50 protein-coding genes and 1 other RNA gene (1 of these 51 running past the window's edge) are annotated in these 57,671 nt (G+C 59.6%); 11 read left to right on the top strand and 40 right to left on the bottom strand.

The window, feature by feature from the left end:
* Positions 1 to 53: 53 nt before the first annotated feature.
* The 9 genes from aroC to ACESMW_RS00545 form a co-directional block, all read right to left on the bottom strand.
* A complete protein-coding gene (gene aroC / locus ACESMW_RS00505) occupies positions 54 to 1,148 on the bottom strand; it encodes a chorismate synthase (RefSeq protein WP_372985139.1) in 1,095 nt (364 codons plus the stop codon).
* 37 nt (positions 1,149 to 1,185) lie between these two features.
* Positions 1,186 to 2,088, bottom strand: a complete 903-nt coding sequence (prmB, locus tag ACESMW_RS00510) for a 50S ribosomal protein L3 N(5)-glutamine methyltransferase (RefSeq protein WP_372985140.1) — start codon at positions 2,086 to 2,088, stop codon at positions 1,186 to 1,188.
* A gap of 89 nt (positions 2,089 to 2,177) precedes the next feature.
* Positions 2,178 to 3,389: a patatin-like phospholipase family protein gene (locus ACESMW_RS00515; RefSeq protein ID WP_372985141.1), complete on the bottom strand. Its 1,212-nt coding sequence runs from the start codon at positions 3,387 to 3,389 to the stop codon at positions 2,178 to 2,180.
* A 4-nt stretch (positions 3,390 to 3,393) separates the two neighbouring features.
* Positions 3,394 to 4,245 (bottom strand): DUF4892 domain-containing protein, encoded by an 852-nt coding sequence (locus tag ACESMW_RS00520; RefSeq protein WP_372985142.1) that lies wholly within the window; start codon positions 4,243 to 4,245, stop codon positions 3,394 to 3,396.
* A 52-nt stretch (positions 4,246 to 4,297) separates the two neighbouring features.
* Entirely contained in the window at positions 4,298 to 5,218 is a 921-nt protein-coding gene (locus ACESMW_RS00525; protein WP_372985143.1) for an alpha/beta fold hydrolase, read from the bottom strand.
* Between the two features lie 13 nt (positions 5,219 to 5,231).
* Entirely contained in the window at positions 5,232 to 5,582 is a 351-nt protein-coding gene (locus ACESMW_RS00530) for a PilZ domain-containing protein (protein ID WP_091999324.1), read from the bottom strand.
* A gap of 121 nt (positions 5,583 to 5,703) precedes the next feature.
* On the bottom strand, positions 5,704 to 6,735 hold the full coding sequence (holB, locus tag ACESMW_RS00535; protein WP_372985144.1) for a DNA polymerase III subunit delta': 1,032 nt from the start codon (positions 6,733 to 6,735) through the stop codon (positions 5,704 to 5,706).
* Positions 6,732 to 8,822 (bottom strand): DUF3488 and DUF4129 domain-containing transglutaminase family protein, encoded by a 2,091-nt coding sequence (locus ACESMW_RS00540; RefSeq protein ID WP_372985145.1) that lies wholly within the window; start codon positions 8,820 to 8,822, stop codon positions 6,732 to 6,734. The genes holB and ACESMW_RS00540 overlap by 4 nt, the downstream gene beginning before the upstream one ends.
* Positions 8,819 to 9,841, bottom strand: coding sequence for a DUF58 domain-containing protein (locus ACESMW_RS00545; RefSeq protein WP_372985146.1), 1,023 nt, complete (start codon positions 9,839 to 9,841; stop codon positions 8,819 to 8,821). Before ACESMW_RS00545 ends, ACESMW_RS00540 begins: the two co-directional genes overlap by 4 nt.
* A gap of 177 nt (positions 9,842 to 10,018) precedes the next feature.
* Here ACESMW_RS00545 and ACESMW_RS00550 point away from each other — a divergent pair, with 177 nt between their 5' ends.
* The gene (locus tag ACESMW_RS00550; RefSeq protein WP_372985147.1) at positions 10,019 to 10,636 is read left to right on the top strand and encodes a hypothetical protein; all 618 of its coding nucleotides are present in this window, start codon (positions 10,019 to 10,021) and stop codon (positions 10,634 to 10,636) included.
* Positions 10,637 to 10,773: 137 nt separating this feature from the next.
* Here ACESMW_RS00550 and ACESMW_RS00555 read toward each other — a convergent pair whose 3' ends face one another.
* Together ACESMW_RS00555 and ACESMW_RS00560 are read right to left on the bottom strand one after the other, a co-directional pair.
* A complete protein-coding gene (locus ACESMW_RS00555; protein ID WP_372985148.1) occupies positions 10,774 to 11,754 on the bottom strand; it encodes a DUF6160 family protein in 981 nt (326 codons plus the stop codon).
* Positions 11,755 to 11,920: 166 nt separating this feature from the next.
* The gene (locus tag ACESMW_RS00560; protein WP_372985149.1) at positions 11,921 to 12,538 is read right to left on the bottom strand and encodes a hypothetical protein; all 618 of its coding nucleotides are present in this window, start codon (positions 12,536 to 12,538) and stop codon (positions 11,921 to 11,923) included.
* 179 nt (positions 12,539 to 12,717) lie between these two features.
* Here ACESMW_RS00560 and pabB point away from each other — a divergent pair, with 179 nt between their 5' ends.
* The gene (pabB, locus tag ACESMW_RS00565) at positions 12,718 to 14,091 is read left to right on the top strand and encodes an aminodeoxychorismate synthase component I (protein WP_372985150.1); all 1,374 of its coding nucleotides are present in this window, start codon (positions 12,718 to 12,720) and stop codon (positions 14,089 to 14,091) included.
* 182 nt (positions 14,092 to 14,273) lie between these two features.
* Here the strand turns inward: pabB and thrH are convergent, their stop codons facing one another.
* Complete coding sequence (thrH, locus tag ACESMW_RS00570; RefSeq protein ID WP_372985151.1) at positions 14,274 to 14,888, bottom strand: bifunctional phosphoserine phosphatase/homoserine phosphotransferase ThrH; 615 nt, start codon at positions 14,886 to 14,888, stop codon at positions 14,274 to 14,276.
* A gap of 210 nt (positions 14,889 to 15,098) precedes the next feature.
* On the opposite strand from thrH, the gene ACESMW_RS00575 reads away from it, so the two are divergent.
* Complete coding sequence (locus tag ACESMW_RS00575) at positions 15,099 to 15,821, top strand: phosphoadenylyl-sulfate reductase (RefSeq protein WP_372985152.1); 723 nt, start codon at positions 15,099 to 15,101, stop codon at positions 15,819 to 15,821.
* A 30-nt stretch (positions 15,822 to 15,851) separates the two neighbouring features.
* Here ACESMW_RS00575 and cysB read toward each other — a convergent pair whose 3' ends face one another.
* Positions 15,852 to 16,829 (bottom strand): HTH-type transcriptional regulator CysB, encoded by a 978-nt coding sequence (gene cysB, locus ACESMW_RS00580; RefSeq protein ID WP_372985153.1) that lies wholly within the window; start codon positions 16,827 to 16,829, stop codon positions 15,852 to 15,854.
* A gap of 194 nt (positions 16,830 to 17,023) precedes the next feature.
* Between cysB and ACESMW_RS00585 the strand changes: the two genes are divergently transcribed.
* Positions 17,024 to 19,762, top strand: a complete 2,739-nt coding sequence (locus tag ACESMW_RS00585) for a LuxR C-terminal-related transcriptional regulator (RefSeq protein ID WP_372985154.1) — start codon at positions 17,024 to 17,026, stop codon at positions 19,760 to 19,762.
* A gap of 248 nt (positions 19,763 to 20,010) precedes the next feature.
* Here the strand turns inward: ACESMW_RS00585 and dinG are convergent, their stop codons facing one another.
* From dinG to ACESMW_RS00610, 5 genes are all read right to left on the bottom strand, one after another.
* The gene (dinG, locus tag ACESMW_RS00590; RefSeq protein WP_372985155.1) at positions 20,011 to 22,200 is read right to left on the bottom strand and encodes an ATP-dependent DNA helicase DinG; all 2,190 of its coding nucleotides are present in this window, start codon (positions 22,198 to 22,200) and stop codon (positions 20,011 to 20,013) included.
* Positions 22,200 to 22,919 (bottom strand): general secretion pathway protein GspB, encoded by a 720-nt coding sequence (locus ACESMW_RS00595; RefSeq protein WP_372985156.1) that lies wholly within the window; start codon positions 22,917 to 22,919, stop codon positions 22,200 to 22,202. The genes dinG and ACESMW_RS00595 overlap by 1 nt, the downstream gene beginning before the upstream one ends.
* A gap of 3 nt (positions 22,920 to 22,922) precedes the next feature.
* Positions 22,923 to 24,632 carry an ExeA family protein gene (locus tag ACESMW_RS00600; RefSeq protein ID WP_372985157.1) on the bottom strand — a complete coding sequence of 570 codons (1,710 nt, stop codon included), beginning with the start codon at positions 24,630 to 24,632 and terminating at the stop codon, positions 22,923 to 22,925.
* A 95-nt stretch (positions 24,633 to 24,727) separates the two neighbouring features.
* Positions 24,728 to 26,215 (bottom strand): DUF3336 domain-containing protein, encoded by a 1,488-nt coding sequence (locus ACESMW_RS00605; protein WP_372985158.1) that lies wholly within the window; start codon positions 26,213 to 26,215, stop codon positions 24,728 to 24,730.
* A 26-nt stretch (positions 26,216 to 26,241) separates the two neighbouring features.
* Positions 26,242 to 27,018 (bottom strand): VacJ family lipoprotein, encoded by a 777-nt coding sequence (locus ACESMW_RS00610; protein ID WP_372985215.1) that lies wholly within the window; start codon positions 27,016 to 27,018, stop codon positions 26,242 to 26,244.
* Positions 27,019 to 27,112: 94 nt separating this feature from the next.
* On the opposite strand from ACESMW_RS00610, the gene ACESMW_RS00615 reads away from it, so the two are divergent.
* Positions 27,113 to 27,520 carry an acyl-CoA thioesterase gene (locus ACESMW_RS00615; RefSeq protein ID WP_372985159.1) on the top strand — a complete coding sequence of 136 codons (408 nt, stop codon included), beginning with the start codon at positions 27,113 to 27,115 and terminating at the stop codon, positions 27,518 to 27,520.
* A 9-nt stretch (positions 27,521 to 27,529) separates the two neighbouring features.
* Here ACESMW_RS00615 and ACESMW_RS00620 read toward each other — a convergent pair whose 3' ends face one another.
* The 3 genes from ACESMW_RS00620 to ACESMW_RS00630 all read right to left on the bottom strand — a co-directional run bounded on the left by ACESMW_RS00620 (position 27,530) and on the right by ACESMW_RS00630 (position 34,486).
* Entirely contained in the window at positions 27,530 to 28,651 is a 1,122-nt protein-coding gene (locus tag ACESMW_RS00620; protein WP_372985160.1) for a beta-ketoacyl-ACP synthase III, read from the bottom strand.
* Positions 28,652 to 28,755: 104 nt separating this feature from the next.
* Complete coding sequence (hrpA, locus tag ACESMW_RS00625) at positions 28,756 to 32,619, bottom strand: ATP-dependent RNA helicase HrpA (RefSeq protein ID WP_372985216.1); 3,864 nt, start codon at positions 32,617 to 32,619, stop codon at positions 28,756 to 28,758.
* Between the two features lie 193 nt (positions 32,620 to 32,812).
* Complete coding sequence (locus ACESMW_RS00630) at positions 32,813 to 34,486, bottom strand: AMP-binding protein (protein ID WP_372985161.1); 1,674 nt, start codon at positions 34,484 to 34,486, stop codon at positions 32,813 to 32,815.
* 187 nt (positions 34,487 to 34,673) lie between these two features.
* On the opposite strand from ACESMW_RS00630, the gene ACESMW_RS00635 reads away from it, so the two are divergent.
* Positions 34,674 to 35,159 (top strand): MaoC/PaaZ C-terminal domain-containing protein, encoded by a 486-nt coding sequence (locus ACESMW_RS00635; RefSeq protein WP_372985162.1) that lies wholly within the window; start codon positions 34,674 to 34,676, stop codon positions 35,157 to 35,159.
* Positions 35,160 to 35,204: 45 nt separating this feature from the next.
* On the opposite strand, the gene ACESMW_RS00640 is transcribed toward ACESMW_RS00635, so the two are convergent.
* The 19 genes from ACESMW_RS00640 to ACESMW_RS00730 form a co-directional block, all read right to left on the bottom strand.
* Positions 35,205 to 36,164 carry an AgmX/PglI C-terminal domain-containing protein gene (locus ACESMW_RS00640; RefSeq protein ID WP_372985163.1) on the bottom strand — a complete coding sequence of 320 codons (960 nt, stop codon included), beginning with the start codon at positions 36,162 to 36,164 and terminating at the stop codon, positions 35,205 to 35,207.
* A complete protein-coding gene (locus tag ACESMW_RS00645; RefSeq protein ID WP_372985164.1) occupies positions 36,157 to 36,645 on the bottom strand; it encodes an ExbD/TolR family protein in 489 nt (162 codons plus the stop codon). Before ACESMW_RS00645 ends, ACESMW_RS00640 begins: the two co-directional genes overlap by 8 nt.
* On the bottom strand, positions 36,642 to 37,172 hold the full coding sequence (locus tag ACESMW_RS00650; RefSeq protein WP_372985165.1) for an ExbD/TolR family protein: 531 nt from the start codon (positions 37,170 to 37,172) through the stop codon (positions 36,642 to 36,644). The genes ACESMW_RS00645 and ACESMW_RS00650 overlap by 4 nt, the downstream gene beginning before the upstream one ends.
* Before the next feature lie 43 nt (positions 37,173 to 37,215).
* Positions 37,216 to 37,872: a MotA/TolQ/ExbB proton channel family protein gene (locus ACESMW_RS00655; RefSeq protein WP_372985166.1), complete on the bottom strand. Its 657-nt coding sequence runs from the start codon at positions 37,870 to 37,872 to the stop codon at positions 37,216 to 37,218.
* 27 nt (positions 37,873 to 37,899) lie between these two features.
* Complete coding sequence (locus tag ACESMW_RS00660) at positions 37,900 to 38,229, bottom strand: hypothetical protein (protein WP_372985167.1); 330 nt, start codon at positions 38,227 to 38,229, stop codon at positions 37,900 to 37,902.
* On the bottom strand, positions 38,229 to 38,705 hold the full coding sequence (locus ACESMW_RS00665; protein ID WP_372985168.1) for a tetratricopeptide repeat protein: 477 nt from the start codon (positions 38,703 to 38,705) through the stop codon (positions 38,229 to 38,231). Before ACESMW_RS00665 ends, ACESMW_RS00660 begins: the two co-directional genes overlap by 1 nt.
* Positions 38,698 to 41,505 (bottom strand): hypothetical protein, encoded by a 2,808-nt coding sequence (locus tag ACESMW_RS00670; RefSeq protein WP_372985169.1) that lies wholly within the window; start codon positions 41,503 to 41,505, stop codon positions 38,698 to 38,700. Before ACESMW_RS00670 ends, ACESMW_RS00665 begins: the two co-directional genes overlap by 8 nt.
* Positions 41,502 to 43,193: a tetratricopeptide repeat protein gene (locus ACESMW_RS00675; protein ID WP_372985170.1), complete on the bottom strand. Its 1,692-nt coding sequence runs from the start codon at positions 43,191 to 43,193 to the stop codon at positions 41,502 to 41,504. The genes ACESMW_RS00670 and ACESMW_RS00675 overlap by 4 nt, the downstream gene beginning before the upstream one ends.
* 417 nt (positions 43,194 to 43,610) lie before the next feature.
* Complete coding sequence (locus tag ACESMW_RS00680; RefSeq protein WP_091999409.1) at positions 43,611 to 44,789, bottom strand: vWA domain-containing protein; 1,179 nt, start codon at positions 44,787 to 44,789, stop codon at positions 43,611 to 43,613.
* Positions 44,790 to 44,811: 22 nt separating this feature from the next.
* Complete coding sequence (locus ACESMW_RS00685; protein ID WP_091999412.1) at positions 44,812 to 45,654, bottom strand: AAA family ATPase; 843 nt, start codon at positions 45,652 to 45,654, stop codon at positions 44,812 to 44,814.
* 59 nt (positions 45,655 to 45,713) lie between these two features.
* Positions 45,714 to 46,058, bottom strand: a complete 345-nt coding sequence (locus ACESMW_RS00690; RefSeq protein ID WP_372985171.1) for a hypothetical protein — start codon at positions 46,056 to 46,058, stop codon at positions 45,714 to 45,716.
* Positions 46,058 to 46,504, bottom strand: a complete 447-nt coding sequence (locus ACESMW_RS00695) for a YcgN family cysteine cluster protein (RefSeq protein ID WP_372985172.1) — start codon at positions 46,502 to 46,504, stop codon at positions 46,058 to 46,060. The genes ACESMW_RS00690 and ACESMW_RS00695 overlap by 1 nt, the downstream gene beginning before the upstream one ends.
* Positions 46,501 to 46,794, bottom strand: a complete 294-nt coding sequence (locus ACESMW_RS00700) for a YcgL domain-containing protein (RefSeq protein WP_372985173.1) — start codon at positions 46,792 to 46,794, stop codon at positions 46,501 to 46,503. Before ACESMW_RS00700 ends, ACESMW_RS00695 begins: the two co-directional genes overlap by 4 nt.
* Positions 46,791 to 47,942 (bottom strand): ribonuclease D, encoded by a 1,152-nt coding sequence (gene rnd, locus ACESMW_RS00705; protein ID WP_372985174.1) that lies wholly within the window; start codon positions 47,940 to 47,942, stop codon positions 46,791 to 46,793. Before rnd ends, ACESMW_RS00700 begins: the two co-directional genes overlap by 4 nt.
* Before the next feature lie 17 nt (positions 47,943 to 47,959).
* Positions 47,960 to 48,562: a recombination mediator RecR gene (gene recR / locus ACESMW_RS00710; protein WP_372985175.1), complete on the bottom strand. Its 603-nt coding sequence runs from the start codon at positions 48,560 to 48,562 to the stop codon at positions 47,960 to 47,962.
* A gap of 32 nt (positions 48,563 to 48,594) precedes the next feature.
* Positions 48,595 to 48,918, bottom strand: coding sequence for a YbaB/EbfC family nucleoid-associated protein (locus ACESMW_RS00715; protein ID WP_372985176.1), 324 nt, complete (start codon positions 48,916 to 48,918; stop codon positions 48,595 to 48,597).
* A 3-nt stretch (positions 48,919 to 48,921) separates the two neighbouring features.
* A complete protein-coding gene (gene dnaX / locus ACESMW_RS00720) occupies positions 48,922 to 50,772 on the bottom strand; it encodes a DNA polymerase III subunit gamma/tau (protein WP_372985177.1) in 1,851 nt (616 codons plus the stop codon).
* A gap of 150 nt (positions 50,773 to 50,922) precedes the next feature.
* Positions 50,923 to 51,019: signal recognition particle sRNA small type (gene ffs / locus ACESMW_RS00725), an RNA gene on the bottom strand.
* 99 nt (positions 51,020 to 51,118) lie between these two features.
* The gene (locus ACESMW_RS00730; protein WP_372985178.1) at positions 51,119 to 51,868 is read right to left on the bottom strand and encodes a 2OG-Fe(II) oxygenase; all 750 of its coding nucleotides are present in this window, start codon (positions 51,866 to 51,868) and stop codon (positions 51,119 to 51,121) included.
* A 118-nt stretch (positions 51,869 to 51,986) separates the two neighbouring features.
* Between ACESMW_RS00730 and ACESMW_RS00735 the strand changes: the two genes are divergently transcribed.
* The 5 genes from ACESMW_RS00735 to prsR form a co-directional block, all read left to right on the top strand.
* Complete coding sequence (locus ACESMW_RS00735) at positions 51,987 to 52,907, top strand: D-hexose-6-phosphate mutarotase (protein ID WP_372985179.1); 921 nt, start codon at positions 51,987 to 51,989, stop codon at positions 52,905 to 52,907.
* 13 nt (positions 52,908 to 52,920) lie between these two features.
* On the top strand, positions 52,921 to 53,736 hold the full coding sequence (locus ACESMW_RS00740; RefSeq protein WP_372985180.1) for a lysophospholipid acyltransferase family protein: 816 nt from the start codon (positions 52,921 to 52,923) through the stop codon (positions 53,734 to 53,736).
* On the top strand, positions 53,736 to 54,683 hold the full coding sequence (locus ACESMW_RS00745; protein WP_372985181.1) for an SDR family oxidoreductase: 948 nt from the start codon (positions 53,736 to 53,738) through the stop codon (positions 54,681 to 54,683). Before ACESMW_RS00740 ends, ACESMW_RS00745 begins: the two co-directional genes overlap by 1 nt.
* Before the next feature lie 48 nt (positions 54,684 to 54,731).
* Positions 54,732 to 56,867, top strand: a complete 2,136-nt coding sequence (prsK, locus tag ACESMW_RS00750; RefSeq protein WP_372985182.1) for an XrtA/PEP-CTERM system histidine kinase PrsK — start codon at positions 54,732 to 54,734, stop codon at positions 56,865 to 56,867.
* 128 nt (positions 56,868 to 56,995) lie between these two features.
* Positions 56,996 to 57,671, top strand: partial view of a PEP-CTERM-box response regulator transcription factor gene (prsR, locus tag ACESMW_RS00755; RefSeq protein ID WP_372985183.1) — the 5' end (the start) only. It continues 704 nt past the right edge of the window; 676 of the gene's 1,380 nt are visible here — the first part of the coding sequence; it begins with the start codon at positions 56,996 to 56,998; its stop codon lies beyond the right edge, outside the window.

Below are 57,671 nucleotides of genomic sequence, written 5' to 3' on the forward strand. Positions count from 1 at the left end.
TTTCAACACCTCACCCGCACGCCCCCACTCGTGCAGGATTCAGGCTTACGACCCTATAGTTGACCGATAACGGGCGTAGAGACTTTCACGTCACCATTCTGACCACGATGGCGCAGGTAATGATCCATCAGAACGATGGCCATCATCGCTTCTGCAATAGGCGTAGCCCGGATACCCACACAGGGATCGTGACGACCGGTGGTAATCACCTCCACCGGGTTGCCGTTCACGTCGATGCTACGACCGGGCAAGCGCAGACTGGACGTGGGCTTCAGGGCGATGCTGGCTACGATTGGTTGACCGGAGGAAATGCCGCCCAGTACACCGCCAGCGTTATTGGAAAGAAAGCCTTCAGGCGTCATCTCGTCCCGGTGCTCGGTGCCCTTCTGTTCAACCGAGTCAAAACCGGCACCAATCTCCACGCCTTTCACCGCATTGATACTCATCAGCGCATGGGCCAGATCCGCATCGAGGCGGTCGAAAATCGGTTCGCCAAGGCCGGGAGGAACGCCCTCGGCCACCACGTTGATCCGGGCACCGATGGAATCACCCTCCTTCCGGAGCGCGTCCATGTAGGCTTCCATTTCAGGAACCTTGTCGGCGTCCGGGCAGAAGAACGGGTTCTGGTGTACCTGGTCCCAGTCCAGCTTTTCCGCCTTGATGGGGCCCAGCTGGGAAAGGTAGCCGCGGATCTTGATGCCCAGTCGCTGCTCCAGGAACTTCCTGGCGACGGCGCCGGCAGCCACACGCATGGCGGTCTCGCGGGCCGAGGAGCGGCCACCGCCACGGTAGTCGCGAACGCCATATTTGTGGGTGTAGGTGTAATCGGCATGGGCTGGTCGGAACTGCTCGGAGATCTTCGAGTAGTCCTTGGAGCGCTGATCCGTATTCTCGATGATCAGGCCGATGGGCGTGCCGGTGGTCTTGCCCTCGAACACCCCGGACAGGATCTTCACCTCGTCCGCCTCGCGGCGCTGGGTGGTATGGCGGGAAGTACCCGGCTTGCGACGGTCAAGATCCCGCTGCATGTCGGCTTCTGAAAGCTCCAGGCCCGGAGGGCAGCCGTCGATAATGCAGCCCAGGGCGGCCCCATGGCTTTCACCAAAGGTGGTTACCGTGAACAGTTTTCCAAAGCTATTTCCCGACATGATTCAGTATCTTATCCAGTTCTTGTGAGAATTCGATTTAACCGCGGGCCTGCCAGGCACGCAGATCTTCCGCCCGCAGAAGGAACACTCCGTCACCGCCATTTTCAAACTCCAGCCAGGTGAACGGCAGGTCCGGATAGGCCTGGTCCAGAGCCACCCAGCTGTTGCCCACTTCCGCGATCAGCAGGCCGTCTTCGGTGAGGTGGTCGGCTGCCGCTGCCAGGATACGGTGGGCGATATCCAGGCCATCCGCCCCTGCGGCAAGACCCAGTTCCGGCTCATGGTGGTATTCGTCCGGCATATCAGCCAAATCTTCCGCATCCACGTAGGGCGGGTTGCTCAGAATGACATCGTAGCGGCCGGTAATGTTCTCGAACACATCAGACTTTACGGTGCGAACCCGGTCTCGGACGTCATGAAGGTCGATATTCGACTCCGCGACTGCCAGGGCGTCCTCGGAGATATCGGACAGATCTACCTCGGCATCCTCGAACACCATGGCTGCGCCAATGCCGATGCAGCCACTGCCGGTGCACAGATCCAGTATCCGGGTGACTTCGGTATCGCCCAGCCAGGGCTGGAGACCATTTTCCAGCAGTTCGCCAATGGGCGACCGAGGCACCAGCACACGCTCGTCCACGTGGAATGGCATACCCATGAACCAGGCTTCACCGAGCAGGTATGCGAGCGGAACACGGTCGTTTACCCGGCGCTCGATACGATCCAGAATCATCGCGCGTTCGTCCCGGGTGAGCCGCGCGTCAAGAAACAGGGTGTTGTTCTCCAGCGGCAGGTTCAGGCTGCGCATCACCAGGTGAACCGCCTCGTCCCAGACGTTATCGGTGCCATGGCCAAAAAACAGTGGCGACGCTGCAAACTGCGTCGAGGCATAGCGAAGGTAATCGCGAATGGTCTGAAGGTCGTCGATGGGACTGGTCACAAGGATCTTTTCCTGTTCTGGCGCATGTCAGCGCGGGATTATACGCTGTTTGGCACCGCTCCTGCAGCCTAAACCAGCCCGGATCCTGCTCAGATGGCCAAGGGACCGGAGCTGCTCCTGTTCGCCTCGTACCGGTCCAGCGCCAAGGCCATACGCTCGCGCCCGAGCTGAATCAGCTCCGGCGCCTTGTGGTAGTCATAGGTCCGGCAGGCATTCTTGGGCACATTGACCAGCAGGTCGGGCGGATAACCGGCGATCTTGTACTGCACCAGTGCGCTTTGCATGGTTTCGATGGTCAGGTTCATTACATCGAATTTGCCAATGCCAAGCTTGTCCCAGTCGATGGTTTCGTGATCTTCCTGCTGTTTCTTATCGGTTGGTTTCTTGTCGTGGTTCTTGTGGTTTTCTTTTTTGTGGACCTCCCGACTGATTTTCTCCTCGGGACTTTCGCCATTGTCGGCTTTCCGGGCTCCGAGCGACTTGATGGCATCCCAGTCAAACCAGCGGGACGCCTTGTCCCGGATGGCGTCAACCCACTCTTCCATGTCCGAGGACTCGTCATCTGAGACAAACGCGGCGTCCGGGATCCGCTGTCGCTGGTCATCTTCGCCACTGAGGTTAACCGCTACAATCAGATCCGCGTGGGCAGAGATGGTCGGGATAATAGGTAACGGGTTCAACAGTGCTCCATCCACCAGCACCCGTCCATTCAGCACCAGGGGGGTCACAACACTGGGAATGGCAACGGAGGCACGGATGGCCTGATCCAGCGGGCCTTCCTGGAACCAGACTTCCTTATGGGCAAGCAAGTCGGTGGCAACCGCCGTGTAGGCCAGCGGGAGGTCCTCGATCCGGGTATCACCCAGCATCTCCCGGACCACGGAAAAAATCTTCTCGCCCCGAATGGCCCCCACGGAGTTGAAGGTGACATCCAGCAGCTTGAGCACATCGAACTGGCCAAGGCCGGTAACCCAATCCTTGTAGTCCTTCATCTTGCCCGCGCCGTACATGCCACCGATCAGCGCGCCCATCGAACAACCCGAGATCGCGATGATGTCGTAACCGCGCTCATTCAGGATCTCTATGGCGCCGATGTGGGCATAGCCACGTGCGCCCCCGCTGCCGAGGGTTAACGCAACGGTCTGCTTACGTTTTGTGCCAGGTGGCTTTTTCGCGATATTGGCCGGAGCCTCTGCCGCAGACACGTCGGAGCTTTGCAGGACCTTGGAAATGTTATCCTGCGGGGCGTCTGAATCTGGCTTCTCCGGGGATTCCCCGGTCTTTTCCTCATCCCTGGCCATGATCTCACCTCGAAATGACGGTCACTTCCACCCGGTCACCCTGACGATCCGGGTTTTCCATGGGTATAAAGGGGCCAACTACCAGTATTTTCTGCTGCTCCCGGGATATCCCGATACGCGCCAGCACTTCGGAGAGGGACTCGGTCGCCGCCCGGGCGCGTTCAAGGGAATCCTCCAGGGATTCTTCCGCTCCCAGACCCGAAAATCCGACCAGAACAACCACGGCGTTCTCTTCTGAGGCCCGCTCCCTCAGATTACGACGATCGCTTGCCGCCCAATCGAACTTGTAGGTAAAGCCGCCCTCATAGGGGACGATCAGCGGACCGAACACCCGATCAGAACCAGTATCGAATCCGGGCACCACTGCACCCTCACCGAGCCTGAGGTGTTCTACCCAGACGTACTCGCGCAAGTTGCCACGGGTTACGGTGTAAACAAGCGTCAGCCAACGGGTTCCATCCTCATCCAGTGATCCGGCAACCAGGTAATCCTGATCCGAATCCCGGCCGTTGAGGATCGCCTGGCCAAAAATGCGGTTGGCCCAGATCACACTCCGGCCGCAGCTGACCCCGGAACATTCATGCAGAACGCGAGCGCCCCGGGCCTGCAACAACTGGCGATAATGGCCACGAGCCGCGGCCCGGCCCGCATCCCGGTTAAGTTGGTACATTCGGCCTTCTCCCGAGACCGGCAAGCGCGCCATGGTGTCGGAACGGATTTCATTATTCACTTCCCGAAGCGGGCTGAACAACACCAGATGGCCGTTGGACTGGATCCGGGTACTGGTTTCCAGCTGCGACTGCGGGAACGGCTCTGGAAAACCGGATGCCAACGCCCCATTCGAAAGTGTAGCCAACAGGACCAGTATCCCGCCAAGGGATTTAACGAACCACTTTACGCTCAATTGTTTAACCATTGGTCAGAAATGCCCTTACCGCTTCTGCTACCGGAATGGTATCGCCATCAAGATGACAATGATGGCCGCCCGGAACGCGCGCCATTGTGAGATTCCTGATCCGCTCTGCCCTGTCGTCCAGGCCTTTGCGATGGGAAAGCAGGCCTTCATCGGCACGCACAAACAACGTCGGCGTCTCGATGGCTTCGAGGGAAGCCAGCACCTGCTGCTCCGTCATCATCAGTGGGGATGGGTGACGAAGACGCGGATCAGTACACCATACGTAACCGTCACCGAAAGGTTTCATATTCCGGGGTACCAGGGTCAGCGCGGCTTCATGGCTCAGCGGGCTGACGCCACCCTCCCGGGCCTTTGCAGCAGTCGTCAGATCCGGGTAGACCACCGACTTGCCGGATCCGTTCAGGCGCTTCTTGATGGCCCTTCTCAACTGGGGAATCGTTTCCTCGACCGGTCGACTGATGGCGCCGAGGCTGTCGATCATCACCAGATGCCGGACTTTTTCCGGGAAAGCCGCAGCGTACAGGGCGCTGACGATGCCGCCGAGCGAATGCCCCACCAGATCAACCCGGCTTTCATCCGATTGGCTGAAATGCCGTTCGATCACTTCGGCCAGATCCGCCACGTAATCCATCAGCAGGTAGGACTGGCCCGGTGACCGGTGACCGGACTTACCGTGCCCGGCCATGTCGATGGCATGAACATCGGCCAGCTTTGCAAGTTCCGGTGCAAGTTTCGAGAAGGTCAGGCTATTATCCAGCCAGCCATGAAGCATAAGGACCGGCGGCTGCCCGGGAACTCCGGGATCGGCAGACCAGGAAAGACCGGCAAGGTCAATGTTCTCGAGCTGCCAGACGGTTTCCGAGCAACACAACGATTTTCCGGCAGATCGTGCGGTTTCAGACATATCGTTCATGAAGCGGAACGCCTCACATGGTGTGTGTGGGGCGATCGGAACTCAGGGAGCCGGCCAGATAGGATTCAATCTTGGTACGGGCCGTTTCATCGTCGCCGTTGAACTGTACGCCGATGCCGGCGGCTCGGTTCCCCTGGGCACCCTTCGGTGTTATCCAGATGACCTTGCCGGCCACGGGGATCTTTTCCGGCTCATCCATGAGGTTGAGCAGGAGGAACACCTCGTCACCAAGCTGGTACTGTTTCTGCGTCGGGATAAACATTCCGCCCTGACGGATATAGGGCATGTAGGCGGCATACAGCACTGCCTTGTCCTTGATGGTCAGGGTGAGAATGCCACTGCGCGCGCCGAAACCTGGGCCCATATCTGACACCTTTTATTGTGTTGTCACGGTAACTCGTTCACACCGGGATAAGAAAATCCCTGTCATTTCGCAATCATAGCAGTTTGGGCCCCCATAGGCGTAGCCCTTACCGGCAATGCGGTCAACCGGTCTTGCGTCGCCTGGGCATCAGGGCCTGCCAGGCCAGTAACAACCGGCTGGCTTCCAGCTCCGGATTGGCGTTATAGACGCCGGCTGCCCTGGACTCCCGGATCATATCCAGCAGCTCATGCGCCCGCCACGCCGGGTTCCGCTTTGCCAGGAATCCCAGCATGTCTGCAGCCTCCGTGTCCGTGGCCTCGCCACCGGCCGCCATGCGTGCCAGGTCGGCGGCCCAGCCCTCGAACAGGAACAACGCATCTTCCAGCCCCATGGCCTTGAACGCCTTCGCAGCCTCGGCCACGGGCATCTGCCCCTTCATGAACTGCCGGAAGCTTTCGAAGGCCTCATCGCGAAGCTTGAGAAACTCGCCATTCACGTACTCAAGGGCAAGTCGGGGGGCGTTACCCGCCAGCATCAGGGCCTTGGCCAGTACCTCTGCGGATGGTCGCTGATCTTCATCCAGCTCCGTCACCTTCGCCAGCAGCCAGCGTTCCGCCTGCTCCCGCGCTGGCACCGGAATGTTCAGGGTCTGGCAGCGTGACCGGATGGTTGGCAGCACGGGGCGGCCGCTTTCCTGGAGCAGCAACAGGGTGACGTCCGCCGGTGGTTCCTCCAGTGTTTTCAACAGAGCGTTCGCGGCATTGATGTTGAGCTGGTCGGCCCGGTCAATGATCGCCACCTTGTGATGGGCGACCTGGGGTGAGCCCACGGCAAACGAGGACAGCGCCCGAATCTGGTCCACCTTCACCATGCGGGACTTTTCCGGTGCATAGATCCGCACATCCGGGTGGCTGCCGGCAGCAACAAGCTCACACTGCTTGCAGTGGCCACAGGCAACCGGAAGATCCGCTTCATCATTGACCGACCGGTCGCAAAGCAGTAACCCGGCCACAGCTTCCGCCCAGGCCCGCTTCCCGACACCCCGCTCGCCATTGATGATCAGTGCATGGGGCAGGCGGTCCTCAGCAAGCCGGGCCTGAATCTGTTGCCAGGCTCGCTGGAGCCAGGGCATGTCTTGGGCAATATCGGTCACGATGCTGGTCCGGATTCTGTGTGTGGTTGGCGCCGCTGTGAGGCTTCCCGTAATTGGCGCTTCATGGTGCCAAGTAACCGACGCATGCGCCGCAGTTCCTGATCATCGGATTCAGATGACGGCTTATAGTAATGGCTGTTCACCATCCGGGCAAAACGACGGGCGGTTTCCGTGACCGAAGGCCGCGCTTGCGCCAGCCGATCTGCCAGGGCATTGGGAGTCTCGCCCTGACGCACCGGTACACCGGCGCTTTCGCAGGCCCGGTGCCAGGATAGCAGCACTTTCTGGAAATCGTCCCGGCGTTCCCCCCGTCGCAACTGCAACGCTGAAAACAGGCCGGCGATCAACAGTCCCGCACCAACAATGCCAGCAGTCAGGTAGCCGAGCTCACGCAAGCCGATACCGCCGGGCAGCCGTGACATCAGATCCATCTGACTCTGGCCCTGGTAGCCAACCACCCAGCGTTGCCACTGGTAGTTGATTCGATCCAGCTGGAGACTGGCCCATTGCACCAGCGCCATATCACCGTACTTCTGGGGCGACAGAACCTCATCTTCCAGGAAGGAACCTTCCTCTGCCATCGCGTCCCGGAGGCCGGACTCGATCCGTGCCGGAGAAATCGCCACCGTGGGATCGATCCGCACCCAGCCCTGGCCATCCAGCCAGACCTCGACCCAGGCATGGGCATCGTACTGGCGCACAATAAGGTATTCACCCCCTGCCCCGGAATCGCCGCCCTGATAACCGACGACCACCCGGGCCGGGATGCCTGCTGATCTGAGCACGAACGTGGTGGCGCCCGCATAATGCGCACAAAATCCTCGCTTCTGATCAAACAGCAGGGCATCAATGCCATCCTCGGGCATGGCCGGCGGACGCAGCGTGTAGAAGTATTCCTGCTCCCGGAATCGGGTCAGCAGTTCATCCACAATGCCCTCGTCCGATAATTGGCGACTCAGCTCTTCCGCCAGTTCCCTGGCTCGCGGATTGCCCGAAGACGGCAGCTGCAGGAAGCGCCGCCGTTCGGCATTACTCAGCTCGGCAGCTCCGGCCCCGGACGATTCATCGAGGCTGAGGCGGTAACGCATTGTACTGTCGGCAGGCCGGCGGAAGCGGAACAGATCATCGCCCTCTTCCACCACGTTGTCGGAAACCGCCGAGGAGCCCTCCAGGGCGAAGGCCCAGCGCTGATCGGTGGGCTCCATCAGCACATCATATTCACTGCCGCCCAGCGGCCCGACTCCCCCATCCATGGCGATCCGGCCCGGACGACGGAAACCTTCTTCACGCCCCTGGCGCCAGGTTTCCCCATCCAGATAATCCAGTACCAGGCCGCGCCAGTAACGATCGCGGTAAGCGGGTATTTCGCCCCCGAACGTCGCCCGGAAGGCCCGTTCGCTGCTCTGCGCCAGGTTGGAGATATCCCCCGGCCGCATGGTGTCGCTGATGCCTGAGCGCGCCTCGCCGGAAACCAGAGGCACACTCCAGAGTGGTGCCATGCGGGGGAAGAACACGAACAACAGCACCACGACCGGCAGGGTCTTCAGTAGCAATCCGCCCAGGCGACGCCAGCCGGAAGGCATATCGCTTGGCAGGTCCGGGGCATTGAGCACTTGCAACCCCACCAGCAGTAAAGCAACCGCAAGGAAGTTCACCAACGACCACAGGATATTCTGCTGGAACAGGAAATTGACCCCAGCCAGGTACACCAGGATGAAAAACAGCACGTAGAAGTCCCGCGTTGAGCGGGTTTCCAGCCACTTCAGCCCCACCGCCAGCACAAAGAACGACGCCGCGGTATCCACGGTAAAACGGCCCTGGACGGTAGCGACATAGACGGCAATGAGCACCAGCATGATGCCGGTGCGCAACCAGCGCCCCGGAAGCCGGACCCTGCCTTCCTGCGCGAGCCAGCGCCACACTGCCAGTATCCCGCAGGCGGCCACCAGCCATATCGGCAGCCGGTCCCACTGGGGCGCCAACAGGATGGCAAAGCTGCCAATCAGCCAGAGTAAGGCATTCGAAGGCAGCGCATTTGCGGGCTCAACAGTCTCACGACCGAGAGAGAAAGCCTGGGTCAATTTCATGCGGCGGCCTCCTTCTCTCTCGGAGCTTCATGCCGGCGGGTACCATGCTCCGCCGCTATCGCATCTCTCGGAGGCTCTTCTCCCCACACGGCCAGTGCGCGCAGGCAGCGGGTAACATGTGCAGGCCCCTGATCGGGCTCAATCACCTGTCCCGGCAAATTCAGGCCGAATGGCGTGCTGGCCTTGGCCCGCTCCAGCACCTGCCAGGCGAGGTAGCTCAGTCTCAGTTCATTGTCCGCGCCGGCAAACGCATAGAAGTCCAGCCATTGCGGATTCCCCTGCTCGCCTTCCCAGTCCGCGACCACCATCTGCCCGGTACGGGCATAGCGCTTCCACATGACACGCTGACTCAGATCACCCTCACGCCACGGACGCAGGTCCGCATTGTCGTTTCCGGGGGTCGTGCGCTGTGCACTGTCCTCGTCTCCGTCCTCGACAGTGCTTCCGGCATCGGGCGCTGCCACGGGCCGCGGGAAAATGATCGCCGGCGATACCGGACGAATCCAGGACCAGGCCTTCAGCAAACCAAAAGGAAAACGGGTTTCGATCCGAACCATGTCCGGCCGTAGGTACCCGCGATGGGCGGAGGGAACCGGCAAGCTCACATCTTTCGCCTGCCCGGCGGGGATATGGAACGGGGCAAGCGTGGAGTCCTCACAGGAAAGGCGGATCGCAATAGTCGGACCATTCCCGGCGGACGCCCGGAACCGGTACGGAACTTCATCACCGGCAAAGCCCTCGCCCGGCTGGGTCACCGTCAACCGCAGGCCTGACAGGTTGCGATGGGTCTGGTGCATGGCACCGACAAACAGTGCGCCAAGAAGAAACGTGGTGAGATAAATCAAGCTGTTCTGGTAATTGATGCCGGTGATCAGCATCACCAACAGCAGAATTCCGAAGACCACACCGGCCCCGGTCGGGAGAATAAAAATGTTCTTCTGATTGAAGGACTGACTGTCCGATCGGGGGACCCGACGATTCACCCAGCGCTGCCAGCGTTCGCGAAATACTTTGATCATCCTGCCCTTCTGGCCATGTTGGAGCGTAAAAGTTCCACGACTATACCAATGAAACTTAGGCTTTTTATAAAGATACTGATAATTCAAAGAGACTGATCACAATCCCGATCGCACTCGGTTGAAAAACTGTCCAACAAACCGAATACTGAGAAGCAGATCAAAGGACGAGGCCATACCATGAAAGGCACACATCTGCTCGCAACCGCCATCGCCGGCCTGACCGCCAGCCTGGCAGCAAACGCGGGCGTGGAAGCCCTGACCTCCGACGAAATGGTGGAAACGTACGTCAAGGACTCAGCGGTCATCATCGTACCCAAGGAAAAGCGGAAATCCGAGGCCGACCGCCGGCGCATTATCCGCTCCCTGACCATCTCCCCGGGCGAGCCGGTGCTTACCGAATCTGAAGAAGAGGCCTATCGGGACCTGCTCCAGAAATACATGGAAGATGACCGGGAGGACGCCCTGAGCGCCGCGGAAGAGGAATTCATCCGCCGCGCCCTGCTGCTTCCTACCGACCAACTAGCCGCCGCGCAACCGATTGCCGAGTTCACGCCCACCATCCCGCCACTGATCTTTGGTCAGCAGATGGAGATTCCGGATGAGCCGTTCACCCAGACCTTTCTTAATGATCAGCTGAGTATCGGGTTTGATGGGCAGAATGTTAATTTCTCGATCGGGAATCCGCCGGGGATTGATCAGATCCGGATTCCGGAGGCGATTAATGAGGGACCGATCAGTTTGACGCCGAGAGCCGGGGGTGGGTTTGATCTTTCTATTGCGGTGCCTGAGCAGTAACTCAAAGTCTCACGCTTCACTTCGAAAACGGCGGCAGCATAGCTGCCGTTTTTTTATGCATGGCGAAAGCTCCCCGGATATAAACAAAAAACGCCCCGCGATGCGGGGCGTTCAACCAACACTGGTTTCAGGTCAGATTAGTGACCATAGATAGCCATCCTGGTGTTCTGAACATGCAGGTTGTCCAGAGCAACAGAACCGATGCTGGTTCCGCCGATGGCGACGCTGGCAATGTTCATATCCATAACGACATTGTTGACGTCAACTCGCAGAACGTCGGTAGCACCAGAGGTGCCGAGGCCAGAACCGTCCAGCCCGTTGCCTTTGTAGACATCCATATTCACGTTTGCGAAACCGGTAAGCACCGCTTCCTCTGTCCCGCCAATTGGCAAACCAAATTCACCATCAGCTTCGCTGCCGTCAGCAAGAATGCCGCCATCACCATCATAATCGAAGTTTTCCCCAGCACCTGTGATAGACATCCCCTGAATACCAACTGCCAGGAACGGAACGTCAAAGTTCATGCTGTTGACGGTGAAAGCAGTGTCGATGTTCAGGGAACCGTCACCGGTACCACCCAAAGCAACGGAAGCATCCTCGGTGTTAACCCGAATATCCAGCTTCGCCAGCATACCCCATGCACTCATACCGGAGATCAGGGTAGTGCTGTCAGTGCCTTCCAGGTTCATTGAAGCCGCCGTGAAGCCCCAATCGATGGGCTGACCGCTAATAGTGTGTACAGAGATGACTGCATCACCGTCGTCATCGAGATCGATATCGATCGACAGGTCGTCCAACAGAGCAGTAGCAGCAGTATCAGGCGTTCCGCTGCCATCGGTATCGAAGATAGGGTTTGAGCCAGTTACGAGACCGGCACCGCCCAGCTCAATATCATTCACGGTGAAAGAACCTCCACCGATCTCATCAGTACCACCACCATCAGTATCGGTGTAGCTGAACTGACCAATGCTGACCTGGGTTTCGAGCTCGATGGTCACACCGGCCTGACCGGTTACGTTACCCATCGCGGAATCATCCATAGCCGTCAGTTCTGCCTGTGCGGCAAACGGCGCGGCAGCTACGGCTGTAGCAAGTGCAATTTTCTTCAGGCCTTTCATTCTTATCTCCTTATAAACTCATCATTATTCTTGTGTGAGTCTGTATTTTTTGAAGCAGGATCTGTGATCCCACAAATCCATTTAAGATTGTTTTACAGTCTGAATCCGTGATTGCACTCACAATTCTCCACCACACTGAAACGAACGGTTACAAAACGGATTTACGTCACGTTTTGTCCTGGCCCTGCACTTCGCCCTCAGTATCTCGGCCGTCGTAGAAGAGTTCGTATGGCTTTTTCTGGGTGTTGGGCTTACCGAAGCTCAGATTGCCCTGCTCAAAACGATAGGGAACCACCTGCAAACCTGAGAGCCCCAAACGATGCTCATGTTCAATTGCAAGCACTCGAGTGTTGTCACCCTCTTCCACTGTGCCTGCATAAACGATTGCTGTTGCGAGAATCTTGCCGTGTCGGGCGAGCGACTTCAGGGCTGCCCTGAACATCAACACCTTCATGGTTGCCGCAGCTTGTTCGCCACTTTCGCCCAGCCGGACACGCTTGACTTCACCATCATTCATCATCATCCAGGCGGCAGGAATGACAACCCCGCTTTGCTTTAGCTCTTCGCCCACCTCTTCACGAGCCACGGCCGTTAATTTCTGCATATGCTTTGCAGCCAGGCCGGCGTACTGTTTGATCTCATCCGAGGTCAGCTTCCCATCAGAGAGTGCGTTGCGATCCGGTATTTCCGCATCACTTTCGTCTTGAGCCAGAACCGCTGGCGAAGCGGAAATAAGCGCAAGCAGAGCCGATAGGAAAAATGGTTTCATATTCGCCATCATCATTGTTGTCCTTATATTCTTTCGTCTTTTGAAGAAGGGCTGGCGTTAGTGCGGTAAAATACCGACCATTCATTCGTCGCCCTCTATTCTCCTTCAATTTCATTAGATCAGTGGCGCGACAAACCCGACAACGCCCGTTTTGTGCCCTGTTTATCATTCTTCCAAAATTCTTCGGAGGTACCTTGAGCCCGGCTACGACCCGCCAGCTTTCCCGGGAGGAATTCACCCGCTTGCTGCAACACGCCTCGACGCAGGACGATTTTGTCCATGTCGGTACTGTAGGCGAAGGCGCTGGACGTGGTACCTGGCGCGGGTTTTCGTGCGGTGCCGCTGAAACTCGGGTTTTGAACCTTGGTGAGGTGGATAGCGAAGGGCTCGTCCGGCTGGCCGGGGAAATGGAAGCGGAAGTCGGCAAATACGCAGGCTACTCCGCTGGCATCGAGTGCCTGGTCGGTGGCTGGATTGGCTTTCTGAGTTACGAGCTCGGCTACATCCGCGAGCCGCGGCTTGCGCCCTTCTGCCCCACTCTGCCGGTGCCTTTATTTTCTGCCGGTTTGTATCTCTGGATGGCCAGCCATAACCGTCAGACTGGTGACTATTACCTCTGGATGCATCCGGGATGCCCGGAGAGTCTGGTTGGCGAGATAGGCGAGTGGCTTGCCGATGCGGATGGCGATGAGCCTTACAGCTGGGAGATCACCAAGCCTTTCAAACCCCGGCAATCTCCGGAATCCTTTAAAACCGGTGTCCAGGCTATCCGGGATTACATCCAGGCTGGTGACTGCTATCAGGCCAATCTTTCCCAAGAGTTCATCGGCAAGTTCCGCGGTGATCCCTGGTGTGCGTTTCAGGCGTTGGCGGAGGCGAACCCTACTCCTTACAGCGCTTTTATTCGCGCTGGTGAATATTCGGTTCTTTCCGTCTCGCCAGAGCGATTTCTTGAGATCGAGGGGCGAACGGTAAAGACAAGTCCTATCAAGGGTACCCGGCCACGTGGGAAAACTCCGGAGGAGGATGCGGCGCTTGCGGCCGAGCTTCAGGCCTCCGAGAAGGATCGGGCCGAGAATCTGATGATTGTGGACCTGTTGCGCAATGATCTGAGTGTGAATGCGACAACCGGTTCGGTTTCGGTGGACCAGCTGTTTGCGCTGGAGTCCTATCGTAATGTGCATCATCTGGTCAGTCATATTCGGGCGGAGTTGGCTGAGGGGGTTTCGCCGCTGAAGGCGCTGTTTGATGCGTTTCCCGGGGGTTCGATTACCGGTGCGCCGAAGATCCGGGCGATGGAAATTATCCGGGAGCTGGAGCCGCATTGGCGTGGGCCGTACTGTGGCTCGGTGTTCTATTATGGGTTGGATGGGCGGCTCGACAGCAATATTGCGATTCGCACCCTGCTTTGTGATGGCGAGGGGACCATTCGGTGCTGGGGTGGTGGGGGTATTGTAGCGGATTCGGATCCGGAGGCTGAGTATCAGGAGACGTTGGCTAAGGTTGGGTCTTTGATGGGGTTTTTGGAGGAGTTGGAGGTTGGGCCTGGGGGGAAGGGTTCAGGGTGAAGGTGGGGTCAGAAGAAGGTTTTCTTCTGACCCCGAGTTCAATGCCTGCACCCAGTTAGCTTCTGGCCTTGTGGGATGAAGAAGGGGTCAGATGAAGGTTTTCATCTGACCCCGGAGATCTGGCCTCATCCTGAAAATGGGGTCAGAAGAAAGCTTTCTTCAGACCCCGGCTTCCGGTCAATTCAGCAGTCGTGGACGGTGCTGGCTTTGAGGAATTCCTGTTTCAGCTCGTCGAAGTTGTGGACGGCCGGGAAGTGGGGAAATTCGTCGATGACGTTTTGCGGGGCGTGGATGAGGATGCCCTGCTCTGCCTGGCCCAGCATGGTGGTGTCGTTGTAGGAGTCGCCTGCGGCGATGACGCGGTAGTTCAGCAGCTGGAAGGCACGTACTGACTGGCGTTTGGGGTCGCGCTGGCGCAGGAGGTAGTTGGTGATCTGGCCGTTCTCGGCCACTTCGAGTTTGTGGCACAGGAGTGTCGGGTAGCCCAGCTTTTTCATCAGGGGCATGGCGAACTCGTAGAAGGTGTCTGACAGGATCACCACCTGGAAGCGCTCGCGCAGCCAGTCGAGGAATTCCCGGGCGCCGGGCAGCGGGTCCAGCTCGCAGATGACTTCCTGGATCTGCGGCAGGCCATAGCCGTGCTGGTCGAGAATGCGCAGGCGCTGCTTCATCAGCACGTCGTAATCGGGAATGTCACGGGTGGTGGCCTTGAGCTCTTCAATGCCGGTTTTCTCGGCGAACGCGATCCAGATTTCCGGGATCAGTACTCCCTCAAGGTCAAGACATGCGAGTTCCACAATGGTCTCCTGATTACGTGGTTCGGTGGCTGAGCTGCCGCTCGTGTTTGATCAGGAGCGTATGATAAGGAAATCCGGGGCGGAATGCATCGTGATTCTGGCTTTCGAATCCAGGGCAATAGGGTATAAATATATAGATTGTCATTCCTTCCGGCTATGAGGGATTTAATGTTAGCCTGCCTGAACACTGATTAAAGGTATGTTTTCTCCATGACGGATATCGACACCCTTCGCACGGAACTCGAGGGCCAAAGTCCCAGGGCCATCCTCAAGGCCGCGCTCCAGCGTTACGACAACATCGCTATCTCGTTCAGCGGTGCCGAGGATGTGGTCCTGATTGAAATGGCCCACAAGCTCACCGATAACCTGCAGGTGTTCACTCTGGATACCGGCCGGTTGCACCCGGAGACCTATGAGTTTGTGGAGAAAGTCCGCAAGCATTACGGCATCGAGATCGAGGTGCTGTTCCCCGACGCAGCGGAAGTGCAGGATCTGGTCAACCGCAAGGGGCTGTTCAGCTTTTACGAGGACGGCCATTCCGAGTGCTGCGGGATCCGCAAGGTCAATCCGCTGAAACGCAAACTGGCGACGGTGGATGCCTGGATTACCGGCCAGCGCAAGGACCAGAGCCCCGGTACCCGCAATGATGTGCCGGTGGTGCAGGAAGATGCGGCGTTCTCAACAGAAGACAGGACCCTGGTGAAGTTCAACCCGCTGGCCAACTGGACGTCCAAAGAGGTCTGGGACTACATCCGGATGTCGGAGGCGCCCTATAACGAATTACACGAGAAAGGCTTTTTCAGCATCGGTTGCCAGCCGTGCACCCGGCCGGTGCTGCCGGGCCAGCATGAGCGGGAAGGCCGCTGGTGGTGGGAAGAGGCCACAAAAAAGGAATGCGGCCTGCATGCCGGGAACCTGATCGCCAAAGACTGAACAGGCTCCCGATCCTTTCGAACTGCCCACTCAATAGGTGGGCAACTCCACGTCCTTGAACAACTCCTCGATCTCTGACCGACTGCCCTGATGGGCCACTGCCGCATCTATCCTCTCCTTGGTGAGATGCGGAGCAAACCTGTGCATGAAGTCATACATATAGCCGCGCAGGAAGGTGCCCTTGCGGAAGCCGAGCCGGGTGACACTGGGCCGGAATAGTTTGCGGGCATCCAGGGCAACCAGGTCGGTATCGGTCTTCGGATCGAAGGCCATGCTGGCGATTATGCCAACGCCGAGCCCCAGCCGCACATAGGTCTTGATGACGTCGGCATCGGCGGCGGTAAACACCACCTTGGGGGTCAGCCCCTGTGACTGGAAAGCCTCGTCCAGCTTGGAGCGTCCGGTGAAACCGAACACGTAGGTCACCAGCGGGAACTCCGCCAGTTCCGGCAAGGTCAGCTCCGGCTTTTGGGCCAACGGGTGATCCTTGGGCACGATCACGCTGCGGTTCCATTTATAGCAGGGCATCATGATCAGATCGGTGAACAGCTCCATGGCCTCGGTGGCAATCGCGAAATCCACCGCGCCGTTCGCTGCCATCTCGGAAATCTGCATCGGTGTGCCCTGGTGCATATGCAGGGACACATCCGGGTACTCTTCGATGAAGCCACTGATAATCGGCGGCAGCGCATAGCGGGCCTGGGTATGGGTTGTGGCAATGCTCAGGTCACCCTTACGCTGGTTACTGAATTCCTGGGCAATCTTCTTGATGCCTTCCACCCGGCGCAGGATCTCGCCCGCCTCCCGGATGATGATCTCGCCACCCGGGGTAATACGGGTCAGGTGCTTGCCACTGCGGGCAAACACCTCGAGGCCAAGTTCGTCTTCCAGCAGACGGATCTGTTTCGATATCCCGGGCTGCGAGGTGAACAGACTTTGAGCGGTCGCGGACACGTTCAGATCGTGATGCGCGACTTCCCAGATATAGCGCAATTGTTGTAATTTCATCGATTGCTGCACTCCCGCATAAAAACTTTAACTTTCATTCTTTTTTATTATAGATAAAACCTTTTCCAAAGTTTAGACCAAAATTGCATTTACGCATCATCTGACCGCGATCTGAGTCATTAGAAACCTTGACTTGTCTGACGCAAAGCACACAATCGGTTTTATATCTTTAAACTCCGGCATTCAGGGAACCAATGCTGCTTACCACGAAATTCCTAAGGCCCAGTTCCGATCCGAGAGCGGTTCCCCGCGATCGGTTGCGGGCCCTACTGGATCCTGCAGGCCCAAAACGCCTGGATCTGGTCATTGCCCCTGCCGGGTTTGGCAAGACTACGCTGGTCAGCCAGTGGTGTGCCCGCACCTCCTCTCCTACCGCCTGGCTGTCCCTGGACGCGCACGATGACCAGCCCCGAAGATTCTGGCAGTACGTGATCGGTGCCTTCGAATATGCGGGACTGCCAGGCATGGCCCAATGCCACAAGCTGCTGGCGCAGGAGGACAACGGAGATCCTACCGCCGTCATCACCGCGCTGATCAACGAGCTGGCCCGGGATGGCAGCGCCTGGGCGCTGGTTCTGGATGACTACCACTTTATCCAGGATGTCGCCATCCACCGCCAACTGGCCTGGCTAATCGATTACCTCCCGCCGGGCGTGCTGGTTTGCCTGGCCTCACGCACTGAACCACCCCTTCCGCTTGCCCGCTGGCGGGTTCGACGCTGGGTAGAGGAAATCCACCCGGGATTGCTCGCGTTCTCCGAAGATGAGTGCCACCAATTTTTCCGGGACACCATGGGGCTCGACATAACCGAAGAGGATGCCCGCACGATTTGCCGTAAAACCGAGGGCTGGGTTGCGGCCATGCAGTTGTCGGCACTCTCCGGTGACAGCAACATTTCCCGGGAGGGACTGGCGAAACCAGCCGGAAGCCTTGAAGTAGATGAGCGGCATATCAGCGATTACGTACTGACCGAGGTGCTCGAAAAGCAGCCCGCGCACCTGTCCGACTTTTTGCTGGAAACCGCCTGCTGCCCCCGATTGAATGCCCCCCTGTGTAACAGCATCCGGGGACGGGACGACAGCCAGGAAATTCTGGAAGAACTCCTCCGGCAGAACCTGTTCCTCATTCCACTGGACAATCACAACAAGTGGTTCCGTTACCATGACCTGTTCCGGGATGCCCTGGCAAATCGGATGCAGCACAGGCATCCGGAACTGGCTGAAACGCTGTGGCGCAAAACCGTCGACTGGCTTCTGGCTCACGGCCACGTGCAGGAGGCCATTGCCCAGATTGTCCGCCACCAGGACTGGCCCTGGCTGGCCCGGGTACTGTCGGAGCACGGCAATAACCTGATCCACGGAGGCTTTCACCTGCCGGTACTGGACTGGCTCGGTGCGCTTCCCGAGAGCCTGTTAAGCGAAAGCCCGCAATTGCAAATGCTGAAGATCTGGGGCTTGTTCTTTGCCAATCGCGTCGACAGCCTGGAGCCTCTGCTCGTTGCCCTCGAGGATCTTCTTGACCGACGGGTAGCCGATTCCCACCCGGATGCCGAGGGAGCGCTCGGATTGCACAGCGAGATTTCCCTGATCCGCTCCTACCTTGCCCGGTCCCGGAGTGACGACAAGGCCGCCAGTGCTCTCACAAGACGGGTACTGGAAGAGATCGACCACACCCGGATCCCCCTGAAATCTGTTACCTATTACGGGATTGGTCTGGACTGTTTCGGCCGGGGCGAGTTGCCCGAGGCCGAGGATGCCCTGCGCTCTGCCGTCCATTATGGCCGGGTGGAGCGGAAGCCCAGCACAGTGCTGTCCAGTGGAGGCCTTCTGGCCTGGATCCAATACAACCGGGGCGATATCGAGCTGGCCCTGGAAACCTGCACCGAGGTTCGGCAGTGGGTGGACAAACATTACTCCGACCCGAGCCAGCCCCGGCTGATTTCCTGCTGGCAGAACAGTGCCCTGACCGAAATCTACCGGGAGCGTAACGAGCCGGAGCTGGCACGGAGCCACCTTGCGCCGCTCCTGGAGCACGTCAGTAACGGAACCGAACCCGGCCAGCATGTGGTCATCCAGTATGTACGCGGTCACCTGGCCTTCAGCGAGGGCCGGTTCCGGGATGCCATCGAAGCTCTCGAGGATGCCTGGCAAACCAGCGGGAAACGGCGGGACCATATTGTCTTTGAACCGCCGGCGAGTGCGGCCCTGCTCGCTCGCTGTTTCCTGGCTGAGGGGCACCCTGAAAAGGCCGCGAGCATCATGTCGGCCACGGAGAATGAAGAGGCCACCAGTCCCCTGAACCGGGAACAGTTACGCATCAGCAAGGCCCGGGTCTTGAACGCCCGGGGCATGCCGGAGGAGGCACTGGATTGCCTGCAAGGGCTAAGGGAATCCGCGTTACTCCATGCCCATAATCGCCACCTGGTAGAGATCCTGCTGGTATCCGCGGAAGCCCGGGACCTTCTGGGCCACACCGAAGAAGCCACTGCCCTGCTGAGCGAAGCACTTGAGCTTGCCTCCGGGTCCGGCTTTGTCCGGCTGTTCGGAGAGGAAAGTCCCCGGCTGCGGGAAATGTTGCTGGACCTGCCGACACTGCGGACACCAGGCAGCTGGAACCGGCAAGTCCTGGACATGCTCCGGGAAACGGAGAGCAAGCGGGTTGCGAGTGAACGGCAGGCGACCAGGACACCCGCCGGCCACCGATTTTCCGCGGCAGAGGATCACCGGGGCCTTGTGGAGCCACTGAGCCAACGGGAAATGGAGGTTCTGGCCCTGATCAACGAGGGCCTGGCCAACAAGGACATTGCCAGCAAGATCGAGGTCGCGCCGGCAACGGTCAAGGCCCATATCCGCAATCTCTATGGCAAGCTTGCCGTGGGACGCCGGACGGAAGCCCTGGCCAGGGCCCGGGAGCTGGGACTGCTGGAATCCTGAGCGGGAGTCAGCCTCAGAACGTGACAGCCTTCACATTTTCCGAAACCTTTCCCTGGCCACTACGCCCTTTGGACGATCCGCCTACGCCATCTACTCCCCTATTATTCTCCCGACGGTGAGGCAAAGCCCCGCCACGAAATTCTGAAACTTCAGGCCTTCAGATTTCTCTTGTACCGCGTTGTTTCGACGCCCGGGTTCGAAAAGAACCCCTTCGCCAAGAGCCGCCCAATGGGACGGCTCTTTTTTTATCAGTGCTCGATGATCCGGCGGAACGGTGGCAGGGCGTCCAGCAGCAGCTGGCCATAACGGCGGGCAATGATGCGCCGGTCGAGGATCGTCACTCTTCCGGTGTCCTGTTCGGTCCGTAGCAGGCGCCCAACCGCCTGCACCAGCTTCATCGAAGCGGCCGGAACCGTGATTTCCATGAAGGGATTACCGCCTCGCTGGGTCACCCATTCAGCGAGACTGGCTTCGATGGGATCGTCGGGCACCGAGAACGGCAATCGGGTGATCACGACGTGGTGCAGATATTTGCCGGGCAGGTCAATGCCCTCAGCAAAGCTGGCTACCCCGAACAGCACGCTCGGCCGACCCTCATCCACCCGGCTGCAATGCTGTCTCAGGACTTCCCCTTTGGCCATGTCGTCCTGAGTCAGGATCAGGTTCGGATATTCCGGTGCCAGGGCATCGCGCACTTGCTGCATCTGCCGGCGGGAGCTGAATAGCACCAGGGTGGCTTTTTCGCCGGCCCACAGGTCCGGCAGGCGTTCGACCAGCGCATCGGTAAAGGCATCATCGGTGGGCATGACTTTCATGGCGGGCACCTCCACCGTCGCCATCTCGCCATAACGGAACGAGCTGGGTACCACCAGGTACTTGCTGGCCTCGGGCAGTCCCGCCCGGGATCTCAGCCGATCAAACCGGCCCAGCGCGGTCAGGGTGGCACTGGTGAGCACCGCACCATAGGCCCGTGACCAGAGCCGGGAATACAGCAGGTTGTCCGCCAGCACCGGCGAACTGTAGAGGGTAATATCCTCGGCGTGGTCCCAGCGCTGTCTCACCGCCCAGCGGGCCGGTGGCGGGCTCTTGGGCTTTGGTGCCGGGGCGCCCGGTTCCTCATCACCCTCCTTTTCCTGGCTGCCGGAACCGGCCTGGTCACACCACGCCGCCCAGAGCCTCAGTTGATCCTCGGACCGGCTGTGGAAGGAGCCGATCACCGGGTACCACGCCTCGGCGGTATCCCGGTCGATGTCGTGTTCCTTGCGATCGTCAAAGGCCGCCTGAAGCTCATCGGCCAGCGAGCCAAGATGACGGACCAGTCCTGCGGTGGCAATGCGTGCCTCCCCGGCAAGTTCCGCCAGCTTCTCGGGCAACTCCCCTTCGGGATAGCGCCACTGGGCGGTCCGGCGCTCCTCGTTGAACTCCCAGCCGGTGTTCTGTTCGGCTTCCTCGTATACCCTGGTGAGCATCTGATCCACATCACGGGCCGCCGTGCTGATCTTGTCCAGGGTCTTGACGCCCTGGGTACCGGGGGCCAGGAACGGCTGCATCTTCACCAGTGCCTGGGACAGCTGCTTGAGCCACTGTCGGGTGGCGTTCAGGGGAACCGAGGCAGCGAAATGGTTCAGGGCCTTGTCCGGCAGGTGGTGGGCCTCGTCAAAAATGAACAGGGCGTTTTCCGGCTCAGGCAGGATTGCACCGCCGCCCAGCGCCAGGTCGGCCAGCACGAGGTCATGGTTCGCGACGACGATATCGGCGTCGTCCAGGTCCTTGCGGGCGTCAAAGAACGCGCAGCTGTCAAAATAGCTGCAATGGCGGTTGGTGCACTGTCGGTGGTCGGTAGTGACCTGACGCCAGACGTCATCGGGAATCTGCTCCGGCCAGTGGTCCCGGTCGCCATCCCACTTCCGGGAGCCGTAACTGGCCAGCATTTCCTCGAAGAAGGCGCGGGTACCCGGTTCGTCGCCGGATTGGTTGTCCAGCAGGAACAGGGGCATGGTGTCGCTGTCCCCGTTGCCCTCATCGTGAAGCCGTGCTTCCAGCCGGGACATGCACAGGTAGCGGCCCCGGCCCTTGGCCAGGGTCCAGGAAAAATCCATCTTGCTGTGTTTTTTGAGGTCCGGCAGATCCTTGAGGACAATCTGGTCCTGCAAGGCCACAGTGGCGGTAGAGATCACCAGCGTCTTGCCCAGTGCCTTGGCGACCGGGATCGCGGCAATCAGGTAGGCCAGGGTCTTGCCGGTACCGGTTCCCGCTTCCACCACACAGGTGGCGGCCGGCGAGGTGCGCTGGCCATCATTATCGGTGATCTCCCCCATATAGCGGGCGATCTCGGCGATCATCAGTCGCTGGCCATAACGGGCCCGGATATCCTTGCCGGCCAGAACATCCCGGTAGCCTTGCTGGATCTGTTGCTTAATCTCTTCCGTCAGTGCCATCAGCGCGGGCTCACCCAGTCGCGGACGATGCCGACCCTGAACGATTGCCCCTGCCTGCTCAGCACCACACCGTCTTCGGTGATGCGTTCCACTGTCAGGCCGGAGAAGGTGTCTCCGGTGCGCAGGTAGTTGTCATTGATCATCACCCGGCTTGATGACGGGTCGGATGAGTAGAGATGGCTGTTAAAGGTCAAATCGGGAATACTCTTCTGGAATGACAGGGGTAACTCGACGAGATGCGGTACCCTGCCTGAGCTTTCGACCTCAGGCAATACCGGATTGCCATCGCTGGCACTGACGGAAGGCACGATGATGGTCGGCTTCTCCGATACCCGAGGCGCCGGGACAGCCTGGGGCTCCGGCCTCTCCACTTCTTCCGGCTCGCCGGTCTCTGCCACACCCTGGTCCGCCGACGCCTGACTGACAGGTTCCGGTGCTTCGGCAGGCATTTCCTGGCTGGTTTCCATAGCAACGTCATTGTTGACGTTAGCCGGGTCCTGTTGCAGTGCGGGAGTCGCAATCAAGCCACGGTCCGGCCAGAACACCACGGCCACAACCGCCGCGTTTACCAGTAATGCCAGGGCAATCCAGATCGCAGCTGAACTGCCCCGCTTCTTTTTGGGCCTATGAATGAGCTGAACCTGCTGGCCCAGATCAGGAACCTTGCCCTGGCGCCGTTCGGTTTCGGATTTCCGGAGTGCATCGAGGATATAGGACACGGCTTACCCCTTACTGCTCGAAATACGGGGAACCAGGCGCGGCCCGGGAACATCCAGATCGTTATTGATCTGGATAACCGTCATGGCGCCGGCGATGCCGTCCACAGCCAGGCCCCTGACCTCCTGGTACCAGCGTACTTGCTCCTCTGCGGACATGCGTTTCACCCGACCATTCTCGGTAGCAGATTCCGTATACCGGTCGGCCAACTCCATCATCCTCGCGCCGATCCATAACTGCTGGCCGCTGCCGGAGGCATAGAAATCGTCACCGGTCAGGTATTCGGGCAAGCGCCAGAGCACGCGGTAATCTCCAAACCAGTATTTCTCCAGGCTGGCAAAGGACATTTCCCGGGATTGCCCTCCGGGAAGCATGACTTCCGCCAGGTCTCCATTGAGGGACTTGATCACGGCGTAGCCGGTCTCACCAGCCTCGTTGCGGAGCTGGAGCATGGCTGGTCGGTTCAGGAACTCGAGACTCCGACGGGTTCCCTGCCGCTCCAGGCATCCCAGGCCGACAGTGCGGGCATAATCACAGGCAATGGGGTGGTCCTCGGGCCGGTAGCTCTTGTCCCACAGGCCAAACAGCAACCGGAAAGCCCCCGCCCTGCTGACCCGGTCTTCCGGGAACTGGAAGGCAGCAAGCGGCTCCCGGACAGGTTCCGTGACCGGGGTTCCCTCTGTGGCAATCTCAGCGCTGACTTGGTCGGCCGCGTCTTCTGATTCGGCTTCCCGGTCAACCGCACCCGCCTGTTCAGTTTCGCTGTCCGGAACCAGCTCAAATGTGTTGGCCAGGGGCCAGCGGTCGATCAGCCAGACCGTACCCATAACAGCGACCAGAATGGACGCGGCCACGAGCAGATACTGTGATCCGCGGCCGGAACCATTTTTGGTGGTAACCGGAGCCGCGTTGCCGCCGCGAACTTCCTTTGCCGCCTGCTTGATATGACCGGTGGTAATCTCGTGTTCGCCTTCGGCGTAGGCGCCCAGAAGTGCCCGGTCACTGATCAGGTTGATCAGGCGGGGAATACCCTGGCTCTCCTTGTAAAGACGGTTGATGGCGCCCTGGGAGAAGATATCCCCGCGCATCCCGGCGACTCCGAGGCGGTACTTCAGGTAAGCCGCCAGCTCGTTCCGGTTGATGGCGTCCAGATGATAGCGGGCCGTAACCCTCTGGTTGAGCTGGCGCAGTTCGGGCAGGGACAGGATCTGCTGCAGCTCCGGCTGCCCGAGCAGGACAATCTGCAGCAGTTTCTTCTCGGCGGTCTCAAGGTTGGTCAGCAGCCGTAGCTGTTCCAGCACATCGGCGGACAGGTTCTGGGCCTCGTCAATCAACAGCACCTTGTGACGGCCGGCGGCGTGTGCATCGAGCAGGTCCCGGTTGATCAGGTCCACCAGTTGCTTGATGGTGGCGCCCGGCTCGTGTGCAATGCGCAGCTCGTCGCAGATGGCGGACAGCAGTTCCTGGGCGGACAGCCGGGGGTTGAGAATCAGGGCAATGTCGACGTTGTCCGGAGCATTCTCGATAAAGCAGCGGCTTACCGTGGTCTTGCCGGTCCCTACCTCCCCGGTGATCACGATGAAGCCACCCTGCCCCTTCACCCCATACATCAGGTGAGCCAGCGCCTCCTTGTGGCGCTCGCTCAGGTACAGATAGCGGGGGTCTGGCGCGATGGAGAACGGCGGTTCCCGGAAACCGAAGAAATCGTAGTACATGGACGTCCAGTCAGATGCTCAGGCACCGGGCAAGGGCTTCACCTGCCCGGCTTGTTATGGCGGTATGATAGCGCCCGTTTCAGCGGCGTGTCATCTCAGGATGCACTGGAATCGGAATTGCTTATCAGCCGGAGTTCGGCGGTTCGTCGATTCTGCTGTTTCAGGCGCCTTACGCATCGCTCCAGGGTCTTGGAGATCCGGGCATGGGAGCGGATCATCGAGATTTTCGGCCAGGTGGCACGTTCTCCGGCCAGGATCATCTCCCGAACATAGGCCGGATCGGGATTCGCCAGCATTCGGCTGAAATCCCGGACCGAATAGGACGGTGCGATGGTGACATCTCCGGAATAGCGCTGGGCCATGATGGTATACAGCTGCCCAGACATCTGCCGAAGCAGCTCGGGCCGCAGACGTTTGCGCAGGTAATCGAACACCCCCTGACCGTGAAACTGGACCTCGGACTTGAGCAAATGCATCGGCAGCCTGGCCAGGGACAGCTTTTCATCCTCGCCCCGGCCGCTCAGGAACGGCACGACGTGCGGGTTGGTCTGGCTGACGATGGTGAAAATCACATCGTACAGGTGCATCAGGCGCTCAATGGGCAGATCACTGACCACAGAGCCATCCACGAACTTCACTTTGGGCATGTAAGGCAGCGCATTGCCGTGCAGGTCCTTCTTCATCAGCGTGACCGGCGGGAAGATCCCGGGTACAGCAGCGCTGGCGAGTGCCGCACTCCAGACCAGCAGATAGGGTGAGGTGTAGCCACACAGCAACCGCGCTTTCTGGTGCGCCTGGACGGGCGATACACTGACATTGATCGACCGGCCAGTGCGCTGGTAGGCCTCTTCGAAGGTGTACTCACCCACATTGTCGCGCAGACAGGTGCGGAGCTGTTCCTGGTCCATGAGGCCGTCGCCGCGCATGGCACTGAGCAGGCCGCGCCATTTCCAGGCCTTGAGGTTGTGGTTCTCCGGAACCAGCATTTCCGGGATCTCGGCATCGGTGTGCACACCCAGAATGGCGGCGATAATGGCGCCGCTGCTGGAACCGGCCACTACCTGGGGCAGCAGCCCCTTCTCCCAGAGGGCCTTGATCACCCCGAAATGGAACATGCCCAGGGTGGCGCCGCCACTGAGCAACAGCGTGGGCCGGCCATAACTGGTCAGGGTATCGCGGAAGAACTGGAGTTTGTCTGCCACCGGAAATCCCGGTACCGGGTTGTCGCAGAGAAAATCGAGGGATTCACAGACCTGGGTGATGTATTCTTCGATCAGGTGTTTGGTACCGACCCTTGACCGGGTGTAGAGAGCCGCATTGCCCATGTTACCCAGATCATGATGCAGGCCCTCGCGTAGCGCACGCTTCAGACGCTCGAAGTCATTCTGCTGGCGGTACTGCTTGAGGTTGCTCAGGCGATCGTAGATGAGCTCGTAGTGGTAGAGGTCGGAGACAAACTCCTCCTTCCACTCGGCGTTGCCCTCCAGGAAATCCAGCTCCAGGGCTGCGGCTTTCCAGACCTCATAATTCGGAGCCTCTGCCAGCATCTTCCGGTACTTCGCAATCCTCGCATCCTTGATCACCCTGGCCTCCTCACGTGTCGCGCCGGTCAGAAATCCTCAAGCATCAGATCCTCGTCGTCGCCACTGGCGAACGGATCTTCGGTCACCTTACCATCATTGATCAGGTATTCACGGCGTTGCAGGAAGGCATTGCGCACAAAGGTGTAACTGTCTCCGGAGATAAAGCCTTCAGCCGGGATCAAATCCGCCCGCTTGTCCACGATCTGCAAGGCCCGGGCGTAGTACATCTCCGGACTTTCCGCAGCATCCCACAGCGACGGGAAAACAAAACCGTCAGTGGCCAGGCCACTGAAATGCCTGGGCGTTGACGGACCCAGGAAAGGCAACATCAGATATGGCCCGGAGCCCGCGCCCCAGTATCCCAGGGTCTGGCCGAAATCCTCCGGGCGCTCCGGCAGATCGAATGCCGTTGCCACATCGAACAGGCCACCCAGGCCGAACACCGTGTTATACGTGAAGCGCCCCGCAGCAACCACGGCGGATTCCCCCTTCAGCTGCAGCACGCTGTTGATGAAGTTCCGGACTTCCGTGAGGTTATTGAAGAAGTTGGTGACGCCCCGGTCGACCACGCCCGGAGTCACGGTACGGTAGGTCTGGGCAACCGGCTTCAGGAACCAGCGGTCAATGGTCTCGTTGAAGGTAAAAACGCTGCGGTTCCAGGACTCGTAAGGATCTTTCGGATCAACCGGCACAGAGCCTTCCGGAGCGGGCTCCTGCACCGCCTGGGCCTGCACCTGCCCGGCCAGCAACGCAGCCAGGATCAGCATGATCAGGGGAAAGCGCCCGGAAAAAAGTTGTCTCATCATACACTCTCGGGTTGTGAATCTTGTTTCGCTTCGTCGAAAATACCGGCGCTATCCGCTTGTCATTATAATTTTAATCTTCCGGAGGAGTCCGATGTCAGCACCAGGTAATCTTGTCAGCACCCTGGAAACGCCCCTGCGCTGGGGCGACATGGATGCATACGGCCATGCCAACAATACAGTTTATTTCCGCTTTTTCGAGGAGGCCCGGATTACCTGGTTCTCGTCCCTGAATGTCGGAGGCCCGGAAGAGCCCACCGGACCCGTTATTATAAAGACCAGTGCCACCTTTCTGAAAGAACTGACCCATCCTGCTTCGATAATAGTGGAAACCTACGCCGACAGGGCCGGAAACACCAGTCTGGACACTTACTATTTGTTAAAAGATGCAAAAACCGGAGAGGTCTATTCGGAGGGCTATGCAAAAGTCGTCTGGGTTGACCGGACTGCCCGAACCTCAACGGCACTGCCAGATACCCTGAGGCAACTGGCAGCCCGTTAAAGCTTCAGATCAGCGGCGGCGAACCACAACGCTGCCGATGGAATAACCGGCGCCGAAGGAGCAGATCGCCCCGAGGTCGCCGGATTCCAGGTCGTCCTTGTGCTTGTGGAAGGCGATGATCGAGCCGGCGGAACTGGTGTTGGCGTATTCATCCAGGATGACCGGTGCTTCCTCTTCGGTCGCGTCCCGGCCCAGAACCTTCCGGGCAATCAGCTGATTCATGTTCAGGTTGGCCTGGTGCAGCCACATCCGGCGCAGGTTCTCCGGTGACAGGTCCAGCGATTCCAGGTGGTTCTGGATGGTCTGGGCCACCATCGGCGAGACTTCCTTGAACACCTTGCGGCCTTCCTGGACAAAGAGCTTGTCCGGCTTGCCGATGCCGGATTCATCCGCGCGGTTCAGGAAACCGAAGTTGTTGCGGATGCTGTTGGAGAACTTGGTCTTCAGACTGGTGCCGAGAATCTCGAAGCCCTGGCCCTCTTTGGTGTTTTCCTCGCGCTCAACCAGGATGGCGGTGCAGGCGTCACCAAAGATGAAATGGCTGTCCCGATCCCGGAAGTTCAGGTGGCCGGAGCAGATTTCCGGGCTGACCACCAGCACAGAACGGGCCGCGCCGTTTTCCACGGAATTGACCGCAGCCTGCAGGCCAAAAGTGGCAGAACTGCAGGCCACGTTCATGTCGTAGGCAAAGCCGTCGATACCCAGTGCTTCCTGCACTTCGATGGAGATCGCCGGGTAGGCGCGCTGCATGTTCGAGCAGGCAACGATGACCGCATCCACATCCGCCGGGGTTTTACCGGCCTGCTCCAGTGCTTCGTTGCAGGCAGCCACCGCCATGTCACACTGAACCGAGTGCTCGTCGTTGCTGCGCTCGGGGATGTAGGGCGCCATCCGACGCGGGTCGAGAATGCCTTCCTTGTCGATCACATGCCGGCGCTTGATACCGGACGCCTTCTCAATGAACGCGGACGAGGAGTGCTGAAGCGCGGCAATGTCACCCCGCTCGATCTCCTCGGCATGTTCGTCGTTATACAGGTCAACGAACTGGTTGAACGCTTCAACCAGCTCATCGTTATCAATTGTTGCAGGCGGTGTGTACAGACCGGTTCCGCTAATGACGGCTTTAATCACGCTAACCCCACGTCAAGACAGTGAAAACTTGATGACAGAATGATGCACTGCCGGAAATACTAACACAGTCATCCGGATTTTCCCGTTAGCCTTCGTTAACGGCGTCAGACGCGGGTTTTCTCCCATTGTTTGTCCAGGCGTTTTACCGAAACCGTCATCGCGGTGCCCAGTTGCTGGGCAAAAAACGACACCCGGAATTCCTCCAGCATCCATCGGTACAGCACCAGTTCCGGATCCCGGATACCCTGGCGCTGCTGCTCATCGCGTTTGGCGGCATAGCGGGCCCACAACGGTTCGATGGTGTGCAGGAACTCCCGCTCCCTGCCCATTTCCCGGGGCATCTTCTCGAGCCGGACCAGGCAGGCCTCGAAGTACACGCCGAACCGTGCCATCCACTCCGGCGGGGTTGCCACCAGGAAGCCGGGGTACACCAGGTTCTCCAGCTGGAATTTCAGGTCAGCCATGCTGTTGGCCAGGGCCAGGTTGATCTTGCCCTTCAGCTGTTTGGCGACCTTCTGGTAACCACTCATGGCCTCGTACAGCCGCTGATCTGCTTCCTCCAGGGCGGGGATAAAGTCCCCTCGTCGGGCATCGAATATACGGTCGAAGTCGGCCTGCGACCGGGGTAACTCATCGGACAGAAAATGCTGGATCACGGTGGAGAGCAGCAGGTCATCCAGCAATACCCGGGCTTGTCCGACCGGGGCGAACATCAAGGCAGATTGTTTGAACCGGGGCAGTTTACGCTCCAGGTCGTTCAGGGTGCTGCCGAAGCGGTTAACAATCAGCCTTGCCACACCCTTTTTGGTGGTGTCTTCCGCCGTAAGCCGGTCCAGGCAGCGGATCTGCCGGACGGTCCTGCCCAGATCTTCCAACGCGGGATACACCGTCACCTGCATACCGCCCTTCTCGGTCTGGACCTGGCGAGGCAGATCGCCAAACTGCCAGTCGGTGTATTCGCCCGAGGGCTGATCCAGCTTGCTGTCGCGGCTGACCGATGCCAACGCCTCTTCCGCCTTGCCTTCCAGCTGGGACTGGATTTCGCCGGTTTCGCGGCTCTCCGCCAGCACCTTGCCCTTGTCGCCCATGACCCGAAGGTTCATCCTCAGATGCCTTGGCAGCTCTGCCTCCGACCAGGCCTCCGGATCAATACGCACACCGGTCATGCGACGCAGTTCGTCCCCCAGCTGCTGGGTGAGCGGTGCGTTGGAAGGCTGCATGTTGGCCAGGGCGGCATCGACGAAATCCGGCACCGGCACGAAATTGCGGCGCAGCGCCTTCGGCAGCCCCTTCACCAGGGCAATGCACTTCTCCCGGAGCAGGCCAGGCACCAGCCACTCCAGACGCCGGGACGGAATCTGCTTCAGTGCCATCAGGGGCACCTGCATAGTGACGCCGTCCCGCTCGCTCGTGGGCTCGAATTCATAGCTGAGGGGGTATTTGACGCCCTCCCACTCCAGATAATCCGGGTAAAGCTCCGCCGCGCCGGCATCCAACGGGCGCTGGAGAACGTCCTCCTCGGTCAGCTCCAGGTTCCGGAGCTCCTCCGCCGAGAGATTCTTCCACCAGGATTCGAAGTGCCGGCCACTGACGATATCCTTGGGCAGCCGCTCGTCGTAGAAAGCGAACAGTACCTCGTCGTCCACCAGCAGGTCCCGGCGCCGTGTTTTCTTTTCCAGGTTCTCGACGGTATCGAGCATCTCCCGGTTGCGGGCGATGAACGGGGCCTTTGACCGGTAATCCCCTTCCACCAAGGCACGGCGGATAAACAGGTTGCGGCTCTCGACCGGATCCACCTTGGCGTAGGGGATGCGACGCCTGGGTACTACATCGAGCCCGTACAGGGTCACTTTCTCGTAGCCCATCACCTGGGCTCGCTTCTGCTCCCAGTGCGGCTCGAAGTAATTGTGCTTGACCACATGACCGGCCAGCGGCTCGATCCACTCCGGCTGGATAGCGGCCACCATGCGGGCAAAGACCCGGCTGGTTTCGACGATTTCCGCCGCCACAATCCACTTGGGGGCGGACTTGGCCACCTTGGAGCCCGGAAAGATCCACACCTTGCGGTTCCGTGTGGCCAGATACTCCTTTTTCTCCAGCTTGACCGCCACCTGCCCCAGCAAACCGGCCAGGATGGCCTTGTGAATCGGATCGTAACTGGCCGGTTCCTTGTTGAACGCCAGCTTCTGCTCCCGGCAGATCAGGGTGAGCTGACGATGGATGTCCCGCCATTCCCGCATGCGCATCCAGCTCAGGAAGGTCTTCTGGCACAGCTTCTTGAGCTGGTTATGGGACAGTTCCTGCCGCTGCCCTTCGTACCAGTTCCAGATGTTGAGCAGGGTGGCAAAGTCGGATTCCTTGTCATTGAACGGCGCGTGGGCCTGGTCCGCTGCCTGCTGCTTGTCCTGGGGTCGTTCGCGGGGGTCCTGGATGCTGAGGCCGGCGATCACAACCAAGGTCTCCGCCAGACTGCCCTGGTCTGCGGCGGTCACCAGCATCCGGGCCAGGCGCGGATCGAGTGGCAGCTTGGCCATGGTCCGGCCCAGCCGGGTCAGCTTTCGCTTGTCATCGACCGCACCCAGCTCTTCCAGCAGCTTGTAACCGTCATTGATCTGGCGCTTGTCCGGAGCCTCCAGAAACGGGAAGTTGCGGATTTCACCCAGGCCGGACGTGGCCATCTGCAGGATGACGGAGGCCAGGTTGGTGCGCAGGATTTCCGGATCGGTGTACTCCGGTCGGTTGATGAAATCGGTCTCATCGTAGAGCCGGAAGCAGATACCCGGCGCAACCCGGCCGCAACGGCCGGCTCGCTGGTTGGCACTGGCCTGGGATATCGGCTCGATGGGCAGGCGCTGGATCTTCGAACGCACGCTGTAACGGCTGATCCGGGCCACCCCGGTATCGATGACGTAGCGGATGCCGGGCACGGTGAGCGAGGTTTCCGCCACGTTGGTGGACAGCACGATGCGCCGGCCCCGGTGGGACTGGAATACCCGGTTCTGCTCCTGGTTACTGAGGCGGGAATACAGCGGCAGCACCTCGGTGTGCTTCAGGTCCACGTGGCGAAGCACCTTGCTCAGGCTGCGGATCTCGCGCTCGCCAGGCAGGAACACCAGGACATCGCCTGGAGGCTGTTTTTCGCTGCGCTCGTGGTCCTCGATTTCCCCCAGGGCATCCAGCACGCCGTCGGTCCAGCTCTGGTCCCGGTCATCCTCGTCACCGGTCAGGGGCCGGTAGCGGATATCCACCGGGTAGGTACGGCCGCTGACCTCGATCACCGGGGCCTGGTCGAAGAATTCGCTGAAACGGTCCACTTCGATGGTGGCGGAGGTAATGATGATCTTCAGATCGGGCCGCTTGGGCAGCAACTGCTTCAGGTAACCGAGCAGGAAATCGATATTGAGGCTGCGCTCGTGGGCCTCGTCGATGATCAGGGTATCGTAGCGGTCCAGGAACCGGTCATGCTGGATCTCCGCCAGCAGGATACCGTCGGTCATTACCTTGACCCGGGATTGCTCCGAGGTCTGGTCCGTGAAGCGGACCTGATAACCGATCTGCTGCCCCACCTGCTCCCCCAGCTCATCGGCGATCCGGGCTGCCACGCTTCGGGCGGCAATCCGGCGGGGCTGGGTGTGGCCTACAAGGCCGCGGATGCCGCGACCGCTGTTCATACAGATCTTGGGGATCTGGGTGGTTTTCCCGGAACCGGTCTCACCGGCAATGATTACCACCTGGTTCTGTTCGATGGCCTCGCGGATGTCATCGACCCGATCAGATACCGGCAGGGACTCGGGAAAGCTTGCCGGTTTGTGCAGCGCCTGGCGTTGCCGGACTTTCTCCAGCCCCCGCTCCAGCCAGCCCGCCATTTTCTCCAGATCCTTCTGGCCGGGCTTGCCCTTGGTGCGGGCCACGGTCTTGACGATGCGGGCGGCCTCCTGCTGATTGCAGGCGTCCAGCTGCTCCATCATGGCCTTCACGGCAGCCTGGGAGTCCGGGCGTGGGGAGGACGGTGCGGGACTGTCAGATGTGGTCTTTGGCATTGAAAAGAGGAACCGGTGTAAAGCTCAGTGGGGTTGATTCGAGCAGCACAGTCTAGCGGAAAGTCGCTGGCTTAAAAATGAAAAACCCCGCCGGAGCGGGGTCTTCAAGGTACCAATGGGATTACTTGCTGGCTTCATCCCGCAGTTCGCGACGCAGGATTTTGCCCACATTGGTCTTGGGCAGCTCATCGCGGAATTCGAAGTGCTTGGGTACCTTGTAGGCGGTCAGGCGCTCACGGCAGAACTCTTTCAGCTCGTTCTCGCTGACACCCTCGGCGGTCGGCACAAGATAAACCTTGACCGCCTCCCCGCTCTTGGCATCCGGGATGCCGACGGCCGCACACTCCACCACTTTCGGATGTGCGCTCACCACATCTTCCACTTCATTCGGGAACACGTTGAAGCCGGACACGATGATCATGTCCTTCTTGCGATCAACAATGCGGATATAGCCGTCTTCCTGGATCAGTGCAACGTCCCCGGTTTTCAGGAAACCGTCGTCGGTGAAGGATTTCTGGGTATCCTCCGGACGCTGCCAGTAGCCACGCATCACCTGCGGACCTTTGACACACAGTTCGCCGGGCTCGCCCAGCGGAGTCTCGTTGCCGTCATCGTCGATGGTCTTGACGATGGTGGAGGGGATCGGCAAACCGATGGTACCGATCTGGATCGCGCTGTGAGGGTTGAACGTGACCACCGGGGAAGTTTCGGTCATACCGTAACCTTCGGAGATCTCGCAACCGGTCACCCGTTGCCACATCTTGGCGGTATCACTGGTCAGGGCCATGCCACCGGAGGATGTGAGCTTCAGGGAACTGAAGTCCAGATCCTGGAACTCCTCGTTGTTGCACAGGGCAACGAACAGGGTGTTCAGGCCCAGAAACGCGGTGAACTTGTGATTCTTCAGCTCTTTAACGAAGCCCGGAATATCCCGCGGATTCGGGATCAGCACATTATGGGCGCCAGCCTCCAGCATGAGGCCACAATTCAGGGTGAAGGAATAAATGTGGTATAGGGGAAGGGGCGCGATGACCACTTCCTTGCCCTCTTCCACGGTGTCTTCCATCATCGGGCGGACCTGAAGCAGGTTTGCTACCAGGTTGCTGTGGGTGAGCATGGCACCCTTGGCGACACCGGTGGTACCGCCGGTGTATTGCAGAACCGCGATATCGTCCTTCTTGGTCTCAACCGGGGTAAACTTTTCACGGGCGCCTGCCCCCAGAACCGCCGGGAGCTTGTGGGCACCGGGAATGTTGAAGGCCGGCACCATCTTCTTGACGTGTTTGACCGCCGCATTCATCAGGGTGCGCTTGATCGGCGAGTTCATGTCGGCAATTTCGGTAATGATGACATGCTCGATGCCGGTCTGGGGCACCACCTTTTCGGCGTTATCTGCCATGTTGGCCAACACTACCAGCGCCTTGGCGCCGGAGTCGTTGAACTGGTGTTCCATTTCCCGCTGGGTGTAGAGCGGGTTGGTGTTGACGACAATCAGGCCGGCACGCATTGCGCCGAAAACCACCACAGGGTACTGGGGAAGGTTTGGCATCTGGACAGCGATGCGATCCCCCGGCTTCAGGTCAGTCTTGTTCTGCAGCCAGGCTGCAAAATTACGGGTTTGGGTGTCGAGGTCACGGTAAGTGAGAGTTGCGCCAACAGCACTGAATGCGGGGCGGTCCGCGTATTTTTTCACGGCCTGCTCGAACACATCCACCATGCTCTGGTATTTATCCAGGTCTACCTCGCGCGGCACGCCGGCGGGGTATTTGTCCTGATAAAACTGCTCAAAATCCATCACCATCTCCTGTTTGGCGCTTCTGATTGTAATGGTCGACCAATGTCAGACTGATCAAAAAATCAACCCGACAAAAGTATCAGCCGAAAAAAAGTGGAGAGAGAATAGCAGTTTTGTAATCGATGAGGTAGGTTTCAGGCATCACACCGAACAACTGTTTTGCTTTCAATAACGTGCGGAGCACACGATGAACGATACCCTGGATACGCTGGAAAATGTCACCTATGACGAACTCAACGAGGGCGACACCGCCACGTTTACCCGGACCCTGACCGAGGACGACCTGTACCTGTTCGCGGCGGTTTCCGGTGATGTGAATCCGGTACACCTGGACGCCGAATTTGCGGCCAATACCATGTTCAAGGAACGCATTGCCCACGGCATGTGGAGCGGCTCCCTGGTCTCGGCCGCACTGGCCACCGTGATGCCCGGCCCGGGAACCATCTACCTTGAACAGAACCTCGCCTTCAAACGGCCGGTCAAGCTGGATGACACTATCACGGTGAAGCTGCAAGTACTGCGAAAGGAGCCGAAAAACCGGGTTGTCGTGGAATGCGATGTGCGCAACCAGAATGACCAGCAGGTGGTTGTCGGCGAAGCCAAGGTGATTGCCCCCAAGGACAAGGTAAAGCTGAACAAACCGAACCTGCCCGAGATCACCATCGACCGCTAAACCGACGCCCGGCCCGCTGCGGCGCGTGAGATTTCCTGCCGGGACTCAGCCCGGCAGGAAATCCACCGGAAACCGCACTTTCCGCCGCTCGACACTGTCCGCACCAAAACTGAACATGCGAACACGCATGGCGATACGCTGCTCCAGGGTCGGATTTTCCAGCTCCGAACTCACGACCTCGCAGGCGGACACCGAACCATCCGGCTCAATCACCAGCTCAAGCAGAACCTTGCCCTCCAGGGTCGGATCCTGGCGCAACTCCCGCTTGTACAGGGAGTAAAGCGCGGTTTTCTGGGCATCGAACACCTTGCGGATATTGCTCATGGCCCGCTCTCCGGCGGAGGATTTCGCGGCGGCGGTGTTGGTGCGGGCTACGGTTTGCTGCGCCGGTTCTGTCTTGGGCTCGACTTTCTTGACCTGGTGGTCAGCCACCGCGACTTCGGCTGCCGGGTTTTCCCCGGCCTCAACGCCTCCACTGCCCTTCAGAACGTCCGACGAGTCAGGTTCTGGCGATTCTGATCGGGACCCTGATCCCACGTTGGCGGCCATAGCCGCGGCCTGCTCCGATGGGGATTCCCGGAGTGACGCCAGCCGGTCCTTCATGGCCAGCAAGCCTGAGCGGGAGGCAGTTTCGCGGGCTTGCTCGACGGTTTGCGTTGCCTGGGTATTGGGGGGTGAAGGTGAAGTTGGGGTCAGATGAAGGTTTTCATCAGACCCCTTTTCTGGCTCGGGGGCCTGCTCCAACTCCGGGGTCTGAAGAACTTGTTCTTCTGACCCCTTCTTCACCTCCGGCGCCGCCACCAACCTCGCAAGCCTCGTCGGCACCTCTTCCACCTCCGCCCGCTCCCATTCCTGCAGCTCCATAGTCGGAATCAACAGCGCCGGCGGCAGGAACACCAGCACCGTCACGGCCAGAATCCCCACAAACCGCTTTCGTTCACCCGGCGCCCGGGACCAGGGCAGGCGTGGGGTCTGCCAATCCTGCAGTACGGAAGCGTCAGCCATTGCGCGCCTCCGGCTCCACCGCCAGCCTTACCTGACGAAACTGCTGATCAACGCAGGTCTGCATGATCCTGCGCAGCAGGCGGTAATCGGTATCCCGGGCAGCCATGATGGTGATTTGCAGGCCCTGTTCCGGAATTTCCTGCAAACGGTCACGGCGATAGGCCAGTTCCTCGGACAAACCGGAGATGTGACGATCACCCGTCTCGATGCCATCCAGCCGCGCCACTTCCCGGTCCTGCACCAAGATCGACCGACCGTTTACCTGAACGGTCAGGTTCTCCACTGCCTGCTGCTCGGCGCTGGAGACCGGCAGCGGCACGTCGGTTGAATTCTGCATCACCTTCACATCGGACGAATTCACCATCAGGAAGAACACCAGGATGGTGAAGATATCCATGAGCGATACCAGGTTCAGGCCACCGGCCTTGTGCATCCGGCCATAGTGACGGCGCAGCCGCCGGGAACGATGGGAGCTTTTCATGCGCCCTCCCCGGCCGCCGGTGCCGCCAGATCAGCAAGCGCCCGATCCTCCGGCGCGTCCATCAGGGAAATATCCGGAAACAGCTCACCCTCCACGACACTGGCGGCCACCACGGCGGGATAGGAGCGGACGGTATCCATGGTGGTGACCAGGGTCTGGTAGTCAATGTCAGGGCCGACTTCAAGAATCACATCGGTCTTGTCCGGAACCCTGGCCTTGATCCCCCGCAGCAGGTTTCTCAGACTCTCAAAGTCCTGCTTGCCGTCAGTCGCGGGCAAGACCCGGAGCAGACCCCGCTCGGAATCCGCTACTTCGATGCCTCCGGGAATCAGGGTGACCACCAGATCGAGTTGCTCCGACTCTAGCGGTTCGCCCTCCTGCAGCCCGGGAAAATTCAGCTCGATCATGCGTACCTGGCTGAACACCATTCCGAGTAGCAGCACGGGTACGAGCACGATCATCAGGTTCAGGAACGCGGTGATATCCAGTTCCGGAGAATTCGTCATCTGACGATGTCGACGTCTCATGGTCCATTCCCTCCTCAGTGCTGTTGCGGGACCGCTGCCAGCTTCACGCTGCCGCGCCGCTGGCGCCGGACGGTGTTGGCTCGGAGACCAGGTTCAACAACTTGACCCCTGCCATCTCGAAGCTGTCCACGATTTCATTGGTGCGGGTCTGCAGCAGGGCATGAAACATCAGCAGCGGAATCGCTGACATCAGGCCGAAAGCCGTGGTATTCATCGCAACGGAGATACTCTCGGAAAGCAGGCTGGCCTTTTGCGCGGGATCAGCGGCAGCTACCGCCGTGAAAGCAGAGATCAGGCCGATAATGGTGCCCAACAGCCCCAGCAGGGTCGCAATGTTGGCCAGCGTGGCCAGGTATTGGGTGCGTTTTTCCAGCCTGGGCAGGACTTCCATCAGGCCCTCTTCCATGGCGTACTCGATATCCTCCCGTCGACTGTTACTGACCAGCCGACCAAGGCCCGCCCCCATGATCGAGCCGATGGCACTGTTGGAGTGGCTCGCGGCTTTCATCGCCCGCTGGTAATCCCGTTTCTGTAACAGCGGCAGGATGCCTTTCTCAAAAGTGACACGGTTCTTTCGCCCCACCGAGGCCAGAAAGATGAAGCGCTCAAGGGCGATCGCCAGGCCGAGGGCCAGTACCATCGCAATCGGGTACATAAAGGGGCCGCCTTCCTGAAAAAAACGAACGATTGTTTCCAGCATTGTTGTTCTCCCGTTTTTACTGCTCGGTTAAGGCTGAATGCCTTGTGGGTCCAGGGTCATGGGGTCCAGTGTGTTTCGGAATCTGCGATGGCGCTCCACCGCCATGGGGTCCAGGGGCTGCTCCAGTTCCGGGGCCTGGTCTTCGAGTTCTGCCCGGGGCCTGCGAGGCAGGCTTGGCGGTTGCCAGGGCAGAATGTAAAGAATTCGGGGTTCATCCTCGCCGGTGGTGGCGGATATGCCGGCAATCTCGAGGGTTGCACGCTCTTTGCCCGGCGTTGGGTACTCTCCGCCGACAGCATTGGCGGCAAACGCGATCAGCAAGACCGCTGTTTTGGCCAGGTTGGCGATCCGGTTCATCACTGGAGCCTCCTTTCAAGGTCCGCAATCCACCCGTCCACTGCCGCGTCTTCCTCACCGGCCAGGTCCTGATAGGCCCGATAGTGAGCCAGCGCCTTGTCCAGCTCCAGCAGATAGAGTTCCGAGATCACCGCGAGGTTGTAGTGCAACTGGGCCACCTCGGGCGATCTGGCCAAACCCCGCTCGAGCAGATCAACCGCCTCAACGAACCGGTACTGTTCTTTCAGCGCCAGGGCCAGATTATTTACGGCCACCGGGTCTTCCGGGTTGAGGGCTACGGCCTGGCGCCAGGCTTCAACGGCTGTCTCCCGGTCACCCTGTTCCCAGGCACTCATGGCTCGCCTGGCGTGCTCGGCGGCCAGTACGGGATTGATTTCCGGTTTGGCTGCTTGCTGCTCCACGGCCGGGCCCGCGCAGCCAGACAGCCAGAGAACGCCAAGCAAACCCAACAACCGATAAAGGTGGAAATCAGACATCATCGCCCTCCTCCGTATCTGCTTTCGGGGCGTTCCCGCTCATCCAGCGCATCGAGCGCTCATAGCGCCCCGGGTTTATCCGGGCCAGCGCCTCCAGGCTTTGACCGATCCAGTCGTCATAGTCGGTTTCGGCAATGCGCCCATGGTTTTCGGCATGCAGGTTCAGGGCCTTCTCTTCAAAGGGATAGGCTTCCTCTTCAAGAAGCATCTGGTACTGCATCGTTTCCATCTCGTTGAGCTCCGCCGGCACCTCGGAGGCCATCAGGTCCTGAGCCAGCTCGCGGTAAAGCTCGGCCCGGCGGTAAAGGATTTCCGAGCGCACCGCTTCACCACCGAGACGTTCCGCCTGGGCAAGCCTTTCCCGTGCGGCTTCAAGCGCGGCCTGTTTGCGATCAAGGGACTCGGCGAGGGGATAATCCAGAGGAACATCGGCAAAGACCGCCGCTGCGCGGGTGCCCAGAACGGTGGCACTGGCGGCACTCCATTGCAGTGTTTCGGGTGAGTGCCACTCACTGGCCAGTTCTGCCTCCACGATAGCGGCCCGAATCTTGTCCGGATCACTGGCCGAGGCCATCAGGCGGTGGCGCATGGTCTGGAGCCGGATGTGATCCTCGGCACTCGCGGGGACCGGCCCGGTGGCAAGGAATTCAACGTAGAGATCATCCCGTCGCCCGGTGTCACCGGCCTCGTGATAAAGAGCCGCCGCACGCAATTTGTCCGGCCAGGGGTTGGCCTGCCCAGAAGCCAATGCCAGCAACTCATCCGCCGCCCGGCCCGGCTGACCGGATTGGCTGTAGGCATACACCAGTTTCTCACCAATGCCGAGGGCGAGGTCATGGCTCGGGTAGTTGCGCCGGAACCACTGCAATTCGTTCACCGCCGACTGCCACTCGGAAGCCTTCAACAACGTGTTGGCGGCATCAAACCGGCCCTGAATGGCAATTTTCGCGTCCGGCAGGACGTGCCCCACCCGCTGGAAATGGGCCACAGCTTCTGCCACCTTGCCGGTTTCGGCCGCCCTCTCGCCCTGGCGATAGACCGCAGTCGCCAGCTGCTTCAGGATCAGATCCCGGTCATCCTGGGTCAGATCATCAGGCTCACCGGAATCAATCAACCTCAGCGCCTGCCGCCAGGCCCGTTCTGCCAGGCCAAACTCTTCCTGAGCCTGGCGCACTTGCGCTGTGATCAGCCATGCCGCGTACTGCTCTTTGGTGACGGCATCGCCGCGCTTCAGAACCGCGCTGGCATAGGCTGCGGCCTGGTCATGATTTTGGACCTCAAGCCATCGGGCGTCGAGGTCAGCCTGGGCACCGGGTATTCGTACATCCGTCTCGAAGGCGGAGGCAAACTGGTCGATTTCGGCTGCCAGTTCTTCCAATCCCGGGCCGGCCTTGTTTATCACCTGGTCCCGTTGCAGAACCACCGCTGCCCAGCCGGCATCGGCCGCTTCACTGTAGTTCCCGGTTTGGTAGGCTGCCGTCCTGAAATTCTCTAGCGCCTCAAGATACTGTCGGGCCTGGAGGCGCGCATCGCCGGCCAGCCGCCATACCGGCCCGGCGTTCGCTGCCCTTGGCGCCAGCGTTTCGTAATAACCCGCAGCTTCGGCAAACAACGGGAGCGACGCTTCAACTTTGCCCCTGTCGGAAAGCCCGGTTGCTGCCTCGTAGCTGGTATCCGCCAGCCAGCGGGCGTATTCACGCCAGCGTGACTGTTCCTGTGGTTCCAGCTGAGAGAACGCAATGACAGGGCTATAGGCAGCGACATAGCCGGCCCTGGCCTGTCGCACTTTCCGATCATCACCCGCCATCTGCCAGACCTCCACTGCCTGTGCAAGAAAGCGGGGGCTGCTGAGGTGTTGCGGGTATCGACGATAAAAGGCTTCGTTCACTGCCACGCTGGCTTCGTACTCCCCCGAAATCGCGTACAAATCCGCCAACCGGTCAAAGACCAACGGTTCCCAGGGGCGCACAGAGCCCGAGTCAAACCAACGGTCAAGAGTGGCCAATCCCCGGGTGGGGGAGGCCATCAGCGCCAATACCCGAAGGGTGTCATCAACCGTCTCCACCGAGGATTCGGGTACCTGCCGGATGCTCTCGGCGGTCGGCAAGAAGCCGTCGAGCACGGTATGAAAAGTATCCGCGGCGCGATCCCAGGCATGCTCCCCCTGCTTGAACTGGCTCCAGCCAAGCATGTATCGGGCCTTGGCTTTCAGAGACTCCCCGCCCTCGCCTTCGAGCAATGCGCGATAGCCGGTCTCCGCTTCGGCGAACTGTCCGCTGGCAAAGGCAGACTCGGCGATGCGGAACCTTGCTTCCCGCACCAGTGGTGACTTCGGATAAAGGCCCACCAGCTGCTTCAACCGCGAAATGGATTCTCCGGCCTCTCCGGTCAGCGCATGGGCTTTGGCCATCTGGTAGAGCAGTTCATCCAGACGCCCGGAAAAAGAACCACGGGCGAGAATGGACTCGTAGCTGCCCAGGACTTCCTCATAGATTGCCGGCTCCTGCTCGGGCGCATAGCCCACGTCCTGGCCCGAGCGATCGCGGATGTTGGCCAGGCGATTCAGGGCATCCACGCGGACTTCCGGCTCGTCGGAGTTTTCGAACAGTCGCTGGTAACGGCGGGCCACTTCCGCCGGTGATATGGCAGGCAGTGGGCGGCTTTCGAACTTCAGGAACACCGGCCGCATGTCACCGATGGTTTTGCCATCGCGGCCCAGCTCTACACGAAAACTTTCCTGGGCTGCGACAGGCGCTGTCAGCACAACGGCCAGGAACATCAGACGGGAAGGCAGGTTCATTGGCCCCTCCCTCCCAGGCTTTCCAGGGCCAGATACTCATACAGGTGGGCAATCTGCTGCTCGGTCTTGTTCAGGGCGAAAACCATCCGCTGGTCCTGGTGATCCAGGAACGCCAGGACCTGTTTGTCGAGCTCGTCCTCGGCGGTGTTTCGCAGATCCGTCAGACGTTCAAGGTAACGGCCATTCGAACGACTGAGCGGAGCCACCTTGCTTGCAGCGGATTCCGGAACCGAATCTGAAGCCGATTCCAGGGCCCCGGCAAACACCTCAAGATCGTGGGAATGAGTTGTCAGTCGGTTCGCCAGGGCGGCCAACGCTGCAACCCGGCCAACCGCTCGCTGCGCCGACGGCTGTTTCAGGAATTCCAGCAGATACGCCAGCCTGGGCTGCTGCATGGAACGGCTGTCAGCCAGGAACCATTCCAGATCGGAGGCTTTGGCATCGGCAACCAGGGCCTGGTAAGCCCCCTCGGTGCGGACTTGATCCCTGAGGGTCCGCAGCACAACCCGCTCGCTCTCATAGACGGCATTGGCCGCGAGATAAACTTCCCCAGCCTGACCAAGATAACCCGCAAGATCGTAGCCCCGGCCCATGCCGATCCAGGCTTCCGCCGCACCGGGATACGCCAGCGGAAACTTCCGGGCCCGATGCCAGCTCTGCATGGCGGCCCGGTGGTTACCCCGCTCGGTCAGCGCCAGCCCGTGAAAGTAAAGTGCCTGCGGGGTGCTGGGGCTATCAAGGGAGACGGATTCAAGAAAGCCGATCGCCTTTTCAAACTCACCATTGCGATAGGCAAGGTAGCCCGCCCGTAGCAGTGCCTGATCATGCAGGTGCCGGCTGCGCTCGTCGCCATCCTCGACCTTCGCCATGGCCATCGCCACTCTCAGAGCCACCAATGCCCGGGACGGGTCGAGGTCTTCTCTTGCGAAATCACTGGCGAGGTTGAGGTATCCCGCTGCTGCCCAATAACCTTCCGGCATGGCCGCTAGGATTTCTCCGGCCGCCTGGAGCCTGCCAGCCCTTCGGTGGCTCTCCGCCAGATCGAACCGGGCTTTGCGATGGGCATCGGCATGGGAGGATGGGGGTTCGCGATCTGCGGCGTGGTTGACACCTGGATCATCAAGAGCGATTTCTTCCTCGGGGACCTGACTCTCGATAAACGAGACCCGTGGTTCAAAATCCGGTGCACTGGCACTCAGGTTCAGCCGAATGGCAAGGGCCCTGGACTGCTTGCTAAACCGCTGGGTAGCCTCCCGCCGGACAAAATCCCCGTCCGCCGAACGGGCCGTAACGACCGCCTTCAGTTCATGATCACCAGTCGCCAGGTGGCCGGTATAGAGCTGTTGAGCCCCATCTGCGGTCAGGGCGGACTGTTCCTGCAAGGCGTAAAGCTTCGAGGCAACCGGCCGGTTATCGATGAACAGGTCAAGCGAATCCAGATCGAGCCCGCCGGAAGCAAGTGTCAGGAAAACTGTCAGTCGGGTGCCAAGTGGTTGAAGCTGATTGCGCTCAAGGGAGTTAATGCTTGCGGAGTGTCGGCGAACATCTTCGGTGAATTCGGCAATGTTGTCGTCCAGGACTGAGGCAGCGGCTCCGGAACAGAAGAACAGCACAGCCAGCAGCCTGATGAAGGCATGAGTCAACCAGCGATCCTGTCGGCGTCCTTGTGGTTTTTGTGAGCCGAACATACCTCTCCTGCCCCGTACAATTCCGGCAATATTCCGTTACAAAGTGAGAGGAAGCGTAACACCTGGTAACCGGCAAGAACGGTATCCAGATCACCAAATGGGAAACAGGAAATGTCGATTTTTTTGACAGAAGCGAGGGAAAGGAACCGGCAGGACAGTATGGCAGGAGCGTTCAGGCATTATTACCGGTCTGATTTTACGGTAGTTTTTTGAGATGGCCTGGCAGTTGCATTACCTACCGCGGCGGGAGTGCCGGCCAGGCAAACCCGCTAAATATGCCGAGCTTTTGCCGATGCCCTCAACCGCATCGGCTTTTTTTAAGTTGGGGTCAGAAGAAGGTTTTCTTCAGACCCCTGAGTCTGGCCGGGGTCTGATGAAATTTTTCATCTGACCCCATTTTCACACCTGGCCCCACTCTCACTTACTGAGCTGCCTCATCGCCGACTCAAGGCCATCAATGGTCAACGGATACATGTGATCATTCACCAGCTGCCGGGTCATGCCCAGCGAGCCACCCGTGCCCCAGTAACTCTCCGGAAGCGGGTTGAGCCAGACCACCTTGCGGAAGTGATCGGTCACGCGCTGGAACCAGGTGGCACCGGCTTCTTCGTTCCAGTGTTCAATGGAGCCGCCGGGGTGGGAGATTTCGTAGGGCGCCATGGTGGCATCGCCGACAAAGATCACCTTATAGTCCGGCGTGTACTTGTGGAGGATGTCCCAGGTGCTGGTGGTCTCGTTCATGCGCCGGACATTGTTCTTCCACACGTTTTCATAAATGAAGTTGTGGAAGTAGAAATACTCCATATGCTTGAACTCGAGCCGGGCCGCGGAGAACAGCTCTTCACAGACACGAATGTGCGGGTCCATGGAGCCGCCCACGTCGAAGAAGATCAGCACCTTCACCGCATTGTGGCGCTCGGGCACCATCTTGAGGTCCAGGTAACCAGCATTGCGGGCGGTGGAGCGGATGGTGTCATCCATATCCAGCTGGTCCGCCGCACCCTGACGAGCAAATTTACGCAACCGCCGCAGGGCAACCTTGATGTTGCGGATACCCAGGGTGATGCTGTCGTCCAGGTCCCGGAACTCCCGCTTCTCCCAGACCTTGACTGCCCGCCCCTGGCGCCCGTTCTTCTGGCCGATACGGAAGCCTTCGGGGTTATAGCCGTTGGCACCGAACGGTGATGTGCCACCGGTTCCGATCCACTTGTTGCCGCCGGCGTGGCGCTCCTTCTGCTCTTCCATGCGCTTCTTGAAGGTTTCGATCAGCTCCTCCAGACCACCCAGGGAGTCGATCTTTGCCTTTTCCTCATCACTGAGGTGCTTCTCGAACTCTGCCCGGAGCCAATCATCGGGGATCAGGGCTTCCAGCAGGTCATCCAGATTCTGGATACCCTCGAAATAAGCCTGGAAGGCACGATCGAACTTGTCGAAGTGGCGCTCGTCCTTCACCAGGCACAGGCGCGCCAGGTAATAGAACTCCTCCATGTCGGCGAAGGCCAGTCGGTTCTGCAGGGCCTCCAGCAGATCGAGGAATTCGCGCAGGCTGGCGGGAACCTTGGCCCGCCGCACTTCGAGAAAGAAATCAATCAACATAAAGCGGAACTCTTGCCGGAAATCAGTTGCGACGGCGTGCCATGAAAGCCAGCTTCTGCAACAGGTGCACGTCCTGCTCGTTCTTCACGAGGGCGCCATACAGCGGTGGCAACGCGGTCCCCGTGTCCTTCTCCTGCAAAGCCTTGGCGGTCAGCTCATCGGCCATCAGCAGCTTCAGCCAGTCGATCAGCTCGGAGGTGGACGGCTTTTTCTTCAGCCCCGGCACCTTGCGCACATCGAAAAAGACTTCCAGGGCATCCCGGACGATCTCCTGCTGCAGGTTCGGGAAGTGCACGTCCACGATGTTCTGCATGGTCTCGTGGTCCGGGAAGCTGATGTAATGGAAGAAGCAGCGGCGCAGGAAGGCATCCGGCAGTTCCTTCTCGTTGTTACTGGTGATGACCACGATCGGGCGGTGCTTCGCCTTGACGAACTGCTGGGTCTCGTAGACGAAAAACTCCATTCGATCGAGCTCGAGCAACAGGTCGTTCGGGAACTCGATATCGGCCTTGTCGATCTCGTCGATCAGCAGAACCACCTGCTCCTCGGATTCGAAGGCTTCCCAGAGCTTGCCCTTGACGATGTAGTTGCTGATGTCCTTGACCTTCTCATCGCCCAGCTGGGAGTCGCGCAGGCGGGAGACCGCATCATATTCATACAGTCCCTGCTGGGCCTTGGTGGTGGATTTGATGTGCCAGGGTATCAGCCTCATGCCCAGGGCCGATGCCATCTCCTCCGCCAGCAAGGTTTTGCCGGTGCCGGGCTCGCCCTTGATCAGCAGCGGACGCTGGAGCGCAATCGCCGCATTGACGGCCATTTGCAGGTCATCTGTGGCTACATACTTCTCGGTACCGGTAAACTTCATGCTCTCAATTCCTGTCGATTACTTTTCAAGTTTCTGATCAATAGCGGGCCAGGCAGCGCTCATCGTTTAACGAGGCGATAGCGTACCAGGTCCAGGATCCATACCAGCAACATCACCAGGCCCGCGAGGCCGAAGTTGAACCATGCCATGCTGGCGGTCTCCATGTGGCCGAGGATCAACTCGTACCCCCCATAGAGCCAGGCCGGCATCCACCAGCCTGCCACATCCGGCGATTCAACCGGTGTCAGCAGGAGCACCATCAACGCCGACAACAGCAGGGTGCGAAGCCCATACAGGGGAATGAAGCGGAACAGCCGCTTCATCATGTAGAAGAATATTACGAAGGCAATGGCATAAGCGGCCCAGAAAATCCCGTAGGCCATTTGTGTATCCGCGTCTAACATTACAATACCCAGTGAATGATGTGTTCTTCCCAGTCTTCTTCAGGCACCTGTTCTTCGGAAATCACCCTGTGGCGCACCGATATACCGGCCTCGTGCACCGTCTCCGGATCCCCGCTCCTTAGCGGATGCCAGGCCGCCAGCCCGCGCCCCTCAGCGAGGGAGCGATAGGCACAGGTATAAGGCAGCCAGTAATAATCCCTGACGGTATCCGGTGTGATCACGGTACAACCGGGCACTTTCTGCAGGCGCTCGGAATACACCGTGCACCGGCAGGTGTCCTGATCCATATACCGGCACACAAGATCGGTATGGTAGACCTCGCCGGTGTCTTCATCCTCAAGCTTCGCCAGACAGCATTTGCCACAGCCGTCGCACAGGGATTCCCATTCCTGCGCTGTCATCTCGTCCAGGCGTTTGCGTTGCCAGAACGGAATCTGGGCAATCATTTTTCGTGTTGCTCCAGCTTGCGCTTGAACTCGACCACGTAGCCCTCCTGCTCTTCCGGCATCTGCAGGTAGAAGTCCTGTTCTTTAATGGCTTCCAGAACCTGCTGGCCGGCAGCCCGGGCCAACTTGCGGTCCGGAGTCAGCACCAGGTCCATGGAATGGATTGGCGCCCCGAAGATGCCCCTGAGCCCCTCCGGGAGGTCATCCCAGCTCTGACCCCGACGCACGAATACATAGGTATCCGCCTTCCGGCTGCTTCTGAATACGGAGATAAATTCCCGCTCTTTCATTGCTTCAGTATGTCCTCAATCTGGCTTCGTACCGGCGCCAGCAACTCCCCGCGCCAGCCCTGGAAAAACGGATTGCCTTCCAGCGTCCGATCCTGCATCAGTTTCTCAAGACGCTTCCTCGGGGCAACCAGTTCCATCGGAATATCAGCGGCTTCCGCGACCTTTCTGACGGTACGCTTCAACTGCTTGAAGTCAGCCTGCTGGTCACGACTCAGTGGGGGTGCAATTCGCTCAAGCCCGGCATTATCGGCAGCCCGCGCGTTCCGGACAAGTTCGAGAAGGGTTTCGCCGTAGCGGCGTACCGCTCCCGAGGGTATGCCCTGAATGTCACCCAGCGCATGCATTGACTCCGGTAAGCGTTCGGCAACCAGGATCAGCAGTGCGTCGGCAAACACCCGGTTTCGGGGCATGTCCCGTCGCTGGCATTCCCCCTCCCGCCAACGCACCAGTTCCTTCAGAACGGCCTGTTGCTCGGGGTTCAGGGACCAGCCGCCACGCAACTTGAGGTAATGCTGCTCCGGATCGTCCTGGGCGGCGAGCTCGGAGGCGAACCGCTGTGATTCCTCGAACAGCGCCTCCACCAGGCCACGGGGCCTGAGGGAATCCATTACCCAATGATACATGGGCTCGAGAAAGCGGATATCGTCCACGGCATAACGCTGCTGCGCGTCGCTCAGGGGACGGGCCAGCCAGTCGGAACGGGTGGCCGATTTGTCCAGGGTTTCGCCGAACAGGGTTTCGACCAGGCGGGCATAACCCAGGGAGAAACCAGCGCCCGCCATGGCCGCACCAATCTGGAGATCCACCACCCCTGCCAGTTCGATTCCCAGCCAGTGACGGAACAACTCCAGGTCCTCGCTCATGGCATACAGAATTTTGGGCACCTCGGGATTTGCCAGCACCTCCCGGAACACCGCAGAAGCCTCGGCCACATCCGGATCAACCAGGCAGTACTGATCCCCGATCCCGAGCTGGACCAGCCCGGGGATGGGATAAAAGGTGTTGACCCGTTCGAACTCGGTATCAAGCGCAAGGGGCTGGTCCGGTGATGCCGGTGCCAGCCACTTATCCAGTTCCTGGGGAGTCTCGATCCAGTGAATGATCGTGGGGGCCGGGGGAACGGCCACGGCCGGTGAAGAAGATGCCATAGGAAAGCCTGGTTAGCCTATTCGGAGAGTGGTTTGCGACCGCGGAAGGCGTGGGTCAGCGTGAAGCCGTCAACATAGCCCAGCTCGCCACCCACCGGGATGCCATGGGCCAGACGGGTAATGAGGATGTTCCGGCCATCGAGACGGTCAGCAATGTAGTGGGCTGTCGCCTCGCCCTCAACAGTGGGGTTGGTGGCGAGTATCAGCTCGGTCACCCCTTCTTCCTGGACACGTTTGAGCAGGCGTTCGATGCCGATTTCCTCGGGGCCGACGCCATCGATGGGCGAAAGATGGCCCATCAGCACAAAGTAACCACCCTTGTAGTCGCCTGCCTGCTCGATGGCCAACAAATCGGAGGGGCTTTCCACCACGCACAGGGTACCGTTCTTGCGAGCCGCGTTCTCACAGATTCCGCAGATCTCGGTATCGGCGAAGTTCTGGCAGGATTCACAGCGGCGCACGCCGTCCATTGCCGTGCGCAGGGCCTCGGACAAACGGGTGCCCCCTGACCGGCCGCGCTCCAGGAGATGGAAAGCCATGCGCTGGGCTGTTTTCTGACCGACGCCTGGAAGGCAGCGCAGGGATTCGACCAGTTCATCAACCAGTGGACTGAAAGCCATCAATTATCCTCGGAATACAACAGACGAACGGATCAGAACGGCATCTTGAAACCGGAGGGCATGCCCATCCCCGACATCATTCCGGACATCTTTTCTTTCTGGTTGGCCTCAACCCGGCGAACGGCATCGTTCACCGCGGCGGCAAGAAGGTCCTCGAGAATCTCTTTCTCTTCGGACATGAGCGAAGGATCAATCTCGACCCGGCTCACATCGTGGCGGCCGTTCATGGTGACTTTCACCAGGCCTGCTCCGGCCTCGCCGGTCACTTCCGCCTTGGCGATCTCTTCCTGAGCCTTCTTCATCTCTTCCTGCATTTGCTGGGCTTTTTTCATCAGATCGCCCATATCGTTAAACATGTTCTATCTCCTGCTGGTCTCGATGGGCCGGATACTGTCTTCGACTATCCGCGCCTCAAATCGTTCAACGATGGACTGGACCACCGGATCCTTGCGGATGGCGTCCTCCGCCGCTTGTTGGCGTGCCTGGCGCTGCCGTTCCTCATACGCGGCTGGCGTATGGGGCCCGGGTTCGCCCTGCTCTATGCGTAACTCGATGGAGTCGCCAAAGCGGTTTCTCAAGGCAGTGACGATTTTTTCCTCGTGCCGGGCGTTGAGCAATCGGGCATGACCATCGTCGATAGTGAGTACGATGGTATCGCCGTCCCGAACCATGGCAGTCTGGCTGGCCAGGTTACCGGGCATGCCAACGATGCCAAGTTCCCGGAAATCCCGCTCCCAGACGAAGTCGCCGCTCTGTTCTTCGACAACCGGCTGGGGGGCGGGCTCAGGTTCTGGTTCCGGATTTTCTTCCACCGCTGGTTCCGGCCCGGGGGCCGCTTCAGGCAGTTCCGGCTCGTATCCGAAGTCGGGCTCCACCTCGGGTGGCTCTTCAGGCAGAGGGGGCTCCTCATACACAGGTGCCGGTTCTGACGCCGGTTCTGGCTGGGAAACCGGTTCCGGCTCGGGAGCTGTAACCGGTTCCGCTTCGGGCACGGGTGGGGCTACTGCCTGTTCCTGAGGCGCGGGTTCCGATACCTTCGGCGAAGCGGCAGGCCCGGGCTCATCCCGGGCTTCGCCCGCAGCCGAGTCACCACCGGAACGCACTGTCGGCGGCTCCCTCCGGTCAGTCCCCGGGCGGAACGCCAGCATCCTCACCAGGGTCATCTCAAAGCCCATGCGGGCATCCGGGGTAATATCCAGATCCTTACGGCCCATCAAGGCAGCCTGGTAGAACAGCTGGGCGTCCTCGGCGCTGAGCTTGCGGGCCAGGGCCTGGACCTGACTGGCATCACCCAGGGCATTATCTGCACTGCCCGGCACCACCTGTTCCATGGTCACCCGATGGAACAGGGACAGCAGATCCGCCAGGATCACGCTGTAATCCGGGGCGAATTCCGAGATCCTCGCAATCTCCGAGAGCAGGCCCGGCCCGTCACGCTCCACCAGGGCGTTGACAATGCGTTCGATATCCCGCTGGTCAATGGTGCCCAGCATGTTGCTGACATCACTGGCGGCGAGCTTCTGGTTACCGAAGGCAATAGCCTGATCGGTCAGGCTCAGGGCATCCCGCATACTGCCGTCGGCCGCACGGGCCAGGAGCCAGAGTGCCGGTTCCTCGAAGGGAATTCCCTCTTCGGTCAATACATGCTTGAGGTGGCCCGCGATGTGCTCCGGGGTCATGCGCTTGAGGTTGAACTGCAGACACCGGGACAGGACGGTCACCGGGAGCTTCTGGGGATCGGTGGTGGCCAGCAGGAACTTTACATGCTCCGGCGGCTCTTCCAGGGTTTTCAGGAAGGCGTTGAAGGACTGGTTGGTCAGCATGTGCACCTCGTCAATGAGGTACACCTTGTAGCGGCCACGGGTTGGCGCGTACTGGACGTTGTCGGTGAGCTCCCGCATGTCATCGACGCCGGTGCGGGACGCCGCGTCGATCTCGATCAGGTCAACAAACCGGCCTTCCTGGATTTCCTGGCAACTGCTGCACTCCCCGCACGGGTTCGGAGTGACACCGGTCTCGCAGTTAAGGCAGCGGGCCAGCAAACGGCCGATGGTGGTCTTGCCCACACCGCGGGTCCCGGTAAACAGGTAGGCGTGGTGCAGACGCTTGTTTTCCAGGGCATGGATCAATGCCTGAAGCACGTGTTCCTGGCCCACCATGTCCTCGAAGGTCCGGGGGCGCCATTTTCGGGCAAGTACCTGGTAGCTCATGTTCCGTCAACTGCTGTGAAAATGCGATTAACCATAGCATGGACCCGCTTTGATAAGAAGCAAAGTTGGCACTCTGTCACCGGGACTGAAACACAATTACGGGCGGAGAATCAGGGGATTAACACATCGGGAGGGGAAAAATGGGGGTGACCCCACCAGCAGATCTCCGGCACACAAATCCACCGCTTCGGCTGCTCCCTTCCGGGCCTGACCGGGTTCACGGTTTCATGTTGCGGAGGCACCAATGGGGCCACCATAACGGCGTTCCGGGGTTTCCCTCGAAAGCGGCGCGCATATTAGCAAATGGACCTGCAGACTACAACGGGAAATCGCCCGCGCCGGAAATTCACAGTGGCAAAGGCACTTCATCCTGCCGGAACCAGCAGGCCAGGCTGTACCGGGTGCGGTTTGCCGGGAGCACTTCGTGGGGGATTTCTTCGCTCAGGAACAGGGCCATCCGGCCGGCTTCCGGAACGACCATTCCGCAAACTTCGTTCTCGTTATCCCGGTTGAATACCTGCAATGCGCCGCCATCCTCCGGAGCCCAATCCTCATTCAGATACAGGACCAGGCTGACCACCCGGGAAGCACGGCCACGGAAGCTGTCCAGGTGCCTCTTATAGAAGTCCTCCGGATGATAGGTGGCATAGTGGGTCTCGAACCGTTTCAGGCCCAGAAACAGGCGCTGGTTGAGACCACACCGGATGGCATCCAGGAATCGGAAGAGCTCCGCCTGGGGCGGCGTAATCCCCTGCAACCAGGCGATGCGGTCGCGGCGCACAGCGCGGTCCCGGATCAGGTCCGAGCCCCGTCCGATTCCGGCGGTCTTCATGGCGTCGGTGCGATCGAGAATGGCCACTTCGTCACGCAGCGCCCCAAGCAGAACAGGTCCCAGCCGGTCGCGGACATCCAGTGACATCCAGCCGTGTTCACTCAGGCCGTCCGCCAGCTGATCCAGCCAGGCGTCAGAGACATCGGCAATACTCGCCTGCCCTGCGTCAACGACCGCGATGTCACTGCCGGCAACAACATCCAGTTCAGGGCCGACGGTCCGTGAAAGGGGGTCTCTGATCGGGATAACAGTGGGATTGTCCATGGGTGGGCCTCGTCGGGAAATCGGCGCTATTTTAGGCACAAATCTCGCCGGCCGGTCAGTTTTAATTTACTCTGATGATAAGCAGATACACTTAATCGCCACCTGATCCGATACGTCTATGTCAGAAAGCAGTCACAGACCCTCCCGATCCCTTTCACCGGGCCAGTGGTCCTTCACCCGCTGGAAAACAATCGGCCAGCTGGAAGCCCTGGAGGTCCATCATCCGCTGTTTCGCGCCACCCTGTTTCTCCAGGGGGTACATCTGACGCAATTCATGCCAAGCGACGAGCCGGACTGGCTCTGGCTCAGCAAGAGCGCCCGGTTTGAGCCGGGCCGGGCTATCCGGGGCGGTATCCCCGTGTGCTGGCCCTGGTTTGGCAATCCCGGCAAGAATCCGCCAGCCGTGCGCAAGCGCATCCATACCAACGGCGCCCACGGCTTTGCCCGCACGGCGCTATGGAAACTCGAGGACGTTCGGGAGAATGCCCACGAAGTGGAAATCAGCCTCTCGCTGGACGCCAACGAGGATTTTGCCGACGTCTGGAGTGGCCACGCGCTGGCACTGATCACCTTCCACTTCTCGGTACGTGGCTGCCAGTTGGCGTTGACCACGACCAACCTGGGCGAAGAGGCCCTGGCCTTCAGTCAGGCCCTGCACACCTACCTGCCAACCTCGGACGTGACCCGCTCGAGGGTACTGGGCCTGGGCTACAGCCAATACATCGACACTCTCGATGACTGGGATTACAAGAACCAGGAAGGCCCGGTGTATTTCGAAGGGGAAACCGACCGCATCTACGAGAGCGGAGAGCCCCTGACCATTGTGACCCCGTCAGGCAGCCGGAAACTGACCTCGGTAGGCAGCGATTCCACCGTGGTCTGGAATCCGGGCCCGGAAAAGGCAGCACGGCTGTCGGATTTTCCCGATGAGGCCTGGAAGACCATGCTGTGTGTCGAAACCGCCAATGCAGGCAGCGACTACAGGGTGCTTAATACCGGCCAGAGCCACACCCTGGGTGTGCTGATCGGACGCAAATAACCGGGGAGAACGGATGAGCCTGGCGAGTTACCTGAAATCCAAACTGATACCCGCAGATATCGACGAGCACATCAACCGAATCCGCAAGCCCATCGGCTCGCTGGGGTACGATCCCTGGGGCTACAACAATGAAGCCATCAAATACGGCTTTAGCCTCACCCGGCAAATTTACGAAAAGTATTTTCGGGTGGAGGCCCACGGGGTGGAGAACGTGCCTGCCGAGGGCCCGGTGCTGATCATAGCCAACCACAGCGGGCAGCTCCCGATTGACGGGCTCCTGGTCGGCTATGCCCTGGCTTCCCGCGAGCGGCAGCCCCGCATTCCCCGGGCCATGATCGAACGGTTCTTTCCCACCGTTCCCTGGCTGGGCAACCTGCTGAACGAATTTGGCGCCGTGCTCGGCGATCCCGTCAACTGCGCCAAGATGCTGGCCAATGATGAAGCGGTCATCGTATTTCCGGAGGGCATCCGGGGCTCAGGCAAGCTCTACCGGGACCGCTACCAGCTCAAGCGCTTCGGCAACGGTTTCATGCACCTTGCGATGAAGTACAAGGCGCCGATTGTGCCTGTCGGTGTCGTCGGCTGTGAGGAAACCATCCCGGCCATTGCCAACATCAAACCCCTGGCAAAAGCACTGGGGATTCCCTACGCACCGGTCGCCATGCCGGTGGTGCTGCCCGCCAAGGTGCACCTGAATTTTGGCCCACCCATGTATTTTGATGACCTGGAAATTCCAGAGGAACTGGTAACCGAACGGGTCGAGCAGGTGAAAGCGGAAATCAGCCGCCTCATCGACAAGGGATTGAGTGAAAGGAAAAAGCTGTTCTGATGACCAAGCAACGCAGACCCCACATCCTCGTTACCGGTGCTGCCGGCGCCTTGGCCCAGCGGGTCATCAACCAGCTGCGGGATCATTGCGACCTGGTGGCCGTGGATTTCCGGGAGCAGGTTTACCTGGGGGACGACATTCCCAGTTACTGCATCGACTTTACCAAGCGCGTGTTCGAGGACCTGTTCCGCCGCTACGAGTTTGACGGCGTGATCCACCTTGGCCGGATCCAGTCCAGCCAGCTGACCCGGATGCGCCGGTATAACGCCAACGTGCTGGGCACCCAGAAGATGCTGGACCTGAGCCACAAATACGGCATCAAACGGGTTGTGGTGCTCTCCACGTATCACGTCTACGGTGCGGTGGCCTACAATCCGGCTCTGATCGACGAGTCCGCGCCGCTGAAAGCCGCCGGCCTGAGTGCGGATCTGGTGGATTCGGTAGAGCTGGAGAATCTGGCCAACATCTATCTGTGGCGCTATCCGGAGCTCAATATCACCATCCTGCGCCCGTGTAACATCGTCGGGCCCGGGGTGCGCAACACCATGAGCTCCCTGCTCGCCAGCGAGAATGCCCCTGTACTGGCGGGGTTCTCGCCGATGATGCAATTTATCCATATTGAGGACATGGCGGATGCCATCGTCAGGGCATACAAGAAACCGGTTCGTGGGGTCTACAACGTGGCTCCGGAGGACTGGGTGGCCTACCAGCACGCACTCAAACTCTGCGGCTGCCGGCGCATCCCGATTCCGTCCATTCCGCCGGTGGTTCCGAACCTGATCCTGAAAACCCTGAAGCTGAAAAGTTTCCCTTCGTATCTGACCGCCTTTTTCAAGTATCCTGTTGTTATCGACGGCAGAGCGTTTGCCAGGGAGTTCGATTTCAAGCCGAAACGGCCCCTGAAGGAAATCTTCCGGTTCTACCGGGAGAACAAGCGACCGGTGTAACGACCGGCCTGCGGTCACGGAGCGAAGCAGCAACGCAGGAAGCGAGGGATGCTAAGTGATCTCAGCCTGATCAGCCACGGCGCAGCAGCCATTGCCTTTGGCCTGCTGACCCTTCTTGTCGCGACCCGCTATCTCAGGCGGGACGTGGACAGGGCGCTGTTTGTCGCTGCCCTGGCGACCACGATCTGGGCCAGTGCCCTGGTGACCCAATCACTCTGGGGTGCTCCCGGGTTTATCCCCCGCTATATCATTGAACTGCTCCGGGACGGCGCCTGGATCATCCTCCTGTTCGCCCTGCTTCGCAACGCCTCCCGACAGGGCACCATTCACGGGCAGATGAAGCGGATCCTCGGGGCGTCGATCTTTACCCTGATCTTTGCCCTGCTGGCTTTCGGAATCCTCGAGTTTACCTTCGGCTGGGAAGTCCTGAACGGCAAGACCAGGGTGCTGGGGCAGATCGCCCTCTCCCTCATGGGGCTCTCACTGGTCGAGCAGATCTGGCGCAATTCCCCGAATTTCGGCCGCTCAAGCATCAAGTACATCTGCATCGGCATTGCCACCATCTTCGCCTTCGATTTCTTCATGTACGCCGACGCCCTGCTGTTTGGCCAGGTATCGGAATCCTTCTGGAATGCCCGCGGCCTGGTGAATGCGCTGCTGGTGCCCCTGTTTGCCGTCAACGTACTGAACACCCGAAAGCAACCGGTGGATTTCCAGTTGTCCCGGTCCGCGGTGTTCCATGCCGGCACCCTGGTCCTGGCCGGCGGCTACCTGCTGTTCCTCGCCCTCGGAGGCTATTACGTCAAGATCCTCGGCGGAGACTGGGGCGATGCCCTGAGGGTCCTGTTTTTCACCATCTCCCTCACCTTCCTCGTCACCCTGCTGCTGTCCCGCCGGATACGGGCACGGTTGATGGTACGGATCAGCCAGAATTTCTTCGACTACAAGTACGACTACCGGGAAGAATGGCTGAAAATGACACGGGAAATGGCCAATCTCGGCGATGACCCTCCCCTGCCGATCCGCGTCATCCACATCCTGTCCGGCCTGGTGGAAAGCAATGCTGGCGCCATCTGGCTCCGGGACGAACAAGGGGCCTATACCCTCAAGGGCTCGGTCAACATGGCCATGCCCCGATACACGATGATCGACGCGGATTCGGACCTGGTTCGCCTGTTCGGGCAACGGGAGTGGATTGTCGACCTGCACGAGTATCGTAATGACCCGGTCAGCTATGACCTGCTGGAAATACCTGACGCCATTGCCCAGAGCCCCGACGCATGGCTCGTGATCCCCCTTTATCTGGACAACGACCTCTATGGCATCGCCATGGTGGGTAACCCTTTCGCCCGACTGGAACTGAACTGGGAAAACTTTGACCTGATCAAGGTGGTGGCAAGACAGTCCTGCAACCTGCTGGCCCAGGCGGACGCGCAGCACCGGCTGTCCCGGGCCATGCAGTTCGAGGCGGTGAGCAAGGCGTCCTCCTTCATGGTTCACGACCTGAAAACCGTGATCGCCCAGCTGTCGCTGCTGGTCAAGAACGCGCCCAAGCACAAGCACAACCCCGCGTTTATCGATGACATGATCAACACCACCGAGCACGCGGTGCGGAAAATGTCCAACCTCGTGGACCACATCCGCAAGCCCGACAGCATCGCAGATCCGCAAGTACAGGACATCGACCTCGCCGAACTGGCCCGCAGCCTGGTCTCCCATCACAGCCATCAGCGCCCCGTCCCGAGGCTGACAGGCAATCTACCAAGCGCCTGGATCCGTGCGGATTACGAGCAGCTGCGCAGTGTACTGGGACACCTGATCCAGAATGCCCAGGACGCCACACTACCGGACGGGGAAATCACCCTGAATCTTAAGATAGCCCGGGGCAATGTTGTGCTGTTTATCCAGGACAGCGGCAGCGGTATGAGCGAGGAGTTCATCAATACCTCCCTGTTCAAGCCCTTCGAGAGCACCAAGGGTCTGACCGGGATGGGGATCGGCGCCTACCAGGCCCGGGAATACATCAAGCAGCTTGGGGGAAATATTGATGTGACGAGTGAGCCCGGGGTTGGTTCGTGCTTTTCAGTGCGCATTCCGTTGGCCCGGGAAGAAGAAGGTGACGCCTCACCAGACGGGGAGTTGCCAGATTTCAACACCGAAAACCCGGCACGAAACGTCAATTAAATGGCGCTTTTCAAATTGAGTGAACACAGCGATTGCAAAGTGTCAATGTTCGGTTGAGAATCAGGTGTAAGGACACTGCGAAACACCCCGTTTCGGCAAATTATAGTGAGCATGACAAGGAACGTGTTGTGGTTGTAAACAAACGACTCCTGATCGTAGAGGATGACCCGGGCCTGCAAAGCCAGATGCGCTGGTGTTTCAGCGATGATCTGGAAGTGGCAGTTGCCTCGGATCGCGAATCGGCCCTCACAGCGCTTCGGCGACTTGAACCGGAAGTCGTTACTCTGGACCTGGGCCTGCCGCCGGATCCCGGTGGCGCCACCGAAGGGTTTCATCTGCTGGAGGAAATCCTCCGCCTTTCCCCTATGACCAAGGTCATCGTCGTCACCGGTCGTGAAGACAAGGAAAACGCCGTCCGGGCCATCGGCATGGGCGCTTCGGACTTTTACCAGAAACCACTGGATGCCGATATTCTTGCCTTTGTGGTCAATCGGGCCTTCCGTTTGGCGGAACTCGAACGGGAGAATCGCGACCTTTCCAAACACAAGAACGGAACCAGCATAAAAGGCATCGTCGCCGCCAGTCCGCAGATGATGACCATCTGCAGGACCCTGGAGAAGATTGCTCCCACCGATGTCACGACCCTGATCACCGGCGAGACCGGCACCGGCAAAGAGCTTCTTGCCCGTGGACTCCATGATCTCAGCCAAAGAGCAGACAAGCCCTTTGCCGCGATCAATTGCGCAGCCATTCCCGAGAACCTGCTGGAAAGCGAGTTGTTCGGCTTCGAGAAGGGCTCTTTCA

The organism is Marinobacter sp., from assembly GCF_041690455.1.
GTDB lineage: Bacteria > Pseudomonadota > Gammaproteobacteria > Pseudomonadales > Oleiphilaceae > Marinobacter.

Excerpts from the sequence above, each read along its gene's own strand:
- aroC (WP_372985139.1), bottom strand. The coding sequence starts at position 1,148 with ATGTCGGGAAATAGCTTTGGAAAACTGTTCACGGTAACCACCTTTGGT.
- ACESMW_RS00515 (WP_372985141.1), bottom strand. The coding sequence starts at position 3,389 with ATGGCCAGGGATGAGGAAAAGACCGGGGAATCCCCGGAGAAGCCAGAT.
- ACESMW_RS00525 (WP_372985143.1), bottom strand. The coding sequence starts at position 5,218 with ATGAACGATATGTCTGAAACCGCACGATCTGCCGGAAAATCGTTGTGT.
- ACESMW_RS00530 (WP_091999324.1), bottom strand. The coding sequence starts at position 5,582 with ATGGGCCCAGGTTTCGGCGCGCGCAGTGGCATTCTCACCCTGACCATC.
- ACESMW_RS00540 (WP_372985145.1), bottom strand. The coding sequence starts at position 8,822 with ATGAAATTGACCCAGGCTTTCTCTCTCGGTCGTGAGACTGTTGAGCCC.
- ACESMW_RS00545 (WP_372985146.1), bottom strand. The coding sequence starts at position 9,841 with ATGATCAAAGTATTTCGCGAACGCTGGCAGCGCTGGGTGAATCGTCGG.
- ACESMW_RS00550 (WP_372985147.1), top strand. The coding sequence starts at position 10,019 with ATGAAAGGCACACATCTGCTCGCAACCGCCATCGCCGGCCTGACCGCC.
- ACESMW_RS00555 (WP_372985148.1), bottom strand. The coding sequence starts at position 11,754 with ATGAAAGGCCTGAAGAAAATTGCACTTGCTACAGCCGTAGCTGCCGCG.
- ACESMW_RS00560 (WP_372985149.1), bottom strand. The coding sequence starts at position 12,538 with ATGATGATGGCGAATATGAAACCATTTTTCCTATCGGCTCTGCTTGCG.
- ACESMW_RS00575 (WP_372985152.1), top strand. The coding sequence starts at position 15,099 with ATGACGGATATCGACACCCTTCGCACGGAACTCGAGGGCCAAAGTCCC.
- cysB (WP_372985153.1), bottom strand. The coding sequence starts at position 16,829 with ATGAAATTACAACAATTGCGCTATATCTGGGAAGTCGCGCATCACGAT.
- ACESMW_RS00585 (WP_372985154.1), top strand. The coding sequence starts at position 17,024 with ATGCTGCTTACCACGAAATTCCTAAGGCCCAGTTCCGATCCGAGAGCG.
- dinG (WP_372985155.1), bottom strand. The coding sequence starts at position 22,200 with ATGGCACTGACGGAAGAGATTAAGCAACAGATCCAGCAAGGCTACCGG.
- ACESMW_RS00600 (WP_372985157.1), bottom strand. The coding sequence starts at position 24,632 with ATGTACTACGATTTCTTCGGTTTCCGGGAACCGCCGTTCTCCATCGCG.
- ACESMW_RS00610 (WP_372985215.1), bottom strand. The coding sequence starts at position 27,018 with ATGAGACAACTTTTTTCCGGGCGCTTTCCCCTGATCATGCTGATCCTG.
- ACESMW_RS00615 (WP_372985159.1), top strand. The coding sequence starts at position 27,113 with ATGTCAGCACCAGGTAATCTTGTCAGCACCCTGGAAACGCCCCTGCGC.
- hrpA (WP_372985216.1), bottom strand. The coding sequence starts at position 32,619 with ATGATGGAGCAGCTGGACGCCTGCAATCAGCAGGAGGCCGCCCGCATC.
- ACESMW_RS00630 (WP_372985161.1), bottom strand. The coding sequence starts at position 34,486 with ATGGATTTTGAGCAGTTTTATCAGGACAAATACCCCGCCGGCGTGCCG.
- ACESMW_RS00635 (WP_372985162.1), top strand. The coding sequence starts at position 34,674 with ATGAACGATACCCTGGATACGCTGGAAAATGTCACCTATGACGAACTC.
- ACESMW_RS00640 (WP_372985163.1), bottom strand. The coding sequence starts at position 36,164 with ATGGCTGACGCTTCCGTACTGCAGGATTGGCAGACCCCACGCCTGCCC.
- ACESMW_RS00645 (WP_372985164.1), bottom strand. The coding sequence starts at position 36,645 with ATGAAAAGCTCCCATCGTTCCCGGCGGCTGCGCCGTCACTATGGCCGG.
- ACESMW_RS00650 (WP_372985165.1), bottom strand. The coding sequence starts at position 37,172 with ATGAGACGTCGACATCGTCAGATGACGAATTCTCCGGAACTGGATATC.
- ACESMW_RS00655 (WP_372985166.1), bottom strand. The coding sequence starts at position 37,872 with ATGCTGGAAACAATCGTTCGTTTTTTTCAGGAAGGCGGCCCCTTTATG.
- ACESMW_RS00660 (WP_372985167.1), bottom strand. The coding sequence starts at position 38,229 with ATGAACCGGATCGCCAACCTGGCCAAAACAGCGGTCTTGCTGATCGCG.
- ACESMW_RS00665 (WP_372985168.1), bottom strand. The coding sequence starts at position 38,705 with ATGTCTGATTTCCACCTTTATCGGTTGTTGGGTTTGCTTGGCGTTCTC.
- ACESMW_RS00670 (WP_372985169.1), bottom strand. The coding sequence starts at position 41,505 with ATGAACCTGCCTTCCCGTCTGATGTTCCTGGCCGTTGTGCTGACAGCG.
- ACESMW_RS00675 (WP_372985170.1), bottom strand. The coding sequence starts at position 43,193 with ATGTTCGGCTCACAAAAACCACAAGGACGCCGACAGGATCGCTGGTTG.
- ACESMW_RS00680 (WP_091999409.1), bottom strand. The coding sequence starts at position 44,789 with ATGTTGATTGATTTCTTTCTCGAAGTGCGGCGGGCCAAGGTTCCCGCC.
- ACESMW_RS00685 (WP_091999412.1), bottom strand. The coding sequence starts at position 45,654 with ATGAAGTTTACCGGTACCGAGAAGTATGTAGCCACAGATGACCTGCAA.
- ACESMW_RS00690 (WP_372985171.1), bottom strand. The coding sequence starts at position 46,058 with ATGTTAGACGCGGATACACAAATGGCCTACGGGATTTTCTGGGCCGCT.
- ACESMW_RS00695 (WP_372985172.1), bottom strand. The coding sequence starts at position 46,504 with ATGATTGCCCAGATTCCGTTCTGGCAACGCAAACGCCTGGACGAGATG.
- ACESMW_RS00700 (WP_372985173.1), bottom strand. The coding sequence starts at position 46,794 with ATGAAAGAGCGGGAATTTATCTCCGTATTCAGAAGCAGCCGGAAGGCG.
- rnd (WP_372985174.1), bottom strand. The coding sequence starts at position 47,942 with ATGGCATCTTCTTCACCGGCCGTGGCCGTTCCCCCGGCCCCCACGATC.
- recR (WP_372985175.1), bottom strand. The coding sequence starts at position 48,562 with ATGGCTTTCAGTCCACTGGTTGATGAACTGGTCGAATCCCTGCGCTGC.
- ACESMW_RS00715 (WP_372985176.1), bottom strand. The coding sequence starts at position 48,918 with ATGTTTAACGATATGGGCGATCTGATGAAAAAAGCCCAGCAAATGCAG.
- dnaX (WP_372985177.1), bottom strand. The coding sequence starts at position 50,772 with ATGAGCTACCAGGTACTTGCCCGAAAATGGCGCCCCCGGACCTTCGAG.
- ACESMW_RS00730 (WP_372985178.1), bottom strand. The coding sequence starts at position 51,868 with ATGGACAATCCCACTGTTATCCCGATCAGAGACCCCCTTTCACGGACC.
- ACESMW_RS00735 (WP_372985179.1), top strand. The coding sequence starts at position 51,987 with ATGTCAGAAAGCAGTCACAGACCCTCCCGATCCCTTTCACCGGGCCAG.
- ACESMW_RS00740 (WP_372985180.1), top strand. The coding sequence starts at position 52,921 with ATGAGCCTGGCGAGTTACCTGAAATCCAAACTGATACCCGCAGATATC.
- ACESMW_RS00745 (WP_372985181.1), top strand. The coding sequence starts at position 53,736 with ATGACCAAGCAACGCAGACCCCACATCCTCGTTACCGGTGCTGCCGGC.
- prsK (WP_372985182.1), top strand. The coding sequence starts at position 54,732 with ATGCTAAGTGATCTCAGCCTGATCAGCCACGGCGCAGCAGCCATTGCC.